The following is a 56,639-nucleotide window of genomic DNA, read 5'->3' as shown; positions in this document are numbered from 1 at the left end:
CCCGGCATCCCTTTTTTACCCTTCCACCTTTCTTGTGCGCTTTTTGCGCGCCTGACCCGAGGATCTTCATGCAATTCAAGCCAGCTGTTACCGCTCTGGTCACTGCCGTCGCCCTGGCATCGCTGCTCAGCGGATGCAAAAAGGAAGAGGCGGCGCCCGCCGCCCCACCTCCTCAGGTCGGCGTCGTCACCCTGCAACCCCAGACCTTCACCCTGACCTCGGAACTGCCGGGGCGCACCAGTGCGTTCCGCATCGCCGAGGTCCGCCCGCAGGTCAACGGCATCATCCTCAAGCGTCTGTTCAAGGAAGGCGGCGACGTCAAGGCCGGCCAGCAGCTGTACCAGATCGATCCGTCGGTCTATGAGGCGACCCTGAAAAGCGCCGAAGCCAACCTGCGTTCGACCAAGTCGATCTCCGACCGCTACAAGCAACTGGTCGACGAGCAAGCCGTCAGCCGCCAGGAATACGACACCGCCGTGGCCAACCGCCTGCAATCGGAAGCCGCCCTGCAGAGCGCGCAGATCAACGTGCGCTACACCAAGGTCTACGCGCCGATCTCCGGCCGCATCGGCCGCTCTTCGGTGACCGAAGGTGCGCTGGTGAGCAACGCCCAGGCCGACGCGATGGCGACGATCCAGCAGTTGGATCCGATCTACGTCGATGTGACGCAGTCTTCCGTCGAACTGCTGGAACTGCGCCGCGAACTGGAAAGCGGTCGCCTGCAGAAGGCCGGCGACAACGCCGCTGCGGTCAAGCTGACCCTGGAAGACGGCAGCCAGTACAAGCTCGACGGTAAGCTGGAATTCTCCGAAGTGTCGGTGGACCAGACCACCGGTTCGGTGACCCTGCGCGCCGTGTTCCCGAACCCGGAACACACCCTGCTGCCAGGCATGTTCGTCCACGCCCAGTTGCAGGCCGGCGTGAACAGCGCCGCGATCCTCGCGCCGCAGCAAGGCGTGACCCGCGACCTCAAAGGCACCCCGACCGCACTGGTCGTCGGCGCCGACAACAAGGTCGAGCTGCGCCAGCTCAAGGCCAGCCGCACCGTCGGCAGCCAGTGGCTGGTCGAAGACGGCCTGAAGGCCGGCGACCGCCTGATCACCGAAGGCCTGCAGTTCGTGCGTCCGGGCGCGGTGGTCAACCCGACCGAAGCGACCAACGTCGGCGCGAAGAACCCGGCCCCCGCTCAGGCAGCCGACAAGGCCGCCGGCGGCAAAGGGGAGTAATCCATGTCAAGATTCTTTATCGACCGCCCGATCTTCGCCTGGGTGATCGCCCTGGTGATCATGCTGGTCGGCGCCCTTTCGATCCTCAAGCTGCCGATCAACCAGTACCCGAGCATCGCGCCGCCCGCCATCGCGATCCAGGTGACCTACCCGGGCGCGTCCGCGCAGACCGTGCAGGACACCGTGGTGCAGGTGATCGAGCAGCAGCTCAACGGCATCGACAACCTGCGTTACGTGTCGTCGGAAAGTAACTCCGACGGCAGCATGACCATCACCGCGACCTTCGAGCAAGGCACCAACTCCGACACCGCGCAGGTGCAGGTCCAGAACAAGCTGAACCTGGCCACCCCGCTGTTGCCGCAGGAAGTGCAGCAACAGGGCATCCGCGTCACCAAGGCCGTGAAGAACTTCCTGCTGGTGATCGGTGTGGTGTCGCGCGACGGCAGCATGACCAAGGACGACCTGTCCAACTACATCGTGTCGAACATGCAGGATCCGATCTCGCGGACCGCCGGCGTAGGTGACTTCCAGGTCTTCGGCGCCCAGTACGCGATGCGCATCTGGCTCGACCCGGCCAAGCTGAACAACTTCAACCTGACCCCGGTCGACGTGAAGACCGCCATCGCGGCGCAGAACGTCCAGGTGTCGTCCGGTCAGTTGGGCGGCCTGCCGGCCGTGCAAGGCCAGCAACTGAACGCCACGATCATCGGCAAGACCCGTCTGCAGACCGCCGAGCAGTTCAAGGAAATCCTGCTCAAGGTCAACAAGGACGGCTCCCAGGTTCGCCTCAAGGACGTCGCCGACGTCGGCCTGGGCGGCGAGAACTACTCGATCAGCGCCCAGTTCAACGGCAGCCCGGCCTCCGGCCTTGCGGTCAAACTGGCCAACGGCGCCAACGCCCTGGACACCGCCAAGGCGCTGCGCAAGACGATCGACGACCTCAAGCCGTTCTTCCCGCAAGGCATGGAAGTGGTGTTCCCGTACGACACCACCCCGGTGGTGACCGAATCGATCAAGGGTGTGGTTGAAACCCTGGTCGAGGCGATCGTGCTGGTGTTCCTGGTGATGTTCCTGTTCCTGCAGAACTTCCGCGCCACCGTCATCACCACGATGACCGTGCCGGTGGTGCTGCTCGGCACGTTCGGCATCCTCGCCGCCGCCGGCTTCAGCATCAACACCCTGACCATGTTCGGCATGGTGCTGGCCATCGGCTTGCTGGTGGACGACGCCATCGTCGTGGTGGAGAACGTCGAGCGGGTGATGAGCGAAGAAGGCCTGTCACCGAAGGAAGCGACCAAGAAGTCCATGGGCCAGATCCAGGGCGCCCTGGTCGGCATCGCCCTGGTGCTGTCGGCGGTACTGCTGCCGATGGCGTTCTTCAGCGGCTCCACCGGTGTGATCTACAAGCAGTTCTCGATCACCATCGTGTCGGCCATGGCCCTGTCGGTGATGGTCGCCCTGATCTTCACCCCGGCGCTCTGCGCCACCATGCTCAAGGCGATTCCGCACGGCGAGCACGGCGCGCCGAAGAAAGGCTTCTTCGGCTGGTTCAACCGCAACTTCGACCGCGGCGTGCGCAGCTACGAGCGCGGCGTCGGCAACATCCTGCAGCGCAAGGCGCCGTACCTGCTGGCGTACCTGCTGATCGTGGTCGGCATGATCTGGCTGTTCTCGCGCATCCCGACCGCGTTCCTGCCGGAAGAAGACCAGGGCGTCCTGTTCGCCCAGGTGCAGACCCCGGCCGGCTCGACCGCCCAGCGCACCCAAGTGGTGGTGGACGAAATGCGTGAGTTCCTGCTGCGTCCGAGCAAGGACGGCGGCGAAGGCGACGCCGTGGCGTCGGTGTTCACCGTGACCGGCTTCAACTTCGCCGGCCGTGGCCAGAGCTCGGGCATGGCGTTCATCATGCTCAAGCCGTGGCACGAGCGTAACGCCGACAACAGCGTGTTCAAGCTCGCCGCCCGCGCCCAGCAGCACTTCTTCACCTTCCGCGATGCGATGGTGTTCGCCTTCGCCCCGCCGGCGGTGCTGGAGCTGGGCAACGCCACCGGTTTCGACGTGTTCCTGCAGGACCGCGCCGGCATCGGCCACGAAAAACTGATGGAAGCGCGCAACCAGTTCCTCGGCATGGCGGCGCAGAGCAAGGTGCTGACCCAGGTGCGTCCGAACGGCCTGAACGACGAGCCGCAGTTCCAGTTGGAGATCGACGACGAGAAGGCCAGCGCGCTGGGCATCACCATCGCCGACATCAACAACACCCTGTCGATCGCGTTGGGCAGTAGCTACGTCAACGACTTCATCGACCGCGGCCGGGTGAAGAAGGTGTACGTGCAGGGTCGTCCCGACTCGCGCATGAACCCCGAAGACCTGAAGAAGTGGTACGTGCGCAACGCCGCCGGCACCATGGTTCCGTTCTCCGCGTTCGCCAAGGGCCAGTGGATCTACGGCTCGCCGAAGCTGGCGCGCTACAACGGCGTGGAAGCGATCGAAGTCCTCGGTGCCCCGGCGCCGGGCTACTCCACCGGTGAAGCGATGGCCGAAGTCGAAGCCATCGCCAAGAAACTGCCGGCCGGCGTGGGCATTTCCTGGACCGGCCTGTCGTACGAGGAACGCCTGTCGGGTTCCCAGGCGCCGGCGCTGTACGCCCTGTCGCTGCTGATGGTGTTCCTGTGCCTGGCGGCGCTCTACGAGAGCTGGTCGATCCCGATCGCCGTGATGCTCGTGGTGCCGCTGGGGATCATCGGTGCGCTGATGGCCACCAGCCTGCGCGGTCTGTCCAACGACGTGTACTTCCAGGTGGGTCTGTTGACGACCATCGGTCTTGCGGCTAAAAACGCCATTCTGATCGTCGAGTTCGCCAAGGAGCTGCACGAGCAAGGGCGCAGTCTGCGCGACGCGGCCATCGAGGCCTGCCGCATGCGTCTGCGGCCGATCATCATGACGTCGCTGGCCTTCGTGCTCGGCGTGGTGCCGCTGGCGATCTCCACCGGCGCCGGCTCCGGCAGTCAACATGCGATCGGTACCGGCGTGATCGGCGGTATGCTCACCGCAACGATCCTGGCGATCTTCTGGGTACCGCTGTTCTTCGTCACCGTGTCGTCCATGGGCCAGCGCAAAAACGCCGGCAAGGACGACGCCACAGAAACCCCTAAAGAGGCTGGCCAATGAGCAAGTCGCTACTCTCCATCGCAGTCGCCGCCTTCGTGCTGAGCGGTTGCTCGCTGATACCGGACTATCAGCAACCCGAAGCGCCGATTGCCGGCCAGTACCCGCAGGGCCCGGCATATTCGCCGGCCCAGGCGCCGGCGCAGGCCGCCGCCGAGCAGGGCTGGAAGCAGTTTTTCCATGACCCGGCCCTGCAGCAGCTGATCCAGGTCTCGCTGGAGAACAACCGCGACCTGCGCGTCGCGGCGCTGAACATCGACGCCTATGCGGCCCAGTACCGCATCCAGCGCGCCGACCTGTTCCCGGCGGTCTCGGCCAACGCCAGCGGCAGCCGCCAGCGCGTCCCGGCCCGGGCCTCGCAGACCGGCGAAGCGTCCATCAACAGTTCCTACTCGGCCACCGTCGGCATCAGCGCCTACGAACTCGACCTGTTCGGCCGGGTGCGCAGCCTGAGCGAACAGGCGCTGCAGCAGTACTTCGCCACCGAAGAGGCGCGCCGCAGCACCCAGATCAGCCTGGTGGCCAGCGTGGCCAACGCTTACCTGACCTGGCAGGCCGACAAGGAACTGCTCAAGCTGACCCAGGAGACGCTCGCCGCCTTCGAGGAAAGCTACAAGCTGACCAGCCGCAGCAACGAGGTCGGCGTGGCCTCGGCGCTGGACCTGGCCCAGTCGCGCACCTCGGTGGAAAACGCCCGTGCGCAACTGGCCCGCTACACCCGCCAGGTGGCCCAGGACGAAAACAGCCTGACCCTGCTGCTCGGCACCGGCATCCCGGCCAACCTGCAAGCGGCCCGGCCGCTGTCCGATGACCTGCTCAGCGACGTGCCGGCCGGCCTGCCGTCGGACTTGCTGCAACGCCGTCCGGACATCCTTCAGGCCGAGTACAACCTGAAGGCGGCCAACGCCAACATCGGCGCGGCCCGAGCGGCGTTCTTCCCGAGCATCAGCCTGACCGCCAACGCGGGCACGCTGAGCCCGGACCTGTCCGGCCTGTTCAAGGGCGGCTCGGGCACCTGGCTGTTCCAGCCGCAGATCAACCTGCCGATCTTCAACGCCGGCAGCCTGCGCGCCAGCCTCGACGCCGCCAAGATCCAGAAGGACATCGGCGTGGCGAACTACGAGAAGTCCATCCAGACGGCCTTCCAGGAAGTCGCCGACGGCCTGGCCGCCCGCCAGACCTACACCGAGCAGCTGCAGGCCCAGCGTGACTTCGTCGCCGCCAACCAGGACTACTACCGCCTGGCCGAGCGTCGCTACCGCATCGGCGTCGACAGCAACCTGACCTTCCTCGACGCCCAGCGTCAGCTGTTCAGCGCGCAACAGGCGCTGATCACCGACCGCCTCGCGCAGTTGACCAGTGCGGTCAACCTGTACAAGGCCCTGGGCGGCGGCTGGAATGCGCAGACCGCGCAGAACGAGCCGCTCAAGGAAGAAGCGCCGAAGATGAAGCTGTTCTGACCGCGCCGCGATGAACGAAAAGCCCACCGAACGGTGGGCTTTTTGCTGTCCGGGCCTTGTTCAGCCGCCCACGCCGTTGAGCAGGAACACCGGCTCTTCCAGATAGTCGAGCCCCAGGCGGTTCTCGAACATCTCGTCGCGCAGCGCGGCGGTGGTGAAGCAGCCCAGGTTCAGGGCCGTGGCCACCAGGGAGAAGGTCTGGCTCAGGTGCCCGGCGTCCATCATCGCCACCCTGAGCGCCCGGCTGAACTCGTACTTCCAGGCCAGCCGCTCGACCCTTGCGGTGGACACGAACACCGCCGCCGCGTCCTTCACCCAGGGCTGCCCGCCGCAGGCTTCGCTGATCCAGGCCCGCGGATCCTCCCGCGAAATCAGCTCCAGCCCGTGGCGGCGCACCGAATAGTGATAAAGCCCCCGTTCGAACCCCTGCACGTTCATCAGCACCGCGTACACCTCGGTGACTTGCAGCGAACCGCCGGAAGGCGAGGTCTTCTTCAGGAAGAAATCGCCCATGCCGTTGGGCTCCATCGCCGTCATGCCCCAGGTGTAATAGAGCAACAGGGACAATTGCGTCGGCGTCAGCGGTGCGCCGCCGAAGGCCCGGGCCGTGCGCCGGGCGCACAGCGAATCCAGCAGCGTGGCGTCGGCGATGGCCTCGCCGGGCGCCAGCAGCGGGTTCTCCAGGGCGATGAACGGGTGCGAGTGATAGTCCTTGAAGGACGAGGGCTGGCGTTGCTGCGAGGCTTTCTGCTCCAGCTCGGCCTCCAGCTCGACGACGCTGACGTAGGGCGTCTGCAACCCCGTGCGGGTGCTCAGGTAGAACTCCAACGCCGCTTCCCAGCGCGACCACAGCCGGTGCGCCTGCCTGCGCCCCGACTCCGCCAGGCGCCCCACCGGCTGCACGATGCCCTGGCTGACCAGGGCGCCGAGGAACGCCAGGCTGTTGTCCTGCGCCGGGCTGCGCAGCACGCCCGGCAGCATCAGGGCGCTCTCCAGCGTCCGCGGGGTCATGAAATGGTTCAGCAGCGGCAGCAGGGTCAGGCAGAACTCCAGGCTCAGGCCGGTGCGCCGGTCATGCACGACGAACGTCGACGCGCCGACGCTGAACCACACGCTGTCGCGCAGCTTGAGCAGATCCCCGGGCTCCGGGGCCGGCGCCGGCGGTTCGGCCGGCCGCTCCCGCCCCTGCCAGAACAGCGTCTTGGGCTTGAGTCGCTTGAGGTCGCGCACCAGTGTCTCCAGTTGCGCGTCGCCGGCCTTGTCGTCGATGTCCCACTCCAGGGTCACCGCCCTGACCGGAGACCGCGCAAACAGCTCCTTGAGCAGATCCCAGTCCCGTCTCGGATGGCCGGTGTGGATCTCGATCAACCGGTCCAGCGGCAGCGAACGCAGGTAATCCTTGAAGTCGTAGCCCTGGGCCCGGGCGGTGGCCAGGGCGCTGTCCAGATCCAGCAGGAACCCCGCACCGCTGCGCGCCACCACGCCCGAAATGAACTCGCCCTCAGACTGCTCCGCCGCGTCGGCCAGCGCGAACAGGCGCGGCGCGTTCTCCAGCACCAGCGGCGTGGCGGTCAGCGCCTGCAGCTCAAGGGCGTTGGCCACCACGGTGTCGGCCACCTCCTTGGCCAGGGTCGGCAGGATGAAATGCTGGGTGTCGCCGCCATGGAAGCGCGACCAGGAGATGTGCTCGGCCAGCCACGGCGAGCGGGTCGCGTCGCACAGGCGCCGGGTCATGCGCAGGAACTCACGGTCCATCGCGATCCCCACACTGCCCAACGACAGGCTGGAGGAATGCAGCAGGCTCGGCGTCTGCGCCCCGACGTCGAGCAGGCGCGGCTGCAGGATGCTGTGGGTCGGCTGGAACTCCAGGTAATCGAAATGCGGCAGCCCTTCGGCGAGGATCCGCTCAAGCACCGGGTCGAGGCCGTGATCCGGATCCGGCCGCTTGGGCAAGTGGTACTCCAGCCCCACCCCTGCCTCGGGAAACCGCGAAGCATCGAATAGCGTCATGGTCGCCTCCCTGGCGTCAAGCGGTGGCGCCCAGCACCGGCAGTGCGGCGGACAACGGGTCGGTGATGGCGAGCAGGCCGGCGTGGCGGCTTTCCATGGCCCGCACCTCCGCCGCCAGGTTGTCCAGCAACTGGCGCCCGTGGCGGGTGAAGTCGGGGCTGCCTTCCAGGTCCGGCAAGGCCCGGATCAGCCCGCGCACGATGAACAGCATACGGTTCTGCGCACGCTTGAGTTCCTCGGCGGAGCGCGAACGCACCCGCTCCATGTACTTGACCAGCGCGATGTACACGTAGAACGCATGGAAGTAGCCGTACAGGTCGCGCTTCTGCCCCGACCACGGCAGGCTGAACGTGGCCTCCTGCGAAGTCTGCGGCTCGACCACCGGGGCCACTTCGACGACGTGGTAGAGCAACTGATGGGTGGCCTCGTGCACCAGCGATTCCTCCAGGTCGAGGATCGACTCGTCCCGGCTCGCCAGCAGGACCACCCCGGTGTAGCGCGAGGCCGAGCAACTGCGGAAAGTGCCGTCGGGCAGGAAGCAGATGGATTTGATCAGGTGCCTGATCTGTTCCCGGCAGTCCGGCCAGGTGTGTTCGATCCGCAGCAGGGCGATCTTCACCACGTCGGCAAAGAACCGGCTGGAAAACACGCCGCGCTCCAGACGCTTGCGGGCCGCATCGTCTTCCGGGAACTCGTAGCTGGGCGGCGTGGCCTGCATGATCAACGGGTCGGCATCGAACCGGTACACCGGCGGATCCTCCGGAAAAACGCCAGAGGCCTGCCGGGCCTTGACCCGGCTCAACATGTCGGCGAACCCGGACACGGTCTTTTCAAGTTCCGCCGTGCCTTCGACCTTCCCGGTCAGGATATGGTTGGTGTCACGGAAAGCCTGGCCGACCCAGATCTGAAACACCGGATCATTGACGATCGGATACTGTTCACGTTTCGGCAGGACGATAAGTTCGACCGCCTGATCAAAGAAGTCCGATAAGCGCGCCACCTCGGCAAACAACTTGTATAGCTCAGCATATAAAACAGTGAACGTCGTGAAGCGGTTCCGGCTGACATATTCGAGCAATGTTTCAAACCGGGACATATCGGTATCCGGAAGAAAGGTAGTGCCCTTGAACAGTTCATCGACAGCCGCATCAAGTTGGCCGTGGTGTGCAATATCCATGTTCAACCATCCTTTTCAGGCAGGCGGCAATGGCTTCGCCATGCTCAGGCTGGCGATGTCATACCCCAATTGTTCATAAAGGCGACGGGCCGGCGCGTTGCGGCCGAACACGTGCAGGCGCATTTCTTCGCACCCGTGCTGGCGCGCCCAGTCCTCGGCGGCCAGCATCGATTGCCGGGCATAGCCTTGGCGGCGCTCGCCGGGCTCGATGTAGACATCCAGGATGAAGGCGATCGACCGGGTACCGACATGCCGCTGGGCGATCCACAGTTCGCCGATGCGCCGTTCCCCGTCCTTGATCACCCAGAGCCGGTGGCCGGCGGTCTGCCGCCCGTGTTCAAGCAGCTGCGTGAACGCCGCGCTGGAGCGCTGCGGCGCCTCTTGCTCGCTCCACTCTCCCGAAGCGGCCATGCCCTGGGCGTACTCCTCCACCGCCCGTTCGGTGAACACCGTAAAATCCGCATCGTCCATGGGAACCAAGGTGACAGGCATGAGCGGCTCACTCCTTGTCCAAGCGCTTTCGATCAGGCCGTTTGGCGTGCTTCGGAACCGGATCGCCGCTCCGGAGCGCGCCAAACGGCCCCCGGGCGTCAGTCCATCCGCGCCTGGACCTGCTGTTGCTGGTCAAAGATCGCGGCAGTGCCCAGCTTGTCGCGAATGCCCGCCCCTGCGCTGACCAGTTTGGCGGAGTCGATGTTTTTCACCGCCGTGAGTTCGGTGGCACTCAAGTGCACGCCGATCCTCTTGGCGGCGCCTTCGGCGTCCTTATGCAACTGTTCCGCAAACTCCTTATCAATAAGGGCACGACCCACCACTGTCGCGAGACGTTCCTGATTCACTTTTGCAGACATGCTTTCTCTCCTTGTCATCAATAAAGAAACATCCCGGGCGAAACATTAAACTCCCTGTCCCCTCCGGGAATCCTGAATATAGCAACGCCGCTTTCCTTTGCCAGTTACAAGCACGGATATCATTAAATCTTTTCACGATAAGCGACAACACCAAATATTAAGTTTATCCGGCGATTATCCAGGCACCTTTAATTGCCATATTTACTGTAAGAACTTTCCTACTACCAAAGAAATAAACAGTTCAAACTCCGCCATTAATTCAGCGGCAAAAAAACAATCAGCAAACAAGCAATATAAGTACGGGATTTGATTGGGAATGGCGCCCGTGGGGCAGAGGCAACCACCGCCGATTTGCGTTCGATAATCGCCCACAACCCGGTTCACCCCGATTGAATCCCCGCGCCGATCCCCTTCACCATTGCCCGCACCGACAAAACCAATAAAAACAGGTTCATCCCCATGACCACGCGCCCTCCCCGCTCGGGCTGATCCGCCCCTCCGCCATGACGACCGTTTTTTTGTCTGCAACCCAAGGTTGCGGCGGCGCCCTGCCTCATCCCCAACAAAACAATCAGAGAGACCCGAGCCCATGACACGCACCCCTGCGCCTTACGCCCTTCCCGGCCTGATCGCCTTGACCCTGGCCGGCACGGCCCTGTCCGCCGCCGCCGAAGAGCCGGGTTTCATCGAAGGCGCCAAGGCCGGCCTGAACCTGCGCAACTTCTACATCAACCGCAACTTCACCGACCCGACCAAGGCCCAGGGCAAGGCCGAGGAATGGACGCAGAACTTCATCCTCGACGCCAAGTCCGGCTTCACCCAGGGCACCGTCGGCTTCGGCCTCGACGTGCTGGGGCTGTACTCGGTGAAGCTCGACGGCGGCAAGGGCACCGGCGGCACGCAACTGCTGCCGCTGGACCATGACGGCCGCCCGGCGGACACCTTCGGCCGCACCAACGTCGCGTTCAAGGCCCGGCTGTCGCAGACCGAGATCAAGGTCGGCGAATGGATGCCGGTGCTGCCGATCCTGCGCTCGGACGACGGCCGCTCGCTGCCGCAGACCTTCCGTGGCGGGCAACTCACCTCCAAGGAAATCGACGGCCTGACCCTCTACGGCGGTCAGTTCCGCGCCAACAGCCCCCGCGACGACAGCAGCATGGGCGACCTGTCGATGACCGGCAAACCGGCGTTCACCTCCGACCGCTTCAACTTCCAGGGCGGCGAATACGCGTTCAACGGCAAGCGCACCCAGATCGGCGTGTGGAACGCCCAGCTCAAGGACATCTACCGCCAGCAGTACGTCAACCTGACCCACAGCCAGCCGTTGGGCGACTGGACGCTGGGGGCCAACCTCGGCTTCTTCTACGGCAAGGACGACGGCAGCGCCCGGGCCGGCGACCTCGACAACAAGACCTGGTCGGGCCTGTTCTCGGCGAGGTACGGCGCCAGCACCTTCTACGTCGGCCTGCAGAAGCTCACCGGCGACAGCGCCTGGATGCGGGTCAACGGCACCAGCGGCGGCACCCTGGCCAACGACAGCTACAACTCAAGCTACGACAACGCCCAGGAACGTTCCTGGCAGGTGCGCCACGACTACAACTTCGCCGCCCTCGGCGTCCCCGGCCTGACCCTGATGAACCGCTACATCAAAGGCGACAACGTGCACACCGCCACCACCTCCGACGGCAAGGAATGGGGCCGCGAGTCGGAGCTGGGCTACACCGTGCAGAGCGGCACGCTCAAGGACCTGAGCGTGCGCTGGCGCAACTCGACCATGCGCCGGGACTACAGCAACAACGCGTTCGACGAGAACCGCCTGATCGTCAGTTACCCGATCAGCCTGCTGTGATCCGTTGCGGGAGCGGGCCTGCCCCGCTTTCCCTTCCGTCAGAAAGCCCTGTGCGGCGTGCGCAATCCAGTAAAGTGAGTGCACCTGACAGACTCAGGTGACTCCCCTTTTCCGCTTCCGTTATCTGTTGAAGTTCGAGCCAGGCTGTCATCGGAAGACACCACCGATCACCGGAGGACACCCTCATGGTCGCCCGACTCGACGCGACACCCGACTGGGACGCCAAGGCTTACCAGCGGTTTGCGCTGCACCGGCAAAGACCGGTCAACGAACTGCTCAGCCGCATCACGCTGAAAAAGCCCCAGTGCCTCTACGACCTGGGCTGCGGCACCGGCATCGCCACCCGATTGCTCGCCAGGCGCTGGCCCCGTGCGTACCTGTGCGGCATCGACAGCTCCGCGCAGATGCTTGAGGAGGCGCGGCGCCTGCCGATCACGGCGCACTGGCAGCAGTGCGACCTGCTGCACTGGCGACCCGACCGGCCGGCGGATCTGTTGTTCGCGGCGGCGGTGCTGCACTTTCTCGACGACCACGAACAGTTGCTGCCGCATCTGCTGGGCCATCTCAACCCCGGCGGCTGCCTGGCGGCACACTTGCCGAACTGGCGCGACGCGCTGTGGTACCGGCTGATGCTCGACACCCTCGACGATGCCGGCCCCGGCGGCAAACCCTTGGGCTCGGCGCAGTTGCGCCAGCGCATGGCGGCGCGGCCGCTGCTGTCGCTGGAGGGCTACTACCGCCTGCTGGCGCCGCTGACCCGCTCGCTGGACATCTGGGAAACCGAGCAACTGCAGGCGGTGCAAGGCCAGTCGCCGGTCTACGACTGGGTCAAGGTCTCGGCGCTGCGGCCGGTGCTGCAAGGGCTGGACGCCGGGGAGCAGGCACGGTTCATCTACCACTACCTGCTCAGGCTGCATGCGCACTACCCCCCGGAGGACGACGGGCTGACGCTGTTTCCGTTCAAGCGGGTGTTCATGGTCGCCAGGGTTTGAGCTCACTCTGCCGAAGGCTGTGTCCACAATCCCCGCATCCACCCGAGATCCCCGTGGGAGCCAGCCTGCTGGCGATGGCGTCAGTCCAGACGCCGCTCAACCGCGGGATTCGACCCCCAGTTCATCCCACACCGACTCGGCCAGGTGGAACGTCGCGTTGGCCGCCGGGATCCCGCAGTAGATCGCGCTCTGCATGATCACTTCCTTGATCTCGCCCCGGCTCACGCCGTTATTGGCGGCGGCGCGCAGGTGCAGCTTGAGTTCGCCTTCGCGGTTCATGCCGATCAGCATGGCGATGGTGATCAGGCTGCGGGTGTGGCGCGGCAGGCCCGGGCGGGTCCAGATGTCGCCCCAGGCATGACGGGTGATCATCTCCTGGAACTCGGCGTTGAACTCGGTCAGGGCGTTCAGGCTGCGGTCGACGTGGGCATCGCCCAGCACCGCGCGGCGCACCTGCATGCCGTCGTCGTAACGTTGCTTCTCGTCCACGGTGTCTTCCTCAATCGGCCTTCAGGAATGCCAGCACCCGGTCGCTGAACGCGTGGCCGGCCTGGACGTTGGAAAGATGCGCGGCATGGAACTCGGCGTACTCGGCGCCCTGCACACGCGCCTGGATGTAAAGCCCGCCGGACGGCGGCGTCACCGCGTCGTCGCTGCCGGCGATCACCAGCAGCGGCACCTTGATCTCGCCCAGCCGGTCACGGAAATCGGCATCGCGCACCGCCGCGCAGTTGGCCGCGTAGCCCTGGGGCGATGTGGCCGCGAGCATGTCGGTGATCTGCTTCGCGGCCGCCGGGTTGGCCGCCGAAAAGTCCGGGGTGAACCAACGGGCGATGGACGCATCGCGCAGGGCGACCATCGCCGCCGGGCCGTCGCGCAGCACGGTGTCGATGCGCGGATCCCACACCGACGGATCGCCGATCTTCGCCGCCGTGTTGCAGACGATCAGCTTGTTCAGCCGCTGGCCGGCGTTGATCCCCAGCCACTGGCCGATCAGCCCGCCCATCGACAGCCCGCAGAAATGTGCGCGCTCGATGTTCAACGCATCGAGCAGCGCCAGCACGTCGCGGCCCAACTGTTCGATGCTGTACGGGCCCGGGGTCACCAGCGAGCGGCCGTGGCCGCGGGTGTCGAAGCGCAGCACGCGAAAATGCCCGGTGAACGCCGGCATCTGCACGTCCCACATGTGCAGGTCGGTGCCCAGCGAGTTGGACAGCACCAGCACCGGCGCATCGACCGGGCCTTCAATCTGGTAATGCAGTTCGCCATCGGCGAGTGGTACGAAAGCCACAGCCCTCTCCTTCAGACAGACAACGCGTGATGTTCGGCCACCGCCCGCTCGACCCAGGCACGCGCCTGGCCGAGGTAATGGGCGGGGTCCAACAGGTGATCCAGTTCAGCGCCGCTCAACCGGGCGGTGATTTGCGGCTCGTCGCCGAGCACGGCGCGCAGGTGGCGCCGCTCGGCCACCGCCCGTTTGCAGCACTGTTCCAGCAGATGATGGGCGGCGTCGCGCCCGACCCGCTGCGACAGGACGATGCTCACCGCTTCGGCGAGCACCAGTCCTTGGGTCAACTCAAGATTGCGGCCCATGCGCTCGGCATCGACCTCCATGCCGTCCGTCAGCAGCCGCGCCTGTTGCAGCGCGCCGGACACCAGGCAGCAGATTTCCGGCAGGGTTTCCCATTCGGCGTGCCACAGCCCCAGGCTGCGCTCGTGCTCCTGGGGCATGGCGCTGAACAGCGTCGAGACCAGCCCCGGCACCCGCGTCGCGGCGCCGATCAGCACCGCCGCCCCCACCGGGTTGCGCTTATGCGGCATGGTCGAGGAACCGCCCTTGCCCGGCGCCGACGGCTCGAACACTTCGGCGGCCTCGGTCTGCATCAGCAGGCTGATGTCGCGGCCGAGCTTGCCGAGGCTGCCGGCGATCAGCCCGAGCACGGCGCCGAACTCGACGATGCGGTCGCGCTGGGTGTGCCAGGGCTGTTCGGGCAACGCCAGTTGCAGTTCTTCGGCCAGCGCCCGGGCGACCGGCAGCGCCTGCTCGCCCAGCGCCGCGAGGGTGCCGGAGGCGCCGCCGAACTGCAGCGCCAACAGGCGCGGCTTCAGCTCACGCAGGCGCTGACGGCTGCGGGTCACGGCGCCGAGGCATCCAGCGATCTTCATGCCCAGCGTGACCGGCGTGGCGTGCTGCAGCCAGGTGCGCCCGGCCAGCGGCGTCGCGGCGTGGCGCTGCGCTTGCGTGGCCAACGCATCGGCCAGTTGCGCCAGGTCGCCTTCGATCAACGCCAGGGCCTGGCGCAGTTGCAGCACCAGCCCCGAGTCCATCACGTCCTGGCTGGTGGCACCCAAGTGCACGTGGCGCTCGGCCTCGGCGTCCGTCGCGGCGATCCGCTTGCCCAGCGCCTTGACCAGCGGAATCGCCGAGTTGCCGGCGCTGGCGATCGCCTCGCCCAACGCCGCAAAGTCGTACAGGTCCGCACGGCACGCGGCTTCGATGGCCGGCACCGCGCTGGCCGGAATCACCCCCACCCGGGCCTGGGCCCTGGCCAACGCGGCTTCGACGTCGAGCATCGCCTGCACCCGGCCCCGGTCGCAGAACACCTCGCGCATGTCGCGGGCGGTGAAGTAGGCATCGAACAATTGATTGCCCGGTCGTTGCGTCATAAACAGTCCTTGCCGGCACGGGCCACAGGGGCCCGCGCACAGGGTTTCAGAGATCGTGGTGCAGGTATGCCGCCTGTTTCGGCAGGCGCAGGCTGAACAGGAACGCCACCGCCATCATCACCGTGACGTACCAGTAGAACGAGTTTTCCAAGCCCGCCGACTTCAGGCTCAGGGCCACGTATTCGGCCGAACCGCCGAAGATCGCATTGGCCACCGCATACGCCAGGCCGACGCCGAGGGCGCGGACCTCCGGCGGGAACATTTCGGCCTTCACCAGGCCGCTGATCGAGGTGTAGAAACTGACGATGGCCAGCGCCACGGTGATCAGCACGAAGGCCAGGAACGGGCTGCTGACGCTTTTGAGGCTCAACAGGATCGGCACCGTGAACAGCGTGCCGAGGGCGCCGAACCAGAGCATCGAATTGCGTCGGCCGATCCTGTCCGCCAGCATGCCGAACAGCGGCTGCATGCACATATATAGGAAGAGCGCGCCGGTCATGATGTAACTGGCGGTCTTGGCGTGCATGCCGGCGGTGTTCACCAGGTACTTCTGCATGTACGTGGTGAAGGTGTAGAAGATCAGCGAGCCGCCGGCGGTGTAGCCGAGCACGGTGATGAACGCGGCCTTGTGGTCGCGAAACAACGCGCGAATGCTGCCGGCGTCTTTGTTTTCGCGGCCCTCCTTGCTGGTGGTCTCCTTCAGAGAACGGCGCAGGAACAGCGAGATCAGCGCCGCCGCCGCGCCGACCACGAACGGGATCCGCCAGCCGTAGGCGCGCAATTCATCTTCGCTGAGGAACTGCTGCAGGATCACCACCAGCAGCACCGCCAGCAGTTGCCCGCCGATCAGGGTCACGTACTGGAACGAGGCGAAGAACCCGCGCTGGCCCTTGAGCGCCACTTCGCTCATGTAGGTGGCGGTGGTGCCGTACTCGCCGCCCACCGACAGGCCTTGCAGCAGGCGGGCGAACAGCAGCAGCACCGGCGCCCAGACGCCGATGCTGTTGTAGGTGGGCAGGCAGGCGATGAGCAGCGAGCCGAAGCACATCATCAGCACCGAGATCATCATCGAGTTCTTGCGCCCGTGCTTGTCCGCCACGCGGCCGAAGATCCAGCCGCCGATGGGCCGCATCAGGAAGCCGGCGGCGAACACGCCGGCCGTGTTGACCAGTTGCACCGTCGGGTTGTCGGAGGGGAAGAACGCCGGGGCGAAATAGATCGCGCAGAACGCGTAGACATAGAAGTCGAACCATTCGACGAGGTTGCCGGACGATGCGCCGACAATGGCGAAGATACGCTTGCTGCGCTCTTCGCCCGTGTAAGGGGAGGTCAATGTTGTCATTGTTGTTTACTCTGAGGGGACAGGTGAAAGTCTAGACACACTTCGTAACAGCCCCGTTCCACACCTACATCCGTCACCGGGTTTCCTGATGGGAAATCTCGGTGACGGATCAGTCATGCCTTACCCATGTGGGAGCCAGCCTGCTGGCGATTGCGGTGAATCAGGCCCCAAACCGTTGAATGACACACCGCCATCGCCAACAGGCTGGCTCCTACAGAAGCTGCGGCGGATTCAGTAGTCGAAGAACACCGTCTCGGCCTCGGTGCCCTGCAGGACCACGTTCCACTGGTGAACGCCGCTCGCGTCCGGCCTGGCCAACAGCGTCGCGCGGCGTTCGGCCGGCACGCATTCGAGCAGCGGATCGTTCACGTTCGCCGGATCGCCCTCGAAGTAGATCCGGGTCAGCAGGTGCTTGACCAGGCCACGGGCGAACACCAGCACCACCAGATGCGGCGCCTGGGTCGTGCCCTTGAGGCCCGGCACGGTGCCCGGCTTGATGGTGGTGAAGCGGAAGCGCCCCTCGGCGTCCACCGGCACCCGGCCGAAACCTTCGAAGTGCGGATCCAGCGGTTTGTCCTGCTCGTCCTCCGGGTGGGCGTACTTGCCGGCGGCGTTGGCCTGCCAGACTTCGAGCATGGCGTCATTGACGGTGTCGCCGTTGCCGTCGACGACTTGCCCGGTGATCGCCACGCGCTCGCCCAGGGCGAGTTCGTCGGCGAGTTGCTCACGGTTCAGCCAGGTCAGGCCGATGTGGTAGTACGGCCCGACGGTGTGGGACGTGGTCGCGGTCAGGGTCATCTCATTTCTCCATCGGCGTGGCTTCGCGGCCGCGCAGCACGATGTCCCAGCGGTAAGCGAGGGCGTAGGACGGAATGGTTTTTTCCAGATCGAAAGCGGCGATCAGGCGTTCCTTGGCGCTCGTGTCCGGCACGCAGTTGTAGATCGGGTCGTAGGCCAGCAGCGGGTCGCCGGGGAAATACATCTGGGTGACCAGGCGCGTGAGGATGCTCGGCCCGAACAGCGAGAAATGCACGTGCGCCGGGCGCCAGGCGTTGTGGTGGTTGCCCCACGGGTAGGCGCCGGGCTTGATGGTCTGGAATTCGTAGCGGCCGTCGGCGTCGGTCACGGTGCGGCCGGTGCCGGTGAAGTTCGGGTCCAGCGGCGCGTCGTGCAGGTCGCGGGCATGGTTGTAGCGGCCGGCGGCGTTGGCCTGCCAGATTTCCACCAGGATGCCCGGCACCGGCAGGCCGTCTTCGTCCAGCACACGGCCGTGAATGATGATCCGCTCGCCCAATGGCTCGCCGGCGTGCTGCGCGGTCAGGTCGTGATCGTTGTCGCCGACCCGCTCGGCACCGATGGTCGGGCCGGTGATCTCCGACAGCGAATGCGGCAGGAACACCAACGGTTTGGACGGCGCACGCAGGTTGGTGGATTGATAGGTCGGGTGCAGGTACGGCGGCTGGGTGCCTTCCTGCGGACGGCGGTAGCCAGGCTTGTCAGTCATTTCGCTTTCCTCGGTTCTTGTTCGTCAGGGCGCAGGGTCAGACGCGTTCGATGGCCAGGGCCAGACCCTGGCCGACGCCGACGCACATGGTCGCCAGACCTTTGCGGCCGCCGCCCTTCTCCAGCTGATGCAGCGCCGTCAGCACCAGCCGGGCGCCGCTCATGCCCAGCGGATGGCCGAGGGCGATCGCGCCGCCGTTCGGGTTGACCTGCGGCGCATCGTCCGCCAGCCCCAGTTCGCGCAGCACTGCCAGGCCCTGGCTGGCGAACGCTTCGTTGAGTTCGATCACATCGAAATCGCTGACCGCCAGCCCCAGGCGTTCGGTGAGCTTGCGCACCGCCGGCACCGGGCCGATGCCCATCACCCGCGGCGCCACCCCGGCGCTGGCCATGCCCAGCACCTTGGCGCGGGCGGTCAGGCCGTGTTTCTTCACCGCCTCGGCCGAGGCCAGGATCAGGGCCGCCGCACCGTCGTTGACACCCGAGGCGTTGCCGGCGGTGACGGTCTTGTCCGGGCCGTTGACCGGTTTCAGTTTGGCCAGGGCCTCAAGGGTGGTGTCGGCGCGGGGATGCTCGTCCTCGCTGACCACGGTTTCGCCCTTCTTGTGGGCGATCCGCACTTCGACGATCTCTTCGGCGAAGTAACCGGCGGCCTGGGCCGCAGCGGTGCGCTGCTGGCTGCGCAGGGCGAAGGCGTCCTGGTCGGCGCGGGACACCTTATAGTCGTCGGCCACGTTGTCGGCGGTCTGCGGCATCGCGTCCACGCCGTACTGGGCCTTCATCAGCGGGTTGATGAAACGCCAGCCGATGGTGGTGTCCTCCAGTTTCAGGTTGCGCGAGAACGCCGCGTCGGCCTTGCCCATCACGAACGGCGCACGGGACATCGACTCGACGCCGCCGGCGATGGCCAGTTCCATCTCGCCGCTGGCGATGGCGCGGAACGCGGTGCCGATGGCGTCCATGCCCGAGGCGCAGAGACGGTTGAGGGTCACCCCCGGCACGCTGTCCGGCAGGCCCGCCAGCAGCAGCGCCATGCGCGCCACGTTGCGGTTGTCTTCGCCGGCCTGGTTGGCGCAGCCGAGGAACACCTCGTCCAGGGCCGTCCAGTCCACCGACGGGTTGCGTTCCATCAGGGCCTTGATCGGCACGGCGGCCAGGTCGTCGGCGCGCACGGCGGACAGGCCGCCGCCGAACCGGCCGATGGGGGTGCGGATCGCATCGCAGATATACACGTCGCGCATCAGGCTTCTCCCGGGGCTTGGCCGTGGGCCGCGGCGGTGCGGGCTTCCAGGTCGCGCAGGGCGGTCAGCTCGACGGCGGTCGGCTCGGCGGTGGTGGCCACCTGCTCGGCGAAACGGATCGGCCAGCCGGTGGCGGCGCTCACCTGCTCGCGGGTCACGCCCGGATGCAACGCCGTCACCACGAACTCGTGGGTGCCGGCCTCCGGTTCCATGATGCACAGGTCGGTGATGATGCCCACCGGCCCGGCGCCCGGCAGCCCCAGACGCTGGCGCGAATCGCCGCCTTCGCCGTGGCCGACCGAGGTGATGAAGTCGAGCTTGTCGACAAACGAGCGCGCAGACTGTTTAAGGATGATCAGCACGCTCTTGGCGGAGCCGGCGATTTCCGGCGCACCGCCGGCCCCCGGCAAGCGCACTTTCGGCTGGTGGTAATCGCCCACCACCGTGGTGTTGATGTTGCCGAAGCGGTCGACCTGGGCCGCACCGAGGAAGCCCACATCAATGCGCCCGCCCTGCAGCCAGTAGCGGAATATCTCGCCGGTGGGCACCACCGTGTCGGCGGTTTCCGCCAGCTCGCCGTCGCCGATGGACAGCGGCAGCACGCTCGGCTTGGCGCCGATCGGGCCGGATTCGTAGATCAGCACCACGTCCGGCGACGAGGTCAGGCGCGCCAGGTTGGCGGCTTTCGACGGCAGGCCGATGCCGACGAAGCACACCGAGCCGTTCTTCAGGCGACGGGCCGCGGCCACGGTCATCATTTCGTTAGTGGTGTAAGTCATTGCTGGGCCTCCGAAGCCGCGGCCAACTTGGCCTGGAACGCGCCGAAGTCAGCGCAGCCATGGATGTATTCGTCGATCCACGCGGTAAACGTCCCACGGTCGCGGGCAATGGGATCCCACGCCTGGTAGAAACGGTTGTCGCGCTCGGTGTAGCCGTGGGCGTAGGACGGGTGCGCGCCGCCCGGCACATGGCAGACCGCGCTCAGGGCCCAGGTCGGCAGGACGCAGGCGTTCATCGGTGCGTTGAGGTCATCGACGATTTCCTCGACGGTGACGATGCAGCGTTTGGCCGCCAGCGCCGCTTCCTTCTGCACCCCGAGGATCCCCCACAGCAGCACGTTGCCCTTTCTGTCGGCCTTCTGCGCGTGGATCACGGTCACGTCCGGGCGCACCGACGGCACCGCCGCCAGCACCTCACCGGTGAACGGGCAGGTCACGCTCTTGATCAGCGGGTTGACCTTCGGCAGGTCGGAACCGGCGTAGGCGCGCAGCACCGCGAACGGCAGGCCGGACGCGCCGGCCACGTAGGCGTTGGCCAGGTCGGCGTGGCTGTGTTCTTCGATTTCGATCGCGTGCGGCCATTGCTTCTCGACCGCGTCGCGCAGACGGTGCAGCGAGCCCACGCCAGGGTTGCCGCCCCAGGAAAAGATCAGCTTGCGGGCGCAACCGGCACCGATCAGTTGGTCGTAGATCAAGTCAGGCGTCATCCGCACCAGGGTCAGGTCTTTCTTGCCCTGCCGGATGATTTCATGACCCGCCGCCGTAGGAATCAGGTGGGTGAAGCCTTCGAGCGCGACGGTGTCGCCATCGTTGACGAATTGCTTCACCGCGTCGTGCAGCGAAAGGATCTCGGCCATGGAGCTGGCTCCCGTTCTGTAGTGAATCGCCAGTGATAAAAAGGCGCGAGGTTCGGCGCCGGAGTCACTGAAGATTAAGCCCGTGAAAAACGCCAAACAATCCGATAATCGAGTGAGTGTTCGTTTATCGAACAGATTGTTGTCTCGCTAACGATCACTGCCAAAAGCATCGCGAGCAGGCTCGCTCCTACAGAGAAATGCGTTTTCCTGTAGGAGCGAGCCTGCTCGCGAAAGCCGGATCATTCAGTGCTGTTTCAAGTCGCATCCGCGTGACTGACCACGCCCTTGATCAGCACCGCCGTGGTGGCCAGCGCCGCCGGAATCACCAGCGCCGTCAGCACCTGCTCGAAGTTCCAGCCCAGCCCCAACAGGGTGGCGCCCATCCACGCCCCGAGAATCGCGCCGAACCGGCCGATCCCCAGCATCCACGACACCCCGGTCGCCCGCCCCTGGGTCGGGTAGAACCGCGCCGCCAGCGACGGCATCGCCGATTGCGCGCCGTTCACGCACATGCCGGCCACCAGCACCAGGGTCGCCAGCAGCGTGATATGGCCCAGGCTCTGCCCTACCGCGTAGGCGAACACCCCGGCCAGCAGGTAGAACGTGCCGATGACCTTGTGCGGATTGAACCGGTCCATCGCCCAGCCGACGGCCACCGCGCTCAGCACGCCGCCGAACTGGAACAGCGCGCCGATGAACGCGGCCTGCTCCATGCTCGCGCCGCTGTCGCGCATCAGGGTCGGCAGCCAGCTGGTCAGCAGGTACACGATCACCAGGCCCATGAAATAGGTCAGCCACAGCAGCAGCGTGCCGGTGCTGTAGGTGCCGGAGAAGATCACCGCGAACACGTTGCGCGCCTTGACGGTCTTCTGCTCCGGCACGCTGAAGGCCGACGCCTGGGCGACCTGGGCGGGGTCGATCGGCGCCAGGGCCTTGCGCACCTTGTCGGTACCGCGGTTGCGCACCACCAGATACCGCGCCGACTCCGGCAGCCAGGCCATCAGCACCAACGCGAGGATCAGCGGCAGGATCCCGCCGATCAGCAGCAGGCTGTGCCAGCCGAACGCCGGAATCAGCTTGGCCGAAATGAATCCGCCGCCGGCCATGCCGAGGTTGAAGCCGCAGAACATGCTGGTCACCAGCAGCGACTTCTTACGCTCCGGGGTGTATTCGGACAGCAGCGTGGTGGCGTTCGGCATGCCCGCGCCCAACCCTAGGCCGGTGAGGAAGCGCAGCACCAGCAACTGCTCGACGTTGGTGCTGTAGGCCGACGCCAGGCTGAAGGCGCCGAACAGCGCCACTGCCCCGACCAGCACGACCTTGCGCCCGAAACGGTCGGCCAAAGGGCCCGAACCCAAGGCGCCGAACACCATGCCGATCAGCGCGGCGCTCATCACCGGACCCAGGCTGGCGCGGTCGATGCCCCAGTCCTGGGACAGGGCCGGGGCGATGAAGCCCATGGCTGCCGTATCGAGGCCATCGAGGAACACGATCAGGAAACACAGGATCACCACCCGCCACTGATAGCGCGAGATCGGTTGGGCATTGATGAAGGACTGCACGTCGAGGCAGTGCCCCACAGCGGACTGAGGCTGGTTCATTGTTTTTATTCCACGCAAAAAACGCAGTCGAACGGAGGCCGGCCGAAGAGCGGCACGGTCATGAGAATAGAAGGCTGGAGTCAGGGCGTTGCGTCAGGCCCGGCAACACGGGCGAGAACGGCGACAGTCGGGAAACGTGCGCATGGGAGGTTGCCTCTTGTCATTATTATCAGAGGCGTCAACGGCCGGCCGGAGAAGGCCTGTGCCGGATGACGCTGCCGCGACATTAATGATCCGGGGGAATGAGCGTCAATTCGATAAACGCAACTCTGTGCGTTTATCGAACAGCTTCCTCAGGCGAACAATTGCGCACTGAGGTCGCGGCTGGCGCTCAGCAGGCCGGGCAGAAAGCGCTGCTCAAGCTCGGTGCGGCTGACGCGCCCCGCGTGGGTGCTGACGTTGAGCGCGGCCACCACCTGGCCCGAGGCGTCGTACACCGGCACCGCGATCGAACGCAGGCCCTGCTCCAGTTCCTGGTCGACGATGCACCAGCCCTGGCGCCGCACTTCCTGCAGGCATTCGAGCAGGGTTTCGGGGGTGTGCAGCGTGCGGCTGGTCTTGGCCACCAGTTCCGCGTGGTCGAGGTATTCGCGCAGCGACGTGTCGTCCAGCGCCGCCAGCAGAATCCGGCCCATGGAGGTGCAGTACGCCGGCAGTCGCCCGCCCACCGATAGATCCACCGAAATCAGCCGCTGGGTGGTGGCCGACCGGGCGATGTAGAGGATGTCGTCGCCCTCCAGCGTGGCCATGTTGCAGGCCTCGTGCAGTTGCTCGCTCATGCGGTCGAGGTACGGCTGGGCCGAGACCGCCAGCGGCGTCGATGACAGATAGGCGTGGCCGAGGGTCAACACCTTGGGCAGCAGCGAGTAGGTGCGGCCGTCGGTGGTGGCGTAACCGAGCTTGATCAACGTGTGCAGGCAACGGCGCACGGCGGCGCGGGGGATTTCCGTGCGGTGGCTGATCTGGGCGATGGTCAGATGGCGCTTGCGCTCCTGGAAGGCCTGCACCACCGCCAGGCCCCGGGCCAGCGAGGTCATGAAATCCGGATCGCCGGTCATGGCCTGGATGCGCTTGGCCGGCGAGGCGACGATCGGCGGTGCCACCGAGGTGAAGGAGTTGCGCATTTGATCGTTCATGTCCGGTTCTCAATATTTCGCGGGGCAACGGCCATACAAGCGGCCCGCCGGCCAATGCACAAGCGGGGGGTCGTCAATATTGGGCGATTATCGAACCGGCGACCGATAATCGCAATCGCTCTCCGCGCGCCCCCGGTTGGCCGCAACGGTCGCCTTGAACTTGGAGCACTCGTTGAGTGCGAACCTTAGTTGTCCGGCTTAATGACGCCAAAATCACACCGCCGGCCATCGCCGCGACAACTACCGATAAAAAATGTCAGTCACAAAACAATCATGCCCGCGCAACCGTTTTTAACTTGCCGAAGATAGTCAATCCCGAATCGGCCGCTATAATGCAACTCAGTGACGCCGCGCCTTTAGTTGCCGACGGCGTCGCCCGCCGACGCGATGTCCATCGCCGTCGGTCCCGGCCAGCGCCTGATGCCCGTTATCCATACACCGCCAGCGCGCTCGCTGAACCCGGAAACTGATGCTGCGTCAGTTTTAATCTGGTGCCGTAGCCGCCTGCAACATGGAAGTCCCGAGCGTTCTGCCGACAACACCGTCGCCTGTTCAGGCCGGTTGCCCTCGGCGGACTCGCTTGAGTGATTCGTTGCTGTGCGTTTCACCAGACATTCATCTCAACTCAAACAGGTAGCACTGTGACGAAAGACGAACTGCGCGCGGAACTTGAGCGCCAGGAACAACGTTACAAGGAAGTTTACGGCGGGGAAGTCACCACCTACGCCGCCCAGCCCGAACCGGAACGCAAACCCTGGCGCAAACGCGCCACCGTTCAGGATCAGGTCTTCCAGCAAGAACTGCAGAAAATGGAAAAGGAACTCAAAGCCGAAGAGCCATGAGCCTTTGGCATTGACTTGTCCAAGGGTTTGCGTCGACACCGGTTACAAGCGCGGTGCCACGACGATGCCTTGCGCGCCCGCTACCCGCGGGCAGCGGCCTAACCGTTCCGTCCTACAGCGGAAACGACGGGCCTGACCCGTTTCAGAGATATTTCACACAAGCGTTCGAGGCCTCCGCGCCTTGGCCCTGACGCTTGCCGATGAGCCATTTATTCAATCAAATCAAGCACTTGCAAAACCCTGCAAAACGCTCGGACTTTGCCGCCTGATACAAATTAATTCGTTGAAGAATGTTACCGATGAGCAGGTAGGGGATCGATTTCCGGTCTTTTCTGGCATAATCGCGCCCCCTTATGACCGGGCCAGAAAACCTTCATGATCGATTTATTCAGCGGACTGGATGCCTGGGTGCTTGTGAGCCTCTTGCTCGCCCTGACATTTGTCCTCGCCTTCGAGTTCATCAATGGATTTCATGACACCGCCAACGCGGTAGCCACTGTGATCTACACCAAAGCGATGCCGCCGCACCTGGCGGTGTTCTTCTCGGGGGTGTTCAACTTCCTCGGCGTGCTGCTGGGCGGGGTCGGCGTGGCGTATGCCATCGTCCACCTGCTGCCGGTGGAACTGCTGATCAACGTCAACACCGGCCACGGCCTGGCCATGGTGTTCTCGCTGCTCGCCGCCGCCATCGCCTGGAACCTGGGCACCTGGTACTTCGGTATCCCGGCCTCCAGCTCCCACACCCTGATCGGTTCGATCCTCGGCGTCGGCCTGGCCAATGCCCTGATCAACGACATTCCGCTCGCGGACGGGGTGAACTGGCAGAAGGCGATCGACATCGCCGCCTCGCTGGTGTTCTCGCCGATGGCCGGTTTCCTGGTCGCGGCCCTGGTGCTGATCGGCCTGAAATGGTGGCGCCCGCTGTCGAAGATGCACAAGACGCCGGAGCAGCGCCGCAAGATCGACGACAAGAAGCACCCGCCGTTCTGGAACCGCCTGGTGCTGGTGATCTCGGCCATGGCCGTAAGCTTCGTGCACGGCTCCAACGACGGCCAGAAAGGCATCGGCCTGATCATGCTGGTGCTGATCGGCATCGTCCCGGCGCAGTTCGTGCTCGACCTGAACAGCACCACCTACCAGATCGAGCGCACCCGCGACGCCACCCTGCACCTGAGCCAGTTCTACAAGCGCAACGCCGATTCCCTGGGCGAGTTCCTGGCCCTGGGCAAGAGCGTTGAAGGCGACCTGCCGGAGAAGTTCCGCTGCAACCCGCAGCAGACCGAACCGACCATCGCCGCCCTGCTCGACACCCTCAAGGGCGTGGCGGACTACCATTCGCTGTCGTCGGAAAGCCGCATCGAAGTGCGCCGCTACCTGCTCTGCCTGGACGACACCGCGAAGAAGGTCGCCAAGCTGCCAGGCCTGCCGGCCCGTGAAAAGGCCGACCTGGACAAACTGCGCAAAGACCTGACCACCACCACCGAATACGCCCCGTTCTGGGTGATCCTGGCGGTCGCCCTGGCCCTGGGCCTGGGCACCATGATCGGCTGGAAGCGTGTGGTGCTGACCATCGGCGAGAAGATCGGCAAGCAAGGCATGACCTACGCCCAAGGCATGTCCGCCCAGATCACCGCCGCGTGCATGATCGGCATGGCCAACATCTTCAGCCTGCCGGTGTCCACCACCCACGTGCTGTCCTCGGGCGTGGCCGGCACCATGGTCGCCAACAAGAGCGGCCTGCAGAGCGGCACCGTGCGCACCATCCTGCTGGCCTGGGTACTGACCCTGCCGGCCACCGTGGCCCTGTCGGCCGGACTGTTCTGGCTGGCGTCCAAGGCGCTGGGCAGCTGATCGTCACAGGTGTTGAAGAAGGCGTGATCCGAGAGGGTCACGCCTTTTTTGTTGCCTGAGCGGGGGCGGTCAGGTGGAGGGGGTTGGCTGGCAGGGCGTCATCGCCAGCAGGCTGGCTCCCACAGGGGGATTGAGGTGGTCAGGGAGGGATTGGTCGGCTGGCAGGCCGCCGTCGCTGGCAAGTCGAGTCGTCGCACCGCAGCTCCCACAGGAATTGGGGTGGTCAGAGAGAGATTGGTTGGCTGCCAGGCCGCCATCGCCAGCAGGCTGGCTCCCACAGGGATTGAGGTGGTCTGGGAGGGATTGGTCGGCTGTCAGGCCGCCATCGCTGGCAAGCCAGCTCCCACAGGGAATTGTGTCGGCCAGTCAGAAACAGGTCGGCTGTCAGGCCGTCATCGCCAGCAGGCTGGCTCCCACAGTTGGATTGGGGGCAGTCAGGGAGAGATTGGTCGGCTATCAGGCCGCCATCGCTGGCAAGCCAGCTTCCACAGTTGGATCGGGTGCAATCAGGTAGAGGTTGGTCGGCTGTCAGGCCGCCATCGCGCACGTATCAAAAGGCCGAGTGTCAGCTCGCCTAGCTTTTGATCTTGATCTGCCGGCCCCTTCGGAAGGCTGAGCGGAGGGGTTCATCCGGGGGTGGGCGCGCAGCGCCGTTTGGCGCAGCCAAACACATCGGAAGGAGGTGCAGCGAAGCAAACCGTAGCCGATGCCCCCGGATGAATCCCGGAGCGAAGGAACCCCGAGCCTCAGCGAGGGGCCGAACGCCGGGGCCAGCGTTTTTGGTTACTTTTTTGGCGTCTGAAAAAAGTGACCCGCCGTAAGGGCGGAACCCTAAGCCGCCGTTACCGCAGAAACGGATATGTACTCAACCAAACCGTAGCCTGGTCGGCCCAGAAGCCGCCAAGGCCAACCCCAAAAAACCGCAGGCAAAAAAAAGGGCAACCGAAGTTGCCCAAAATGCCTTGCGTGCTCATCAATCCAAAAGGACCTACGGTTTTTTGCGTTTATTCGCATCCTTCCAGATAAAAATTCCAAACCCTGCAAAAAACACAACCATGAGGCCAACGGTCAGGACGCCGGCAAACACCACGTTATCGAAAAACATGACACTGGCCTCCTGGCCCCTGCTCTGTTGCGATGGAGCTAAGTTAACCAATCGGACGGGGGGAGAAATTGACCGGGATCAATGCCGGTCGATGCGCGGGGGGAAGGAAGGGGAATAAATGACCTGCATCAACGGATGCAGGGGAGATCAACGCTTTTTCGGTTTGTTTTTCGGCTTTTTCTTGGCTTTGCCCAACGGCATCGCCTGTTCGAAAGCCTGGCGCACTTCGTTCAGGCGCTTGTCGTTGAGGTCGTGAACCCGCTTGGCGCGTTCGGCGTTGAGGTCGATCAGCTTGTCGTCTTGGCTCATGGCGTTCGGTGCATGGGTGGAAGGATCGCAACTGCCGCGTCAACGACAGGACTGCGCCCATGATGCGGCCTGGCGTCGGCGCTGACCAGAGCCCGCAGCGCATGAACCTCGACAATTGATGTACCGCCCGGGTCAGATCTCGATGTCGACCCACAGCCCCTGGCGCGGCTGGTCTTCCATCAGCGGCACCACCGGCACGGTGTTGTCGGCGTTGAGTTCGGTGCCGGGCACGGCCAAGTGCTCCTCAGGATCCTCGTCGGCCTCGCGCCGGCGGCGGTCGCGCTCCTGCTGGCGGCGCTGCTCCTCGCGCAGCAGCAGGCCGTCCTCTTCCGGATCGCGCTTTTGCAGGTCGATGGTGCTTTCGTTGGAGCTTTCCTGCACCGGCACCACCGGAGGGATGTCCGGCCGCTGGCGGATCGGATCCTGCTGGGAAGTGATCGGCACGGCGCTCAGGGGGAGCATCGGTGGCAGCATATGAAGGGTCTCCTGTCAGCAGGCTATCGGCGGCACCCGGCACGCCTTGAGCCACCGGTCGAAAACTTGTGACCGGATCGGCATCGAACAGTGCCGCCGGCGTCCGCGAATCCGATGCATGACCTACGCTTCCCTCAGTTTGCCGCTGGCAGCTAAAAGCCGGGCACGGCTCCTAATCCTTTGGCCTCGGAGCCTCATTCCGTTAAGATAGCCCGCTTTTTCAAGGTGGGAGTCAGGCAGCATGGCGCAGCAGTATCAACCGGGGCAACGCTGGATCAGTGACAGCGAAGCAGAGCTTGGTTTAGGCACCGTTCTGGCACAGGACGGCCGCTTGTTGACCGTGCTTTACCCGGCCACTGGCGACACCCGCCAGTACGCGCTAAGGAATGCGCCCCTGACCCGCGTACGCTTTTCGCCGGGCGACACCATCACCCACTTCGAAGGCTGGAAGATGACCGTGCGCGAAGTCGAGGACGCCAACGGCCTGCTCGTCTACCACGGCCTCAACGGGCAGAACGAAGCGGTCACCCTGCCGGAGACCCAGCTGTCGAACTTCATCCAGTTCCGTCTGGCCAGCGACCGCCTGTTCGCCGGGCAGATCGACCCGCTGTCGTGGTTCTCCCTGCGCTACAACACCCTGGAACACACCAGCCGCCAGTTGCAGTCCACCCTTTGGGGCCTGGGCGGCTCCCGGGCGCAACCGATCGCCCACCAGCTGCACATCGCCCGTGAAGTCGCCGACCGCATCGCGCCGCGGGTACTGCTGGCGGACGAAGTGGGCCTGGGCAAGACCATCGAAGCCGGCCTGGTGATCCACCGTCAGTTGCTGTCGGGCCGCGCCAACCGCGTGCTGATCCTGGTGCCGGAGAACCTCCAGCACCAATGGCTGGTGGAGATGCGCCGCCGCTTCAACCTGCAGGTCGCGCTGTTCGATGAAGAGCGCTTCATCGAGAGCGATGCCGCCAACCCGTTCGAAGACACCCAACTGGCGCTGGTTGCGCTGGAATGGCTGGTCGACGACGAAAAGGCCCAGGACGCCCTGTTCGCCGCCGGCTGGGATCTGATGGTGGTCGACGAAGCGCACCACCTGGTCTGGCACGAAGAGAAGGCCAGCCCGGAGTACGCGCTGGTCGAGCAATTGGCCGAAGTGATTCCCGGCGTGCTGCTGCTCACCGCCACCCCGGAGCAACTGGGCCAGGACAGCCACTTCGCCCGCCTGCGCCTGCTGGACCCGAACCGTTTCCACGACCTGGCCGCCTTCCGCGCCGAGAGCGACAACTATCGCCCGGTGGCCGAAGCCGTGCAGGAACTGCTCGACAAGGGCCGCCTCTCGCCCGCCGCGCACAAGACCATCCATGACTTCCTCGGCGCCGAGGGCGAAGCGCTGCTCGCCGCCGTCAACGACGGCGACAGCGAAGCCAGCGCCCGCCTGGTGCGCGAGCTGCTCGACCGCCACGGCACCGGCCGCGTGCTGTTTCGCAACACCCGCGCCGCCGTGCAGGGGTTCCCGGAGCGCAAGCTGCATCCGTACCCGCTGCCGTGCCCGGACCAATACCTCGAACTGCCGTTGGGCGAACACGCCGAGCTGTACCCGGAAGTCAGCTTCCAGGCCCAGCCGGACGCCGGCGAAGAGGAACGCTGGTGGAAATTCGACCCGCGCGTCGAGTGGCTGATCGACCAGCTGAAGATGCTCAAACGCACCAAGGTGCTGGTGATCTGCGCCCACGCCGAAACCGCGATGGACCTGGAAGACGCCCTGCGCGTGCGTTCCGGCATCCCGGCCACGGTGTTCCATGAAGGCATGAGCATCCTGGAGCGTGACCGCGCCGCCGCCTACTTCGCCGACGAAGAGTTCGGCGCCCAAGTGCTGATCTGCTCCGAGATCGGCAGCGAAGGCCGCAACTTCCAGTTCTCCCACCACCTGGTGCTGTTCGACCTGCCGTCGCACCCGGACCTGCTGGAACAGCGCATCGGGCGTCTGGACCGGATCGGCCAGAAGCACGTCATCGAGCTGCACGTGCCGTACCTGGAGACCAGCCCGCAGGAGCGCCTGTTCCAGTGGTATCACGAGGCGCTGAACGCGTTCCTCAACACCTGCCCGACCGGCAACGCCCTGCAGCATCAGTTCGGCCCGCGCCTGCTGCCGCTGCTGGAAGAGGCCGACGACGGCCAGTGGCAAGCCCTGATCGACGAGGCGCGCACCGAGCGCCAGCGCCTGGAAGCCGAACTGCACACCGGTCGCGACCGTCTGCTGGAGCTCAACTCCGGCGGCGCTGGCGAAGGCGAGGCGCTGGTCGAGGCGATCCTGGAGCAGGACGACCAGTTCACCCTGCCGATCTACATGGAAACCCTGTTCGACGCCTTCGGCATCGACAGCGAAGACCATTCGGAAAACGCCCTGATCCTCAAGCCGAGCGAGAAGATGCTCGACGCCAGCTTCCCGCTGGGCGACGACGAAGGCGTGACCATCACCTACGACCGCAACCAGGCGCTGTCGCGCGAAGACATGCAGTTCATCACCTGGGAACACCCGATGGTGCAGGGCGGCATGGATCTGGTGCTGTCCGGCTCGATGGGCAACACCGCCGTGGCGCTGATCAAGAACAAGGCGCTCAAGCCCGGCACCGTGCTGCTGGAACTGCTCTACGTCAGCGAAGTCGTCGCCCCGCGCGCCCTGCAACTGGGCCGTTACCTGCCGCCGGCCGCCCTGCGCTGCCTGCTGGACACCAACGGCAACGACCTGGCGGCGCGGGTGTCGTTCAACACCCTCAACGACCAGCTGGAAAGCGTGCCCCGCGCCAGCGCCAACAAGTTCATCCAGGCCCAGCGCGACCAGCTGACGCCACGGATCAACGCCGGTGAAGACAAGATCGCCCCGCGCCACGCCGAGCGCGTGGCCGAGGCCCGCCGTCGCCTGGCGGCGGACACCGACGAAGAACTGGCGCGCCTGACCGCGTTGCAGGCGGTCAACCCGAGCGTGCGCGACAGCGAACTGGTCGCCCTGCGCAAGCAGCGCGAGGAAGGCCTGGCGATGCTGGACAAGGCCGCCCTGCGCCTGGAAGCGATCCGGGTGCTGGTGGCGGGCTGATCCACCCTGCCCTCCGGCAAAAAACGAAAAGGCCCGCAGCGATGCGGGCCTTTTTGTTTGCCTGTCGGATTTTCAGGCGCTGCGGACGGCCGCATCGCCAGCAGGCTGGCTCCCACAGCCTGAACGGCGTTCCAATGGGAGAGCCCGCCTGCCGGCGAAAGCGATCACGCCGTCGCCGCCTCACCCTGCGGCACCACCGCCGCCAGCCCCGTCTTCATCCGCTGGGCGTCGCGCACAAAGCACCGCGCCGCCAGGAACAGGAACACCATCGTCAGGAACAACGCCACCGGGATCAGGTACATCGCGTCATGCAGGCCGACGGCCTTGAACGCTTCGCTCATTTCCCCCGCGCCCGCCGCCAGCATCGCCGACTGCGCAAAATGATCCGACAAGGCTCCCACCACCACCGGCCCAAGGCCCCCGCCCAACAGGTACAGTCCGGCGAAGAACAGCGCCATCGCCGTGGCCCGCAGGCGTGGTTCGATCACGTCCTGGATCGCTGTGTAGACGCAGGTGTAGAAGTTGTAGGCAAACAGCCAGCCGACACTGAACACCGCCACGAACACGCCGATCTCGATGCGCCCGGCATGCAGCGCCCAGGCCGTGCACAGGGTGGAAACGATCAGGCTGAACCCGGCGAACAGCAACCGACCGTTGGCCACCCGCTGGTGGATCTTGTCGGCGACCCAGCCGCCGAGGGTCAGGCCGATGAGCCCGGTGACGCCGACGATCAGCCCGGTGGCGACCGCCGCCTCCTGCAGCGGCATCAGGAAATAGCGCTGCAGCATCGGCACCAGAAACGAGTTGCAGGCGTAGGTGGCGAAGTTGAAGCACAGCCCGGCCATCACCAGCCACAGGAAGGTCGGCACCGCCAGCACCCGGCGGATCGGCCTGTCGACGGGCGCCTGCGACACCTGCACGGTCTCCGCCGCGCCGCGCTTGGGTTCCTTGATGAAGAACATGAACACCGCCAGAACCAGCCCCGGCACCGCCGCGATGAAGAACGGCGCGCGCCAGCTGTCGAAGGCCTTGACCATCGCGCCGATGGTGAAGAACGCCAGCAGCAGCCCCAGCGGCAGGCCCAGCATGAAAATGCCCATGGCCCGCGCCCGGCGGTGGGCAGGGAACAGATCGCCGATCAGCGAGTTGGCGGCCGGCGCATAGCTGGCCTCGCCGATGCCGATGCCCATGCGCACCAGCAGGAAACTCCAGAAGCTACCGACCATGCCGTTGACCGCCGTCAACGCGCTCCAGGCCGCCAGGCCCCAGCCCATCAGTTTGCTGCGCGAGCCGGTGTCGGCCATGCGCCCCAGCGGCAGGCCGGCGATGGCGTAAACGATGGTGAAGGCGGTGCCGACGATCCCCAGCTGAAAATCGCTGAGGTGCCATTCCATGCGGATCGGTTCGATGATGATCGCCGGAATGGTGCGGTCGAAGAAGTTGAACAGGTTGGCCAGGAACAGCAGGAACAGAATGCGCCAGGCATTCGCCGCTTGGGTCGAGTGCTGCATGGGTCCGCCTCTTTTATTGTTATGTGGGCTGCACGGCCGACGCGTTCGAGCCCGGAACCTGCAATCTAGTCAGCCGTTCGGCGGATGTCTGTGATCATTCGCCGGCCTGATACCGGGCCATGGCGATGTTACGAAACGTAAGCCCTTGAATTGCCTGGAATCCCCCGGAAACCGGGGCTTTTGCGGCAAAATCCGGCAACGAAAAAATACTTTTGCGCCCCCCTTCCCAAGTCTGCGGCGAAGCCTAGAATAGCCGCCGGATCCGTCCGGATCCTTCCCATCCCTCCTTTGATGCCTGACCATGTCCGAAGCCAGTCCGTGTCTGAATTGCGGTGCCTGCTGTTCCCATTTCCGCGTGTCCTTTTTCTGGGGCGAGTGCGCCTCGGCCGGCGGAACGGTGCCTGACGAGCTGGTGACGCAGATCAGCCCCAGCCGGGTGGCGATGAACGGCACGGACTGCAAGTCGCCCCGCTGCACCGCGCTGGTCGGCGAGGTGGGCAGCACGGTGCACTGTTCGATCTACGAGCAGCGCTCCAGCCCTTGCCGGGAGTTCGAGTCGTCCTGGGAAAACGGCGAACAGAACACCGACTGCGACAAGGCCCGCGCCCGCTTCGGCCTGCCGCCGCTGGAGCCGCACTGGGCGCAGACGCCTTACGAACAGAGCGCCTGAGCCTCAGTCCCGCTCGCTATCGCTCCGTTGGCTATTGTTCCGTTGGCTATTGTTCCGTTGGCTATAGTTCCGTTCGCTATGACGCTAATGCCGAAATCATTAGCGCCAATGTGCCACTACCGCATTCGCCCCACATTCGGCCTCTATACTCCAGTCGTTCGTCTGCGTTCATGACGCGGCCGGAACGCACTCGGGACGCACTCAGAGACGGGGCATGCTATGGAGTGGCTTGGTTTACAGTTCGTTGCCGAGTTGCCGCAGAGCGGGCAGGTCATCCTCAATTGCACACATGACGCCTTGCTGGTGCTGGTGGCCTACCTCGTCGCCTGCGCGGCGAGCTTCGCCACCCTCGACATGGCCGAACGCGTCGGGCACGCCGAAGATCCGGCCTCGCAGCGCTTCTGGCGCTGGATCGGCGCCCTGTGCCTGGCCGGCGGCATCTGGGCCATGCACTTCATCGGCATGCTGGCGTTCCAGGCGCCGATCGACATCCAGTACGACCTGCCCGTCACGCTGTTTTCCCTGCTGATCGCGCTCTTCGCCTCGTGGCTGGCGATGCACACCCTGAGCGAGGCGCAACCGAGCCTGCTGCAATACCTCAAGACCGCCGTCGTCATCGGCCTGGGCATCGCCGGCATGCATTACGTCGGCATGGCGGCCATGCGCTCCGCCGCCACGGCCTGGTACGACCCCACCCTGTTCACGGTGTCGATCCTGATCGCCATCGGCGCCAGCTTCGCCGCATTGTGGGTGGCCGGCCGCCTGCGCGACGGCGCCGGCCTGTACCTGCAACTGCTCAAGTACGCGGCGGCGCTGATCCTCGGCGCCGGCATCCTGAGCATGCACTTCACCGGCATGGCCGCCCTGCAACTGGTGCTGCCGGAGAACAGCCTGCCGGCGTTGCCGCCGCAGTCCGGGCACATGCAACTGGGTCTCACGGTGGCGCTGATCACCCTGCTGATCCTCGGCAGCGCCATCAGCGCGGCGCTGGCCGACAAGAAACTGCAGCACAAGGAAAACGACCTGCGCCGGGTCAACACCCTGCTCACCCAGCTGGACCAGGCGCGCATGTCATTGCAGCAGGTGGCCAACTACGACGCGTTGACCAACCTGATCAACCGCCGCGGCTTCAATCAGATCTTCGCCGAAAAGCTCAGCCAGAAGACCAAGGAAGGCGGAATGCTGGCGGTGATGTTCCTCGACATCGACCATTTCAAGCGCATCAACGACAGCCTCGGCCACGACGCCGGCGACGAGCTGCTCAAGGTCATCGCCCGGCACATAAAAGGATCGGTGCGCAGCCATGAGGACGTGGTCGCCCGGTTCGGCGGCGACGAATTCTGCATCCTCATCGGCCTGCGCGACCGTGAGGAGGCGCGCAACCTGGCCCAGCGCATCATGCACAAGATGAAGGAGCCGATCGAACTGGCCGGGCGGCGGATGGTGATGACCACCAGCATCGGCATCAGCCTGTTCCCGGAGGACGGCACCACCTGCGAAGAGCTGCTCAAGCACGCGGACCTGGCGCTGTACCAATCCAAGGGCGCCGGGCGCAACGGCCTGCACTTCTTCAACGCCAACCTGAAGAACCGCGCCACCCTGGAACTGCAGCTGGAAGAGGAACTGCGCCTGGCCCTGCGCGAGGAGAACGGCCTGACCCTGCATTACCAGCCGATCCTCGAGCTGCGCAGCGGCCGGGTCACCAAGCTTGAGGCGCTGGTGCGCTGGCAACATCCGGTGCACGGCCTACTGACCCCGGACCGGTTCATCGCCATCGCCGAGACCAACGGTCTGATCGCCGAGCTGGACAACTGGGTGCTGCGCAAGGCCTGCGAAGACCTGGGCGAGTTGTCCCGCCACGGCTGCGACGAACTGAAGATCGCCTGGAACTGCTCGCCGCTGAACCTGGCGCGGGAAGAGCTGGCCGACGAGATCGAAACCGCCCTGCGCACCGCCGGGGTCTCACCCGAACGGCTGGAGCTGGAGGTCACCGAAAACGCCTTGATGGGCAACATCGCCAACACCCTGGTGCTGCTGCGCCAGATCCGCGCCCTCGGCGTGTCGCTGTCGATCGACGACTTCGGCACGGGCTACTCGTCGCTGGCCTACCTCAAGCGCCTGCCGCTGAACACCCTGAAGGTCGACCGCTCGTTCATCCTCGACATCCCCAAGGCCACCGCCGACATGGAGATCGTCCAGGCGATCATCGTCATGGCCCACACCCTTCACTTGCAGGTGGTCACCGAAGGCGTGGAAAGCCTGGAGCAATACGAATTCCTGGAGCGCTCGGGCTGCGATTTCATCCAGGGCTACCTGCTCAGCCGCCCGGTGCCGCTGAGTGAACTGCGGCCGGTGCTGGAGGAAATCGACCAGCGCAAGCACGCCCACACGGTCAATCCGCTGAGTCGGGCCCACGGTACATCTGCACCAGTGTCGCTGGATCCTGCTGCAAAAAGCCCTGGCTCCCATGCAGGCGCATCAGTTGTGCGGCCAATCCGCTGAGCGGCGTGGCCGAACCGGTCTCCCGGGAAAACTTCACTGCCGTGTCCAGATCTTTGAGCAGCGTGCGCACGTGCCACTTCACCGGCTCGAAGCGGCTGGCGGCCATCTGCGGGGCGAGGATCTGCAACGGCTTGGAATCGGCGAACCCGCCGGCCAGGGCTTCGGCGATCAGGCCCGCATCCACCCCGGCACTTTCGGCCAGCGCCACCACTTCGGCGATCACCAGGGCATTGCAGGCCACGATCATCTGGTTGCAGGCCTTGGTCACCTGGCCTGCGCCGACGCCGCCCATATGGGTCACGCGCTGGCCCAGGCTCATCAGCGCCGGGCGCACCCGCTCAAGGTCCGCCGCCTCGCCGCCGACCATGATCGCCAGGCTGCCGGCCTCGGCGCCGGCCACCCCGCCGGACACCGGCGAATCGAGCCAGCCCATGCCGGTGCGGCCACGGAGCTCGGCGGCCATCTCGCGGGTGGCGGTGGGCTCCAGGCTGGAGAAGTCCACCAGCAACTGACCGCCCTTCGCGCCTTCGGCGATGCCCGCCGGGCCGAACACCACCTCGCGCACCACCGCCGTGTCGGCCAGGCACAGCATCACCACATCGGCCTGAGCGCACAGTTCGGCGGGGGTCGCCACCTGCCGGGCGCCGGCTTCCACCAGCGGCGCGCATTTGGCCGGGTTGCGGTTCCACACCGTCAGCGGATAGCCCGCGGCCAGCAGCCGCCGGCACATCGGCAGGCCCATCAGGCCGATCCCGGCGAACCCCAACGAAGGTAGCGTTGACATCATTTAGCCTCCTTTTTATTAAAGATCGCCGAATCATGGCCGATCCATCATCAATCAGGAAAGGATTCCCCCGGACGACACCCAGGCCAACGGCCCGGAATCCGGGCCAAACACGCGCAGCAAACAGACGCGAGATTCCATTCCGTGAGGTTCGGCGACAGCGGTCGCCGGGCCAACCAGTCCAGGTAAATGGCGCCCAATGACTTCCAAGAACAATCCGGCCACTGCGGTATCCGATCTGACCCTGAGCCCGGCGGCGAACAGCCCGTCGCCATCGCCGTCGAAGCCATTGCCACCCTCGCGTCCGCTGGGCACCCAGCAGTACCTGTACTTCACCGAAACCAACACCGACCGCATCCTCGACAACCTCGACGGCCTGCGTGACCTGGTGTTCCCGCGCCCGCCGCACCTGGAAGGCGACAACGAACAGCACAACGACCAGGAATTCCCGTCGGTGTGCCTGATCGGCCTGGGCCGCTGCGGCTCCAACATCGCCCTGGACGTGGCGGAGCTGGTGTACAACGCGCGCAAGTTCTACCTCAACGAATTCAACAACGAGGACCGGGCCGTCGACCGCCGCTTGGCCGACAAGGGCTACAGCCCGGCCCAGTGGATCCGCACCAACCTGCGGATCGGCCCGAACAAGGCCAGCAAACCGGTGTTCCTGGTGGAGCCGCTGGTGATGCTCGGCGACCTGGACAAGGACATCGCCGGGCGCATCCGCTTCTCGCGCAAGGGCGAGAAGACCGGGTTCCTGCGCGACTACAGCAAGATGAAGATCATGGACCTGTCCGAAGTCCACGCCGGCGGCGCGGGCAACGCACCGATCCTGGGCCAGTACCTGGCCAAGATCATCCTGAACAAGGACACCCAGCGCTTCTCCAGCCCCGACTGGAAAATGATCCACTCGTACCTGATCGACAGCTGCGGCATCAAGGCCAACCAGTCGCGCCTGTACTTCTCGATCTTCAGCGCCGGCGGCGGCACAGGCTCCGGCATGGCCTCGGAATTCGGCCTGGCCCAGCAGCACTCGTACATGAACAAGACGTTCGACACCAAGCCGATGGACGAGCACGACGGCAAGAGCGGCCACTCGTTCGTGTTCGAGCCGATCTTCACCAGCGGCATTTGCGTGCTGCCGAACATCTCCGACCACCGCAGCGAAATGTCCGAAGCGTTGCACATCAACGCCGGCCGCCTGCTGTGCAAGTACCTGTCGGAAGAATGGGATTTCTCGTACAACTTCGCCAACGAAGACAGCAGCGAAGCCAGCGTCATGGGCCGCATCCGCCCTTGGAACGCCATGATGCTGATCTCCAACGACATCATGCGTTACGCCGAAGAGAACGATGACGGCAACATCCAGAACATTGACGTCAATGCGATGGAGAAGCACGCCAACCAGTACATCTCGCAGCAGATCTTCAACATCCTGACGGCGCAGGCGGTGACCACCGACTACGACCAGAACTACTTCCGCCGCGCCGGCATCGACATCGGCGAGACCATCCGCCTGGACGCCAACGACCTGTTCATGAGCCTGGCGGGCCCTGTGGCCATCGCCTACGCCGAGTCCGTGGTGCCGGAGACCCCGCCGCCGAGCAGCGACAAGTTCAAGGTGTTCGACAAGGAGCCGCAGCGCCTGAACATCGACGACCTGTTCTTCCGCTCCATCGACCTGCCGCACTTCAACAAGGTCACCCAGGCCATCGAAGGCATCAGCCTGCTGCCGATCGAGTCCAAGCGCTACCGCGCCTCGCTGGAGCAGTACAAGAACTCCGGCTACGACGCGGCGGCCCTGCACGACCTGCACTTCTTCAAGAACTGCTCGTCGGTGGTCTCGATCGTCTCGTTGCCCAAGGACTACAAGCTGTCGTACATGGACCTGAACCGGTTGAAGACCCACCTCAACAGCCTGTTCCCCAACACCACGCTCAAACGCTACGCGCTGGTGATCGGCGCCTCGGCCAACCTGTCGCTGACCACCCTGATCGCCAAGAGCCCGTGCCTGTCGGACGACTTCCTGACCCTGATCGTGGCGTTCATCAAGCGTTGCTTCGCGAAGAACCCGTACCGCTTCGACGAGACCCTGGACAACTCGATCCTGGACTTCATCGTCCACGAGGACTTCGACGAAGACCGGATCGACGACCTGCTCAACGAATTCGAGAACCCGGCGAAGATCCTCGACACCAACTGGTACGCGATCAAGCCGATGTACGAGAAGAAGTACCGCGAGCTGATCAACGACAAAGAGAAGTTCGTCTCGATCAACGACATCCGCCTTTCCCGCGATTGCGTGAAGAAAGCGATCAAGTACCTGCGCGAGATCTACCGTCACCGGATCGGCAAGACCAAAGTCATCTCGCTCAACAGCCATACCGGGCGCACCTACTCGGCCTGACTACAGACCGAGTTGCCCCCTTCGCCGGCAAGCCGGCTCCCACAAGATCCAGGTGAACACCATTATTGTGAGCGCCACCAAACCTGTGGGAGCTGGCTTGCCAGCGATGGGGCCAGAAAACACCCTCAAAATTTCAGCCCTTCAAACATCCAGAAACAATTGAGCAGCCCTCAGGCTGCCCGATGAACTGTTCCCGTTACGTTTACGTCACCGTGATGCCACCTCCGCTTGTGGCATTTCTCTACGGCAACGTGCCATCACGCTACTCGGCTACACACTTTTCGCCGACGACATCACGCACACAATCGGTGCACGCTGTCACTCCGTCGCCCTTTCCTGGATCAGAATCCACGGCCGCACCACCACTGCCCACATCTCGGGGTCGCGCCCGAAAATGTCCAGCGCCCGCGTTTCAGAGAGCTTGGCGACCTTCTCGGCGGCCAGCCAGGCGGCCACTTTCTCGCCCTCGTCCGACGCCACGGCCTCGGCGACCGCGATCAGATCCAGCCCGGGATCGACCCACAATAGGGCACCCTGGGCATAGAAGCGCTCCAGCTCTTTCCAGCGGATCGATGCGGTTTCACCAAGCAGCTTGGCATAGAGGGTGCTAGGTTCTTGATTCATGGGACTGTCCGGAAAAGAAATCGGCGCGAATGATAACGTCGGTGGTCCGGCAGAAAAACCCGGTAGGAAACGGCTGTACCGAACGAAAAGAGCAGGAACGCCAAGGAATGCCGATGATTGGGGCATAAGCCCCCTGAACGCCCCGCCGCAATTCTGTCTTTTTCTTTCATCAAAGCGACACCCTCAGGATTTGCCCCCTGGCGCCAGCTTCCCAGGCCAACGACCGGCGCTCTACACTGTACCGGTACAGTTGCCGGGGGCATTTCCGGAAGGTATCGCAAAGATATCGGACCCGGTTCTGCTGCTACGGCGCCAGGACTCTAAAAAATACAACAGCAAGAGTGGAGCACTATGACTAAGGCTACTAAGCAGATTTCCAAACTGTTTGCCGCTATGGTTCTGGCCGGGGTGGCCAGCCATTCGTTCGCCGCCGACACCATCAAGATCGGTATCGCAGGTCCCAAGACCGGCCCGGTGACCCAGTACGGCGACATGCAGTTCGTCGGCGCCAAGCAAGCCATCAAGGACATCAACGCCAAGGGCGGCGTCGACGGCAAGATGCTCGAAGCCAAGGAATACGACGACGCCTGCGACCCTAAACAAGCCGTGGCCGTAGCCAACAAAGTGGTCAACGACGGCGTCAAGTTCGTGGTCGGTCACCTGTGCTCCAGCTCCACTCAGCCTGCTTCGGACATCTACGAAGACGAAGGCGTGATCATGATCACCCCGGCGGCCACCAGCCCCGACATCACCACCCGTGGCTACAAGCTGGTGTTCCGCACCATCGGTCTGGACAGCGCCCAGGGCCCTGCGGCCGGCAACTACATCGCCGACCACGTCAAGCCGAAGGTCGTCGCGGTCCTGCACGACAAGCAGCAGTACGGTGAAGGCATCGCCACCGCCGTCAAACAGACCCTGGAGAAGAAAGGCATCAAGGTTGCCGTCTTCGAAGGCCTGAACGCCGGTGACAAGGACTTCTCCTCGATCATCCAGAAACTCAAGCAAAACAACGTCGACTTCGTCTACTACGGCGGCTACCACCCTGAGCTGGGCCTGATCCTGCGCCAGTCCAAGGAAAAGGGCCTGAACGCCAAGTTCATGGGTCCGGAAGGCGTCGGCAACGACTCCATCTCGCAGATCGCCCAGGACGCTTCCGAAGGCCTGCTGGTGACCCTGCCGAAGTCCTTCGACGCCGACCCTGCGAACAAGGCCATCGTCGACGCCGTCAAGGCTGACGGCAAGGATCCGAGCGGTCCGTTCGTGTTCCCGGCCTACTCCGCCGTCGAACTGATCGCCGAAGGCATCAAGGCCGCCAAGTCCGAAGACACCGCCAAGGTGGCCGAAGCCATCCACGCCGGCACCTTCAAGACGCCGACCGGCGAGCTGTCCTACGACGCCAAGGGCGACCTGAAGGACTTCAAGTTCGTGGTCTACCAGTGGCACTTCGGCAAGCCCAAGACCGAAGTTTCCCCTCAGTAAGCCTGGCATTACTGGTCAGTGAGCCCACTGTGCGAGCAGTGGGCTTTGTTTTACGAGGTTTATGGGCCAGTCGCCCGCGATCCGGGCGCTGGTTCACCTGAAAATCTTAAAACCGTCACCAGCGGTTCGCTGGCAAACGCTCCGTGCAAATGTGGCCACAGAACACAGCACAGGGCCGGAACATGACTCCACCAGTGAAATGCGTATCGGGTTTTTAGGAGCGCTGTAATGCCTGAGATCTATCATTTTTTCCAACAGCTGGTTAATGGACTGACCATTGGCAGCACGTATGCGTTGATAGCCATTGGCTACACAATGGTTTACGGCATCATTGGAATGATTAACTTCGCCCATGGCGAGGTCTACATGATTGGTTCCTACGTGGCCTTCATCGCCCTTGCCGGGCTGGCCATGATGGGCATCCACTCACTGCCGCTGCTCATGACCGCCGCGTTCATCGCGTCGATCGTCGTCACCAGTGCCTACGGCTACAGCATCGAACGCGTCGCTTACCGCCCCCTGCGCGGCAGCAACCGTCTGATCCCGCTGATCTCCGCCATCGGCATGTCGATTTTCCTGCAGAACACCGTGCTGCTGTCCCAGGACTCCAAGGACAAATCCATCCCCAACCTGATTCCGGGGAGCTTCTCCTTCGGTCCGGGCGGCGCCGAGGAAGTCCTGATCTCCTACATGCAGATCCTGGTCTTCGTCGTGACGCTGATCGCGATGCTCGGCCTGACCACGTTCATCTCCCGTTCCCGCCTGGGCCGCGCCTGCCGCGCCTGCGCCGAGGACATCAAGATGGCCAACCTGCTGGGCATCAACACCAACAACATCATTGCCCTGACCTTCGTCATCGGTGCCGCGCTGGCCGCGGTCGCCGCCGTGCTGCTGAGCATGCAGTACGGCGTGATCAACCCCAACGCCGGCTTCCTGGTGGGCCTGAAGGCCTTCACCGCAGCGGTCCTGGGCGGCATCGGCAGCATTCCGGGCGCGATGCTCGGCGGGCTGGTGCTGGGTGTGGCCGAAGCGTTCGGCGCCGACATCTTCGGCGACCAATACAAGGACGTGGTGGCGTTCGGTCTCCTGGTCCTGGTCCTGTTGTTCCGGCCGACCGGCATCCTGGGCCGTCCGGAGGTTGAGAAAGTATGAGCAAACATCTTAAACAAGCGCTGTTCAGCGCCCTGCTGGTCTGGGCCGTCGCCTTCCCTGTCCTCGGCCTCAAGCTGAGCATCGTCGGCATCAACCTCGAAGTGCACGGCACCGGCCCGCTGACGCTGACCGTCATCGCCCTGTGCTCGGTGCTGATGTTCCTGCGGGTGCTGTTCAGCGAACAGTTCAGTGCGCTGATGCGCACCGACCGCGGCCCGCTGGTCTCGCCCAAGGTCAGTCAGTTCCTGACCCTGCCGCGCACCCAGCGCTGGATCATCGTCGGCCTGATCGTGGTCGCGCTGATCTGGCCGTTCTTCGGCTCGCGCGGCGCGGTGGACATCGCCACCCTGATCCTGATCTACGTCCTGCTGGGCCTGGGCCTGAACATCGTGGTGGGCCTGGCCGGCCTGCTCGACCTGGGCTACGTGGGCTTCTACGCCGTGGGCGCCTACAGCTACGCGCTGCTGTCGCACTACTTCGGCTGGAGCTTCTGGCTGTGCCTGCCGATCGCCGGCCTGATGGCGGCCACCTTCGGCTTCCTGCTGGGCTTCCCGGTGCTGCGCCTGCGCGGTGACTACCTGGCCATCGTGACCCTGGGCTTCGGTGAGATCATCCGTCTGTTCCTGCGTAACCTCACCGACCTCACCGGCGGCCCGAACGGCATCAGCAACATCCCCAAGCCGACCTTCTTCGGCCTGAGCTTCGAACGCTCGGCCAGCGAAGGCATGCAGACCTTCCACGAGTTCTTCGGGCTGACCTACAACCCGGTGAGCAAAGTGGTGTTCCTGTACCTGGTGGCCCTGCTGCTGGCCCTGGGCGCGCTGTTCATCATCAACCGCCTGCTGCGCATGCCGATCGGCCGCGCGTGGGAAGCGCTGCGCGAAGACGAGATCGCCTGCCGCGCGCTGGGCCTGAACCCGACCGTGATCAAGCTCTCGGCCTTCACCCTGGGCGCCAGCTTCGCCGGTTTCGCCGGCAGCTTCTTCGCCGCGCGCCAAGGCCTGGTGACCCCGGAGTCGTTCACCTTCATCGAGTCGGCGATCATCCTCGCCATCGTGGTGCTGGGCGGCATGGGCTCGCAGTTGGGCGTGATCCTCGCCGCCGTGGTGATGATCCTGCTGCCGGAAATGATGCGTGAGTTCAGCGAGTACCGGATGCTGATGTTCGGTGCCCTGATGGTGCTGATGATGATCTGGCGTCCACAAGGTCTGCTGCCGATGCAACGCCCACACATGGAGTTGCGCAAATGAGCCGCGAGATCCTGAAAGTCGAAAACCTGAGCATGCGCTTCGGCGGCCTGCTGGCGGTCAATGGCGTGGCCCTGACCGTGAAAGAGAAACAAGTGGTGGCGCTGATCGGGCCGAACGGCGCGGGCAAGACCACCGTGTTCAACTGCCTGACCGGCTTCTACCAGCCCACCGGCGGCAGCATCCTGCTGGACGGCGAGCCGATCCAGGGCCTGCCGGGCCACAAGATCGCGCTCAAGGGCGTGGTGCGCACCTTCCAGAACGTGCGGCTGTTCAAGGAAATGACGGCCCTGGAGAACCTGCTGATCGCCCAGCACCGCCACCTGAACACCAACTTCCTGTCCGGTCTGTTCAAGACCCCGTCGTTCCGCAAGAGCGAGCAGGAAGCCATGGAGTACGCCGGCTACTGGCTGGACAAGGTCAACCTCAAGGAGTTCGCCAACCGTCCCGCCGGCACCCTGGCCTACGGTCAGCAGCGCCGCCTGGAGATCGCCCGCTGCATGATGACCCGTCCGCGGATCCTCATGCTCGACGAACCGGCGGCCGGCCTGAACCCCAAGGAGACCGAAGACCTCAAGGCGCTGATCAGCGTGCTGCGCGAAGAGCACAACGTCACCGTGCTGCTGATCGAGCACGACATGAAGCTGGTCATGAGCATTTCCGACCACATCGTCGTGATCAACCAGGGCACGCCCCTGGCCAACGGCACGCCGGAACAGATCCGCGACAATCCCGAAGTGATCAAAGCCTACCTGGGGGAAGCGTAAATGCTGCAGTTCGAAAACGTTTCCACCTTCTACGGCAAGATCCAGGCCCTGCACAGCGTCAACGTCGAAGTCCGCCAGGGCGAGATCGTGACCCTGATCGGCGCCAACGGCGCCGGCAAGTCCACCCTGCTGATGACCCTGTGCGGCTCGCCCCGGGCCCACAGCGGCAGCATCCGCTACATGGGCGAGGAACTGGTCGGTCTGGACTCGTCGCAGATCATGCGCAAGAGCATCGCCGTGGTGCCGGAAGGCCGCCGGGTGTTTGCCCGCCTGACCGTGGAAGAGAACCTGTCCATGGGCGGATTCTTCACCGACAAGGGCGACTATCAGGAACAGATGGACAAGGTCCTCGGACTTTTCCCGCGCCTGAAAGAGCGTTTCACCCAACGCGGCGGCACCATGTCCGGCGGCGAACAGCAAATGCTCGCCATCGGCCGCGCGCTGATGAGCAAGCCCAAGCTGCTGTTGCTCGACGAGCCTTCGCTGGGCCTGGCGCCGATCATCATCCAGCAGATCTTCGACATCATCGAACAGCTGCGCAAGGACGGGGTGACGGTGTTCCTGGTCGAGCAGAACGCCAACCAGGCGCTGAAGATCGCCGACCGCGCCTACGTGCTGGAGAATGGCCGGGTAGTGATGCAGGGCACCGGCGAAGCGCTGCTGACCGATCCTAAGGTGCGCGAGGCGTATCTGGGGGGGTAAGCGGTTGCGGTGAACAGGAAACGGCCCTTTGGGGCCGTTTTTTTGTGCCTGTCATTTACCGTGCTTGACTGTCAGAAATTACAGGTACCTAGATCCGTTCACGATGACCGCCCGGCGCTTATGCCCGGGTGCTCTATACGACTCAAATCCACTGTAGGAGCGAGCCTGCTCGCGATGGCGGTGGGTCAGCCAACGAATTCGCCGACTGACGCGACGCCATCGCGAGCAGGCTCGCTCCCACAGGAAAAATCGGCGCATCGAAGATTTTTCGAAAAAAATTCGGGATCGCGTGTAACGCATCGCGAGGTCGTTTCTCTAGTGGGGCAAGCAAGCGCACTTCGCTTGCAGAACCCAAACCCAACCGGAGAAACACCATGACCGCCACCACCCGCACCCTGTCCGCCACCGCCCTCGTCCTGGCCCTCGGTTCCGCCCTGAGCCTGGCCACTGTCTCCACCGCCCACGCCGCCGACGACAACATGGAGAAATGCTTCGGCGTGGCCATGAAAGGCAAGAACAACTGCGCCGCCGGCCCAGGCACCACCTGCGCCGGCACCGCCAAGATGGACTACCAGTCCAACGCCTGGAAACTGGTGCCGAAGGGCACCTGCACCACCACCGAAAGCAAGACCTCGCCGACCGGCTTCGGCCAGCTCGAAGCGTTCAAGGCCAAGGCCTGATCCGACGGCTGCCCGAGTGTCGATCATGATCACATCCTGCCCCCGCACTCGGGCAGCCCTCACCGGGCTCCCGGCCCGTGCCGGCCTGGGGCTCAAGACCGGGCACTTCGATGAAGTGCTCGACACCCGCCCGGACATCGGCTTCTTCGAGGTCCACGCCGAAAACTACATGGTGGCCGGCGGCCCGTTCCATCACTTCCTGGGGCTGATCCGCGAACGCCTTCCGCTGTCGCTGCACGGCGTCGGACTGTCCATCGGCGGCGAAGGCCCGCTGGACGCCCGGCATCTCCAGCGTCTGGCGGCGCTGATCGAACGCTACCAACCCCATGCCTTTTCCGAACACCTGGCCTGGTCGAGCCACGGCCCGGTGTTCCTCAACGACCTGCTGCCCCTGGCCTACGACACACCGACGCTGAACCGCGTCTGCGACCACATCGACCAGGTGCAAAACGCCCTCAAGCGGCCGATGCTGCTGGAAAACCCCGCCACCTACCTGGCCTTCCGGCACTCGACCTTCGACGAGGCAGACTTCCTCCACGAAATCATCCGGCGCAGCGGCTGCGGCCTGCTGCTGGACGTCAACAACGTCTACGTTTCCTGCATCAATCATCAGCGCGATCCGCTGGCCTACCTTGAGGCGCTGCCGCTGCACGCGGTCGGCGAGATCCATCTGGCCGGTTTCGCCGAAGATGCCGACAGCCTCGGCGACCGCCTGCTGATCGACGACCATGGCGCCCCCGTCGACCAGGCAGTCTGGGCCCTGTACCGGCAAGCGCTGCAACGCACCGGCCCGGTGGCGACCCTCATCGAACGGGACAATCACGTCCCGGCCTTCAATGTGTTGCTGGCCGAGGCGCGCCAGGCCGATGAGATGCTGCTGGCCGCAGGGGGGCACCCATGAGCGATCAAGCTGTGTTCAGCGCAGCCTTGCTCGATAGCCGCCGGCCCTGCCCCGAAGGCCTGTGCAGCGCCAACGGCGCCGACCCGGCGAGCCGTTTCGCGGTGTACCGCAACAACGTGCAGAGCTCGTTGATCAGTGCCCTGGCCGACAGCTACCCGGTGGTGGCCGAACTGGTCGGCGACGATTTCTTCCGGGCCATGGCCGCGCTGTTCCTGCAGGATCAACCGCCCCGCAGCCCGGTCATGAGCGAGTACGGCGAAGGCCTGGCGGACTTCATCGAAGGTTTCGAACCCGCCGCCGGTGTGCCTTATCTGGCGGATGTCACCCGGCTGGAACGCCTGCGCACCGTCGCCTATCACGCCGCCGATGCCCCGCCGCTGCCCCATGAGCGGATCGCCGACGCCTTCGCCGATCCCGGCACCGTCAACGATCTGTGCATCGGCCTGCATCCCTCGCTGCACCTGCTCGATTCGGCCTTCGCCGTGGTGGACATCTGGGCTGCGCACCAGCAGGACGCAACGCTGGCCGGGATCGACCTGGCCTGTGCGCAGCACGCGCTGATCCTGCGCCACGGCCTCGACGTCGAGGTGTTCGCCCTCGAGCCCGGCGCAAGCCGCTTCATCCGCTGCCTGCTTCACGGCCAACCGCTGGGGCAGGCACTGGCGGACCTTCCGGCCTTCGACCTCAGCCAGACCCTGGCCCTGCTGATCAGCCGAAACGCCATCACCCACTTGAACCCCAAGGTGTCGCCATGAGCCACTTGATCGCCCGCGCCATCGCGCTGCTGGAACGGATTCCCCACAGCCTGATCGCCTTCATCGCGCGTTTTTCCATTGCCGCGGTGTTCTGGAAATCCGGACAGACCAAGGTCGAAGGCCTGGCCATCGACCTGATCGACGGCACCTTCGAACTCGGCTGGCCGCACCTGGCGGACTCGACGGTGCCGCTGTTCCAGAGCGAATACCACGTGCCGCTGCTGTCGCCGGAACTCGCCGCGCACCTGGCGGCGTTCGCCGAGCACTTCTTCCCGATCCTGATCCTGCTCGGTTTCGCCACCCGCTTTTCGGCGCTGGCGCTGCTGGGCATGACCCTGACCATCCAGTTGTTCGTCTACCCGGACGCCTACCCGACCCACGGCACCTGGGCGGCGCTGTTGCTGTACCTGATGGCGACGGGGCCTGGCAAGCTGTCGATCGACCACCTGATTGCCCGGCTGAACAAATGACTGCCTGTGTGGGAGCGAGCCTGCTCGCGATGGCGGCGGGTCAGTCAGTACATGCGTCGGCTGACACAGCGCCATCGCGAGCAGGCTCGCTCCTACAGGGATGGCGGCCTGGCCGCTAAAGCCTGTCCAGCGCCTCGCCGCTGCGCTTGAACCAGCCGACCAGGTAGTCCGCCAGCACCTGGGTGCGCTTGGGCAGCCCGCCCTGATACGGATGCACCAGGTACATGGGCATGCGCCGGGTCTGGAAATCCCGCAGGAGCCATCGCAACCGACCGTCAGCCAATTCCGTCGGCAACAGGTACGACGGCAGCCGGGCGATGCCGGCGCCAGCCAGCGCCGCCTTCTTCAGCAGGTTGTAGTGGTTGCTGGCAAACGGCCCGGACACCTTCACCCGAAGCAGTTCGTGCCGCTGGTGGTACAGCCATTCCTCGCGGCCGCTGTAGTGGCTGTTGAGCAGGCAACGGTGCTCGGCCAGCGCCTGCGGAGTCGCCGGCTCGCCGTAGCGTTCCAGGTAGGCCGGACTGGCGCAGGTCATTTCCTGCCAGGCCAACAGTGGCCTGGCCACCAGCCGCTCGTCGTTGGCCACGTCGGTGCGCACGGCCAGGTCAAAGCTGTCCCGGGCCAGGTCACGGAAGTTGTTGTTCAGCTCCAGTTCGATCTGCACGTCGGGGTACTTCTGCGAAAACTCCAGCAACAGGCCGTCGAAGAACGTCTCTCCCAGGGACACCGGCACCGTCATGCGCACTGGGCCGGCCATGTCGTCCTTGAGCCGCGCCAGCGCCTGACGCGCGCGCTCCGCCTGGGCGACCAGCGCCTGGGCCTGCGGCAACAGCGCCGCGCCCGCCGCCGTCAGGCTCAGGCGTCGGGTCGTGCGCTGCAGCAAGACCACGGAAAACTGCGCCTCCAACTGACTGATGCGCTTGGACAACTGCCCCTTGCTGCAGCCCAGCCGCTGCGCCGCCAGGGTGAAGCTGCCGGCCTCGATCAGCACGGCGAACGCCGCCAGATCATCCATTTCGCTCATGGATTGTTTCCACCTGAAAACCAAAGGTTGCCCATTAGTGCGCTTATCTGCGGAAAAAACCACTCTAGACTCAAGGCTCGTTCAATCACTTGAGGCAACCCACGATGAAAATCCTGTTGATCGGCGCCGGCGGCACCATCGGTTCGGCCGTGGACAAAGAACTGTCGCAACGCCATGAAATCATCCGCATCGGCCGCAGCAGCGGCGATTTCCAGGTCGACATCAGCGACAGCGCGTCGATCCGCCAACTGTTCGAAAAGACCGGCAAGTTCGACGCGCTGGTCTGCGCGGCCGGCAACGTCACCTTCGCCGCGCTGAACGAAATGAGTGAAGACAGCTTTGCGCTGGGCCTGAAAGACAAGCTGATGGGCCAGGTGAACCTGCTGCTGATCGGCCGCGAGTTCGCCAACGACGGCGCGTCGTTCACCTTCACCTCCGGCGTGCTCAGCCATGACCCGATCCGCACCGGCGCCTCGGCGGCGCTGGTCAACGGCGCCCTCGACAGCTTCGTGCGCGCCGCCGCGATCGAACTGCCGCGCGGCCTGCGGGTGAACTCGGTCAGCCCGACCGTGCTGGTGGAAGCCATGGGCAGCTACGCCCCATACTTCCGGGGCTACAAGCCGGTTCCTGCGGTGGACGTGGCATTGGCCTACGCCAAAAGCGTCGAGGGCTTGCAGACAGGTCAGACCTTTCACGTGGGCTGACCCCTTGTGATGAACGGTCAGGCTGCGTAACGTGGCGGCACCTGACTGGAGAGCCAAAGATGCGTGTCGCCCGTTCGTTGATCGTTGTTGCCTTGCTGCCGTTGTTTGCCGCGTGCCAGTTGTTCGACGGGGCGCGGCAAAGCGCCTCGCACGTCGGCCAGGTTCGGATGCAGGGCCAACTGATCGCCGCCGACGGCAAGCTGATGTTCGAGTCCTGCCAGGACCGGCGCCGCTATGAGGTCAACGACGTCGGCGGCACCAGCGTCCTGCAGGAGGCCGCCACCCTCGCCGACGAGCAGGGCAAGCTGTTCGCCGACGTGCGCGGCAAGGTCGCCGGCGACCGGCTCGACCTGGCCCGACTGTACCGCGTCGAGCGCTCGGGCACTGCGTGCGACGATCCGAACTTCAAGCTGCTGATCCTGCGCGCGGCCGGCCATGGCCCGGAGTGGAGCGTGAAAGTCAGCGGCAAGGGCATGGCCATCGACCGCGAAGGCCAACCGCCCCTGGCCGTGCCTTACGTCGAGGAGCAACTGGGCGACGGCCGCTTCAACCTCAGCAGCGAGGCCGACAACCGTCGGATCGAGCTGTGGGTGGCGCCGCAGCGCTGCGTCGACGGCCGCACCGGCAGCGTGCAGCCCATGAGCGCCGAGTTGCGCATCGACGGCAAGGCCGAGCGCGGTTGCGCGTATTTCGGCGGCTCCCGCGACGACTGATCGTTTAACCTCACGGGATCCGGCCGATGCGGCGTATAATCGCCGCCTTCAAACGCCCTGGCGCAGTTGTGCGCCCCGCGAACCGGATCCTGCCATGTTACGAATCACCGAACTCAAGCTGCCGCTCGACCATCCCGACGAAGACCTGCGCACCGCCATCGTGCAGCGCCTGGGGGTCGCCAGCGATGACCTGCTCGACTTCACCCTGTTCAAGCGCAGCTACGATGCGCGCAAGAAATCCTCCGAACTGAGCTTCATCTACACCATCGACCTCAACGTGCGCGACGAGGCCAAGGTATTGGCGCGCTTCGCCGACGACCGCAACGTCAACGAAGCCCCGGATGTCAGCTACAAGTTCGTCGGCCAGGCGCCGGCCGACCTGAGCGAACGGCCGATCGTGGTCGGCTTCGGCCCGTGCGGCATCTTCGCCGGCCTGCTGCTGGCGCAGATGGGCTTCAAGCCGATCATCCTGGAGCGCGGCACCGAAGTGCGCCAGCGCACCAAGGACACCTGGGGCCTGTGGCGCAAGAGCGTGCTCAACCCCGAGTCCAACGTGCAGTTCGGCGAAGGCGGCGCGGGCACGTTCTCCGACGGCAAGCTGTACAGCCAGATCAAGGACCCGAAGTTCCTCGGCCGCAAGGTGCTGCACGAGTTCGTCAAGGCCGGCGCGCCAGAAGAGATCCTCTACGTCAGCAAGCCGCACATCGGCACCTTCCGCCTGACCGGCATGGTCGAGACCATGCGTGAAGAGATCCGTGCCCTGGGCGGCGAAGTGCGCTTCCAGCAACGCGTCACCGACGTGCTGATCGAAGACGGCCAACTGGTCGGCGTCGAACTGGCCAGCGGCGAAACCCTGCATTCGAAACACGTGGTCCTTGCCCTGGGGCACAGCGCCCGCGACACCTTCCGCATGCTCCACAGCCGTGGCGTGTTCATGGAGGCCAAGCCGTTCTCGGTGGGTTTCCGCATCGAGCACCCGCAGTCGCTGATCGACCGCGCGCGGCTGGGCAAGTACGCCGGCCACCCGAAACTCGGCGCCGCCGACTACAAGCTGGTGCACCACGCCAAGAACGGCCGCTCGGTCTACAGCTTCTGCATGTGCCCGGGCGGCACTGTGGTGGCGGCGACCTCCGAGCCGAACCGGGTGGTCACCAACGGCATGAGCCAATACTCGCGCAACGAGCGCAACGCCAACTCCGGCATCGTCGTCGGCATCACCCCTGAGGTCGACTATCCGGGCGGCCCGCTGGCGGGGATCGAGCTGCAGGAACGCCTGGAGTCCCACGCCTTTATCCTCGGCGGCAGCGACTACAAGGCACCGGCGCAACTGGTCGGCGACTTCATCGCCGGCAAGCCGTCCACCGAACTGGGCGAGGTCGAGCCGTCCTACAAGCCGGGCATTTCGCTGGGCGACCTGGCCCTGGCGCTGCCGGACTTCGCCATCGAGGCGATCCGCGAAGCCCTGCCGGCGTTCGAGAAGCAGATCCGCGGCTACTCGCTGCACGACGCGGTGCTGACCGGGATCGAGACCCGCACCTCGTCGCCGCTGCGCATCACCCGCAACGAGTCGTTGCAGAGCCTGAACGTGAAGGGGCTGTTCCCGGCCGGCGAAGGCGCAGGCTATGCCGGCGGGATCCTGTCGGCGGGCGTCGACGGCATCCGCATCGCCGAAGCGGTGGCCCGCGACATCCTGGGCCTGGAGGCCTGACGGAGCCACCGCAAAACCTGTGGGAGCGAACCTGCTTGCGATGGCGGAGCATCAGTCAATGGATGAGTTGGCTGATGTACCGTCATCGCGAGCAGGCTCGCTCCCACTTTGTTTGGTGCGACTGCCTCAGATGTTGGCGCGCAGCACCGATTCCGGCAGCGCCTCGCCCCGCTCGGCGCTCGCCGCCACTGCCGCGATCAGCCCGTCCAGCGCATACCCCTGGGCCTTGAGCCAGGCCGGGTCGTAATAGGTGTCGGCATAGCGCTCGCCGCCGTCGCACAGGATCGCCACGATCGACCCCGTCTCCCCCGCCGCCTTCATCTGCTGGGCCGCCATCAGCGCGCCGATCAGGTTGGTGCCGCTCGAACCGCCCACATGCCGTCCCAGACGCTTGGCCAGGTAATGCATGGCCGCCAGCGACAGGGCGTCCGGCACCTTGACCATCGCATCGATCACCTTGGGCAGGAACGACGCCTCGACCCGCGGCCGGCCGATGCCCTCGATCCGCGAACCGTGGCTCAGGCGCAGACTCGCATCGCCGGTCCGGTAGAAATCGAAGAACACCGAACGCTCGGCATCGGCGCACAGCACGCGGGTGCAGTGCTGACGGTAGCGCACGTAACGGCCCAGGGTCGCGGTGGTGCCGCCGGTGCCGGGGCTGGAGATCAGCCAGGCCGGCGTCGGGTGCTGCTCGTAGCGCATCTGCTGGAAGATCGATTCGGCGATGTTGTTGTTCGCCCGCCAGTCGGTGGCGCGCTCGGCGTAGGTGAACTGATCGATGAAGTGGCCGTCGTGCTCGCGGGCCAGACGCTCGGACTCGGCGTAGATCTGCGTCGGGTCGTCCACCAGATGGCTCTGGCCGCCGTAGAAGGCGATCTGGGCGATCTTCTCCTTCGACGTGGTCGCCGGCATCACCGCGATGAACGGCAGGCCCAGCATGCGGGCGAAATAAGCCTCCGAAATCGCCGTCGAACCGCTGGACGCCTCGATCACCGGCGCCCCGGGCTTCAGCCAGCCGTTACACAACGCGTAAAGGAACAGCGAACGGGCCAGGCGGTGTTTGAGGCTGCCGGTGGGGTGGCTCGACTCGTCCTTGAAGTACAGCTCGATGCCCGGGAACCCCGGCAGCGGCAAGGGGATCAGGTGAGTGTCGGCGCTGCGCTGGAAGTCCGCTTCGATGATCCGGATGGCTTCGCGGGCCCACTGTCGGTTGTCGCTCATGGCTGTCGTTCTCGTTGAATCGGGCAGGAATCGCCTTCGCAGGCTCAGTCCGCAAGCTTAGGAAAAATCCCTCACGATCAACAGATACAGCTGACCGCCAATACCTTTGGCAACTGCTAGGCTCAGCCCGCACCCGTATCCCGCTCTGTAACGACATATAACAAAAAAGAATATAACTTTTGTTTTAACAACTAACGGTACGGGTTAGGGTGTCCCACCTTTTTGACGAATCCGATGGAGAGCGACCTTGCCTCTGCGTAGCACTTTCACGCGTTTCTTTCAGTTGGAAGCTGCCAGCGGTCTGTTGTTGATCGCTGCAGCCGTCCTGGCCCTGATCATCAACAACTCGCCGTTGTCGTGGCTGTACGCCGGCCTGCTCGACACCCCGGTGGTGGCGCAGGTGGGCGCGCTGAAGATCGCCAAGCCCCTGCTCCTGTGGATCAACGACGGCCTGATGGCGCTGTTCTTCCTGCTGATCGGCCTGGAAGTGAAGCGCGAGGTGCTCGACGGCCAGCTGTCGAAACCGTCGCAGATCGTCCTGCCCGGCGCGGCGGCCATCGGCGGCATGGTGGTGCCGGCGCTGATCTACTGGTTCCTCAACCGCGACAACCCGGCGGCCCTGGGCGGCTGGGCGATCCCGACCGCCACCGACATCGCCTTCGCCCTCGGCGTGCTGGCCCTGCTGGGCAAGCGGGTGCCGGTGTCGCTGAAGCTGTTCCTGATGACCCTGGCGATCATCGACGACCTGGGCGCCATCGTGATCATCGCGATCTTCTACTCCGGCGCGCTGTCGACCCTGTCGCTGGCCCTGGCGGCCGCGTGCATCGCGGCGCTGGTGGCGATGAACCGGCTCGGCGTGGTCAAGCTGGGGCCGTACATGATCGTCGGGCTGATCCTGTGGGTGTGCGTGCTGAAGAGCGGCGTCCATGCGACGCTGGCCGGCGTGACCCTGGCCTTCTGCATTCCGCTGCGCACCCGCAACGCCGAGCCGTCGCCGTTGCTGAGCCTTGAACACGCCCTGCATCCCTGGGTGGCCTACGGCATCCTGCCGCTGTTCGCCTTCGCCAACGCCGGCCTGTCCCTGAGCGGCGTCACCGTCGAAAGCTTCACCCACCACGTGCCGATGGGCATCGCGGTCGGCCTGCTGCTGGGCAAGACCGTCGGCGTGTTCGGCCTGACCTGGCTGGCGGTCAAGACCGGCCTCGCCGCCCTGCCCCAGGGCGCCAACTGGGGCCAGGTGCTGGGCGTGGCGATCCTCTGCGGCATCGGTTTCACCATGAGCCTGTTCGTCGGCTCCCTGGCCTTCGTGCCGGGCGCCAGCGACTACGTCGGCATGGACCGGATGGGCATCCTGACCGGCTCGATCCTCGCGGCGCTGATCGGCTACGCCGTGACGGCGGCGGCGAGCAGGAAGACCGCGCTCACCTGAGCCCACCTGTAACAAGGGAGCCTGCTCCCTCGTTACACGCTCACGGCGAACAATCCCCACTTCATCGCAGATACGTCCTACAGCCACGCTTTATTCCCTTCGCTAACGTCGTGCAGCCCCTTCGTCGGGGCTGTCGATGCATGAACGAAAGGACGATCAGTGGCTGGCAGAAAGGACATCCCCAAGATTCCCAACCCGCCGTCGGGCGACGGACATCTCATCACCCACCGCTACATGACGGCCACCGAACTGGCCGAGCGCGAGGCCCGGCAGAGCGCCTACGACGCCATGCTTGCGCGGCAGGCGGCTTTCGAACGCAGCCGCGAGACAGCCGCCGACAAGCCTGAACCGGTTCGCGCCGGTTGCGTGTTCGCCAAGTCCTGCAAATTGCCGGACGCGGTCATCGACTACGCCAATCCCTCCGGCATGGTGCCGACCGACAGCCTGAAGGACTACGGCGACCTGATCCTGCTCGGCGCCCGCGAGGCCGATGCCAGCGGCGGCGTGCCCCTCAGGAAAATCAGCGGCGCGGCCATCCCCGCAGGCCTGGGCACGTTCGCCCTCGCCGGTTCCCTGTTCGAAGCCTTGCCGACCGTGGCCGCCGGCACCGCTGCGGCCACGCTGACGGGACTGGTGGCATTGCTGATGCCGTTGAGCCTGGGCGACAGCGCGCTCTACACCGACGACCAACTGCGCGCCCTCAAACAGGCCCGCACCCGCGTGCGCCTGCGAATCGAACAGCAGGAGGACGGCAACCTCAAGGGTTACGGCTTCTACACCGGCAAGCACCGCGACTGGGAAATGGTCAAAGTCGTGCAGTTCGCTTCGCGTGGCAGCCAGTACACCGCGGATCTTGGCGAAGGCATTGAACTGATCTGGACACCGGCCAACGACGGCGCCGACACCCTCGGCATCCCGGCCCTGGAAGCCGCCCCGCAGGCGCCGCACATCTGGGTGTACCCGCCGACGGAAGCGGCGGACAGCATTCTGGTGAACCCGGTCTATCCGCCGGAATATCGGGATTTCATTCTGGTGTTTCCGGCGGATTCTGGGGTCAGGCCGGTTTACATTGTGGTGAGCGCTCCGCACGGCAACTACCATCAAAAGCCGAATTTTCTGCCTGCCTTTCCCGATGCGCGCTGGGCGACCCCAAAAACCCCGATAAAGGGAGGTGGAGGGTTACGTCCACGTTGGAAAGATAGAGACGGCACCATTTACGAATGGGACTTCCAACATGGAGCGGTTGAAACATATACAAAGCGTGGGAAGCATCTTGGTGAGTTCAACCATGAAACGGGTGCTCAGACCAAACCTGCAGATCCAACCAGAAAGGTAGAACCATGAGACATCGGATAATGGGCGTCAAAAAAGGGGAGGATTTCCCGGAGTATGAAAAGAGCATTTCAATTGGTGCTGCAGAACTAAAAATCATCATGGGCTGGATCAATCAGGAGGAGAGCATGCATGACTATCGACTGACAGAGCAGCAAATGTGTGACATTGAGAAAGCGACCGCCCTGACTCTGCCGAGAAATCTCGATTTGTATTTGACCTCAGAGTCGTAAGGCTGAGCCCGGCCGCTTCGTGAACAATCAGCACACAAAGAAAAACCCCGACCGGTCACCCGGTCGGGGTTTTCTTCAACTGCAATCCGCTTAGTGGGAAAC

51 protein-coding genes (1 of these 51 cut by a window edge) are annotated in these 56,639 nt (G+C 64.7%); 26 read left to right on the top strand and 25 right to left on the bottom strand.

The features are described from left to right. Positions 1–68 precede the first annotated feature (68 nt). The 3 genes from emhA to emhC are packed head-to-tail and all read left to right on the top strand — an operon-like array spanning position 69 to position 5,851. A complete protein-coding gene (emhA, locus tag CAG41_RS07870; protein WP_085581719.1) occupies positions 69–1,226 on the top strand; it encodes an efflux RND transporter periplasmic adaptor subunit EmhA in 1,158 nt (385 codons plus the stop codon). Between the two features lie 3 nt (positions 1,227–1,229). Continuing rightward, positions 1,230–4,394, top strand: coding sequence for an efflux RND transporter permease subunit EmhB (gene emhB / locus CAG41_RS07865; protein WP_085581717.1), 3,165 nt, complete (start codon positions 1,230–1,232; stop codon positions 4,392–4,394). After that, entirely contained in the window at positions 4,391–5,851 is a 1,461-nt protein-coding gene (gene emhC, locus CAG41_RS07860; protein WP_085581715.1) for an efflux RND transporter outer membrane subunit EmhC, read from the top strand. Before emhB ends, emhC begins: the two co-directional genes overlap by 4 nt. Positions 5,852–5,911: 60 nt before the next feature. Here the strand turns inward: emhC and CAG41_RS07855 are convergent, their stop codons facing one another. From CAG41_RS07855 to CAG41_RS28220, 5 genes are all read right to left on the bottom strand, one after another. Beyond that, positions 5,912–7,861 (bottom strand): DUF692 family multinuclear iron-containing protein, encoded by a 1,950-nt coding sequence (locus tag CAG41_RS07855; protein ID WP_085637289.1) that lies wholly within the window; start codon positions 7,859–7,861, stop codon positions 5,912–5,914. A gap of 16 nt (positions 7,862–7,877) precedes the next feature. After that, the gene (locus tag CAG41_RS07850) at positions 7,878–8,861 is read right to left on the bottom strand and encodes an HEXXH motif-containing putative peptide modification protein (RefSeq protein ID WP_256582534.1); all 984 of its coding nucleotides are present in this window, start codon (positions 8,859–8,861) and stop codon (positions 7,878–7,880) included. Positions 8,862–9,053: 192 nt separating this feature from the next. Continuing rightward, complete coding sequence (locus CAG41_RS07845) at positions 9,054–9,530, bottom strand: GNAT family N-acetyltransferase (protein ID WP_085581709.1); 477 nt, start codon at positions 9,528–9,530, stop codon at positions 9,054–9,056. Between the two features lie 98 nt (positions 9,531–9,628). Then, complete coding sequence (locus CAG41_RS07840) at positions 9,629–9,889, bottom strand: Os1348 family RiPP precursor (protein WP_085581707.1); 261 nt, start codon at positions 9,887–9,889, stop codon at positions 9,629–9,631. Positions 9,890–10,090: 201 nt separating this feature from the next. After that, positions 10,091–10,480 carry a hypothetical protein gene (locus CAG41_RS28220; RefSeq protein ID WP_139834219.1) on the bottom strand — a complete coding sequence of 130 codons (390 nt, stop codon included), beginning with the start codon at positions 10,478–10,480 and terminating at the stop codon, positions 10,091–10,093. Here CAG41_RS28220 and CAG41_RS07835 point away from each other — a divergent pair. Together CAG41_RS07835 and CAG41_RS07830 are read left to right on the top strand one after the other, a co-directional pair. After that, entirely contained in the window at positions 10,479–11,738 is a 1,260-nt protein-coding gene (locus CAG41_RS07835) for an OprD family porin (RefSeq protein WP_085632182.1), read from the top strand. The genes CAG41_RS28220 and CAG41_RS07835 overlap by 2 nt on opposite strands. A 185-nt stretch (positions 11,739–11,923) precedes the next feature. After that, a complete protein-coding gene (locus CAG41_RS07830; RefSeq protein WP_085581703.1) occupies positions 11,924–12,730 on the top strand; it encodes a methyltransferase domain-containing protein in 807 nt (268 codons plus the stop codon). A 96-nt stretch (positions 12,731–12,826) separates the two neighbouring features. Here CAG41_RS07830 and pcaC read toward each other — a convergent pair whose 3' ends face one another. The 11 genes from pcaC to pcaR all read right to left on the bottom strand — a co-directional run bounded on the left by pcaC (position 12,827) and on the right by pcaR (position 23,856). Beyond that, positions 12,827–13,219, bottom strand: a complete 393-nt coding sequence (gene pcaC, locus CAG41_RS07825; RefSeq protein ID WP_085581700.1) for a 4-carboxymuconolactone decarboxylase — start codon at positions 13,217–13,219, stop codon at positions 12,827–12,829. A gap of 10 nt (positions 13,220–13,229) precedes the next feature. Further along, complete coding sequence (gene pcaD / locus CAG41_RS07820) at positions 13,230–14,021, bottom strand: 3-oxoadipate enol-lactonase (protein ID WP_085581698.1); 792 nt, start codon at positions 14,019–14,021, stop codon at positions 13,230–13,232. A gap of 11 nt (positions 14,022–14,032) precedes the next feature. Then, complete coding sequence (locus CAG41_RS07815) at positions 14,033–15,397, bottom strand: 3-carboxy-cis,cis-muconate cycloisomerase (RefSeq protein WP_085632178.1); 1,365 nt, start codon at positions 15,395–15,397, stop codon at positions 14,033–14,035. 46 nt (positions 15,398–15,443) lie between these two features. Next, complete coding sequence (locus tag CAG41_RS07810; protein ID WP_085581694.1) at positions 15,444–16,739, bottom strand: MFS family transporter; 1,296 nt, start codon at positions 16,737–16,739, stop codon at positions 15,444–15,446. Positions 16,740–16,970: 231 nt separating this feature from the next. Beyond that, complete coding sequence (gene pcaG, locus CAG41_RS07805; RefSeq protein ID WP_085581692.1) at positions 16,971–17,537, bottom strand: protocatechuate 3,4-dioxygenase subunit alpha; 567 nt, start codon at positions 17,535–17,537, stop codon at positions 16,971–16,973. 1 nt (position 17,538) lies between these two features. Continuing rightward, positions 17,539–18,243, bottom strand: coding sequence for a protocatechuate 3,4-dioxygenase subunit beta (gene pcaH / locus CAG41_RS07800; protein WP_085706827.1), 705 nt, complete (start codon positions 18,241–18,243; stop codon positions 17,539–17,541). A gap of 37 nt (positions 18,244–18,280) precedes the next feature. Next, a complete protein-coding gene (gene pcaF / locus CAG41_RS07795; RefSeq protein WP_170930273.1) occupies positions 18,281–19,486 on the bottom strand; it encodes a 3-oxoadipyl-CoA thiolase in 1,206 nt (401 codons plus the stop codon). Then, on the bottom strand, positions 19,483–20,262 hold the full coding sequence (locus tag CAG41_RS07790) for a CoA-transferase subunit beta (RefSeq protein WP_085581685.1): 780 nt from the start codon (positions 20,260–20,262) through the stop codon (positions 19,483–19,485). The genes pcaF and CAG41_RS07790 overlap by 4 nt, the downstream gene beginning before the upstream one ends. After that, positions 20,259–21,119 (bottom strand): CoA transferase subunit A, encoded by an 861-nt coding sequence (locus CAG41_RS07785; RefSeq protein WP_085581683.1) that lies wholly within the window; start codon positions 21,117–21,119, stop codon positions 20,259–20,261. The genes CAG41_RS07790 and CAG41_RS07785 overlap by 4 nt, the downstream gene beginning before the upstream one ends. A 254-nt stretch (positions 21,120–21,373) precedes the next feature. Further along, positions 21,374–22,720, bottom strand: a complete 1,347-nt coding sequence (locus tag CAG41_RS07780) for an MFS transporter (protein WP_085581681.1) — start codon at positions 22,718–22,720, stop codon at positions 21,374–21,376. A gap of 293 nt (positions 22,721–23,013) precedes the next feature. Then, the gene (gene pcaR / locus CAG41_RS07775; protein WP_085581679.1) at positions 23,014–23,856 is read right to left on the bottom strand and encodes a pca regulon transcriptional regulator PcaR; all 843 of its coding nucleotides are present in this window, start codon (positions 23,854–23,856) and stop codon (positions 23,014–23,016) included. A gap of 641 nt (positions 23,857–24,497) precedes the next feature. Between pcaR and CAG41_RS07770 the strand changes: the two genes are divergently transcribed. Together CAG41_RS07770 and CAG41_RS07765 are read left to right on the top strand one after the other, a co-directional pair. Further along, the gene (locus CAG41_RS07770; protein ID WP_007986337.1) at positions 24,498–24,698 is read left to right on the top strand and encodes a hypothetical protein; all 201 of its coding nucleotides are present in this window, start codon (positions 24,498–24,500) and stop codon (positions 24,696–24,698) included. 375 nt (positions 24,699–25,073) lie between these two features. Then, positions 25,074–26,549: an inorganic phosphate transporter gene (locus tag CAG41_RS07765; protein WP_085632174.1), complete on the top strand. Its 1,476-nt coding sequence runs from the start codon at positions 25,074–25,076 to the stop codon at positions 26,547–26,549. A gap of 988 nt (positions 26,550–27,537) precedes the next feature. Here the strand turns inward: CAG41_RS07765 and ccoM are convergent. The 3 genes from ccoM to CAG41_RS07760 all read right to left on the bottom strand — a co-directional run bounded on the left by ccoM (position 27,538) and on the right by CAG41_RS07760 (position 28,437). Further along, positions 27,538–27,654, bottom strand: a complete 117-nt coding sequence (ccoM, locus tag CAG41_RS29010) for a cytochrome c oxidase subunit CcoM (RefSeq protein WP_302471303.1) — start codon at positions 27,652–27,654, stop codon at positions 27,538–27,540. Between the two features lie 147 nt (positions 27,655–27,801). Then, positions 27,802–27,963: a hypothetical protein gene (locus CAG41_RS28555; protein ID WP_008016476.1), complete on the bottom strand. Its 162-nt coding sequence runs from the start codon at positions 27,961–27,963 to the stop codon at positions 27,802–27,804. A gap of 132 nt (positions 27,964–28,095) precedes the next feature. Then, complete coding sequence (locus CAG41_RS07760) at positions 28,096–28,437, bottom strand: aspartate-semialdehyde dehydrogenase (protein WP_085581675.1); 342 nt, start codon at positions 28,435–28,437, stop codon at positions 28,096–28,098. A gap of 241 nt (positions 28,438–28,678) precedes the next feature. Here CAG41_RS07760 and rapA point away from each other — a divergent pair, with 241 nt between their 5' ends. Further along, positions 28,679–31,525 carry an RNA polymerase-associated protein RapA gene (rapA, locus tag CAG41_RS07755; protein WP_085632172.1) on the top strand — a complete coding sequence of 949 codons (2,847 nt, stop codon included), beginning with the start codon at positions 28,679–28,681 and terminating at the stop codon, positions 31,523–31,525. 164 nt (positions 31,526–31,689) lie between these two features. Here rapA and CAG41_RS07750 read toward each other — a convergent pair whose 3' ends face one another. Continuing rightward, a complete protein-coding gene (locus CAG41_RS07750) occupies positions 31,690–33,036 on the bottom strand; it encodes an MFS transporter (RefSeq protein ID WP_085637307.1) in 1,347 nt (448 codons plus the stop codon). 301 nt (positions 33,037–33,337) lie between these two features. On the opposite strand from CAG41_RS07750, the gene CAG41_RS07745 reads away from it, so the two are divergent. Then, positions 33,338–33,706: a YkgJ family cysteine cluster protein gene (locus tag CAG41_RS07745; RefSeq protein WP_085581668.1), complete on the top strand. Its 369-nt coding sequence runs from the start codon at positions 33,338–33,340 to the stop codon at positions 33,704–33,706. A 219-nt stretch (positions 33,707–33,925) separates the two neighbouring features. Then, positions 33,926–36,208, top strand: coding sequence for a bifunctional diguanylate cyclase/phosphodiesterase (locus tag CAG41_RS07740; protein WP_085581666.1), 2,283 nt, complete (start codon positions 33,926–33,928; stop codon positions 36,206–36,208). On the opposite strand, the gene CAG41_RS07735 is transcribed toward CAG41_RS07740, so the two are convergent. Next, positions 36,099–36,995 (bottom strand): NAD(P)-dependent oxidoreductase, encoded by an 897-nt coding sequence (locus CAG41_RS07735; protein WP_170929958.1) that lies wholly within the window; start codon positions 36,993–36,995, stop codon positions 36,099–36,101. The two genes, CAG41_RS07740 and CAG41_RS07735, sit on opposite strands and share 110 nt — an antisense overlap. A 196-nt stretch (positions 36,996–37,191) precedes the next feature. Between CAG41_RS07735 and CAG41_RS07730 the strand changes: the two genes are divergently transcribed. Then, complete coding sequence (locus tag CAG41_RS07730) at positions 37,192–39,396, top strand: hypothetical protein (protein ID WP_085581664.1); 2,205 nt, start codon at positions 37,192–37,194, stop codon at positions 39,394–39,396. A gap of 318 nt (positions 39,397–39,714) precedes the next feature. On the opposite strand, the gene CAG41_RS07725 is transcribed toward CAG41_RS07730, so the two are convergent. After that, positions 39,715–40,020, bottom strand: a complete 306-nt coding sequence (locus CAG41_RS07725; protein ID WP_085581662.1) for a DUF2288 domain-containing protein — start codon at positions 40,018–40,020, stop codon at positions 39,715–39,717. 351 nt (positions 40,021–40,371) lie between these two features. On the opposite strand from CAG41_RS07725, the gene CAG41_RS07720 reads away from it, so the two are divergent. The 9 genes from CAG41_RS07720 to CAG41_RS07680 all read left to right on the top strand — a co-directional run bounded on the left by CAG41_RS07720 (position 40,372) and on the right by CAG41_RS07680 (position 48,173). After that, positions 40,372–41,499 (top strand): branched-chain amino acid ABC transporter substrate-binding protein, encoded by a 1,128-nt coding sequence (locus CAG41_RS07720; protein WP_085706826.1) that lies wholly within the window; start codon positions 40,372–40,374, stop codon positions 41,497–41,499. Between the two features lie 228 nt (positions 41,500–41,727). Continuing rightward, positions 41,728–42,651: a high-affinity branched-chain amino acid ABC transporter permease LivH gene (livH, locus tag CAG41_RS07715; protein ID WP_085581658.1), complete on the top strand. Its 924-nt coding sequence runs from the start codon at positions 41,728–41,730 to the stop codon at positions 42,649–42,651. Then, positions 42,648–43,901, top strand: coding sequence for a high-affinity branched-chain amino acid ABC transporter permease LivM (locus CAG41_RS07710; protein ID WP_085581656.1), 1,254 nt, complete (start codon positions 42,648–42,650; stop codon positions 43,899–43,901). The genes livH and CAG41_RS07710 overlap by 4 nt, the downstream gene beginning before the upstream one ends. Then, entirely contained in the window at positions 43,898–44,665 is a 768-nt protein-coding gene (gene livG / locus CAG41_RS07705; protein ID WP_085581654.1) for a high-affinity branched-chain amino acid ABC transporter ATP-binding protein LivG, read from the top strand. Before CAG41_RS07710 ends, livG begins: the two co-directional genes overlap by 4 nt. Continuing rightward, the gene (locus tag CAG41_RS07700) at positions 44,666–45,367 is read left to right on the top strand and encodes an ABC transporter ATP-binding protein (RefSeq protein WP_085581652.1); all 702 of its coding nucleotides are present in this window, start codon (positions 44,666–44,668) and stop codon (positions 45,365–45,367) included. Positions 45,368–45,741: 374 nt separating this feature from the next. Next, on the top strand, positions 45,742–46,047 hold the full coding sequence (locus CAG41_RS07695) for a DUF2282 domain-containing protein (RefSeq protein WP_085581650.1): 306 nt from the start codon (positions 45,742–45,744) through the stop codon (positions 46,045–46,047). 25 nt (positions 46,048–46,072) lie between these two features. Further along, positions 46,073–46,948 carry a DUF692 domain-containing protein gene (locus CAG41_RS07690; protein WP_085706825.1) on the top strand — a complete coding sequence of 292 codons (876 nt, stop codon included), beginning with the start codon at positions 46,073–46,075 and terminating at the stop codon, positions 46,946–46,948. Beyond that, positions 46,945–47,703 carry a DUF2063 domain-containing protein gene (locus tag CAG41_RS07685; RefSeq protein WP_085632166.1) on the top strand — a complete coding sequence of 253 codons (759 nt, stop codon included), beginning with the start codon at positions 46,945–46,947 and terminating at the stop codon, positions 47,701–47,703. The genes CAG41_RS07690 and CAG41_RS07685 overlap by 4 nt, the downstream gene beginning before the upstream one ends. Next, complete coding sequence (locus CAG41_RS07680) at positions 47,700–48,173, top strand: DoxX family protein (RefSeq protein WP_085632164.1); 474 nt, start codon at positions 47,700–47,702, stop codon at positions 48,171–48,173. The genes CAG41_RS07685 and CAG41_RS07680 overlap by 4 nt, the downstream gene beginning before the upstream one ends. Before the next feature lie 115 nt (positions 48,174–48,288). Here CAG41_RS07680 and CAG41_RS07675 read toward each other — a convergent pair whose 3' ends face one another. Beyond that, a complete protein-coding gene (locus tag CAG41_RS07675; protein ID WP_085581642.1) occupies positions 48,289–49,197 on the bottom strand; it encodes a LysR family transcriptional regulator in 909 nt (302 codons plus the stop codon). Positions 49,198–49,301: 104 nt separating this feature from the next. On the opposite strand from CAG41_RS07675, the gene CAG41_RS07670 reads away from it, so the two are divergent. The 3 genes from CAG41_RS07670 to CAG41_RS07660 all read left to right on the top strand — a co-directional run bounded on the left by CAG41_RS07670 (position 49,302) and on the right by CAG41_RS07660 (position 52,322). Next, positions 49,302–49,901, top strand: a complete 600-nt coding sequence (locus tag CAG41_RS07670) for a short chain dehydrogenase (RefSeq protein ID WP_085581640.1) — start codon at positions 49,302–49,304, stop codon at positions 49,899–49,901. 59 nt (positions 49,902–49,960) lie between these two features. After that, complete coding sequence (locus CAG41_RS07665) at positions 49,961–50,614, top strand: COG3650 family protein (protein ID WP_085581638.1); 654 nt, start codon at positions 49,961–49,963, stop codon at positions 50,612–50,614. 94 nt (positions 50,615–50,708) lie between these two features. Further along, positions 50,709–52,322, top strand: coding sequence for an NAD(P)/FAD-dependent oxidoreductase (locus CAG41_RS07660; RefSeq protein WP_085694350.1), 1,614 nt, complete (start codon positions 50,709–50,711; stop codon positions 52,320–52,322). A 126-nt stretch (positions 52,323–52,448) separates the two neighbouring features. Here the strand turns inward: CAG41_RS07660 and CAG41_RS07655 are convergent, their stop codons facing one another. Beyond that, a complete protein-coding gene (locus CAG41_RS07655; RefSeq protein WP_085632160.1) occupies positions 52,449–53,543 on the bottom strand; it encodes a PLP-dependent cysteine synthase family protein in 1,095 nt (364 codons plus the stop codon). 247 nt (positions 53,544–53,790) lie between these two features. Between CAG41_RS07655 and nhaA the strand changes: the two genes are divergently transcribed. The 3 genes from nhaA (at position 53,791) to CAG41_RS07640 (ending at position 56,537) form a co-directional block, all read left to right on the top strand. After that, positions 53,791–54,972: a Na+/H+ antiporter NhaA gene (gene nhaA / locus CAG41_RS07650; RefSeq protein ID WP_085656092.1), complete on the top strand. Its 1,182-nt coding sequence runs from the start codon at positions 53,791–53,793 to the stop codon at positions 54,970–54,972. A gap of 159 nt (positions 54,973–55,131) precedes the next feature. Beyond that, positions 55,132–56,316, top strand: coding sequence for an S-type pyocin domain-containing protein (locus CAG41_RS07645; RefSeq protein ID WP_085706824.1), 1,185 nt, complete (start codon positions 55,132–55,134; stop codon positions 56,314–56,316). A gap of 11 nt (positions 56,317–56,327) precedes the next feature. Then, entirely contained in the window at positions 56,328–56,537 is a 210-nt protein-coding gene (locus tag CAG41_RS07640; RefSeq protein WP_170929959.1) for a hypothetical protein, read from the top strand. Positions 56,538–56,627: 90 nt separating this feature from the next. On the opposite strand, the gene CAG41_RS07635 is transcribed toward CAG41_RS07640, so the two are convergent. After that, positions 56,628–56,639, bottom strand: the final stretch of a protein-coding gene (locus tag CAG41_RS07635) for a glycine zipper 2TM domain-containing protein (RefSeq protein WP_085581628.1). Its footprint extends 453 nt past the window's final position; the window shows 12 of its 465 coding nt (coding positions 454–465); its start codon lies off the right edge, out of view; the stop codon is at positions 56,628–56,630.

This window comes from Pseudomonas sp. B35(2017), from assembly GCF_002113645.1.
Taxonomy (GTDB): domain Bacteria; phylum Pseudomonadota; class Gammaproteobacteria; order Pseudomonadales; family Pseudomonadaceae; genus Aquipseudomonas; species Aquipseudomonas ekonensis.
Note: the sequence above shows the minus strand (reverse complement) of the source record. Positions and strands in the feature narration are given on the sequence as shown.

What these genes read in the sequence shown, in the direction of transcription:
- emhA (WP_085581719.1), top strand. Translation starts at nt 69, where the DNA reads ATGCAATTCAAGCCAGCTGTTACCGCTCTGGTCACTGCCGTCGCCCTG.
- emhB (WP_085581717.1), top strand. Translation starts at nt 1,230, where the DNA reads ATGTCAAGATTCTTTATCGACCGCCCGATCTTCGCCTGGGTGATCGCC.
- emhC (WP_085581715.1), top strand. Translation starts at nt 4,391, where the DNA reads ATGAGCAAGTCGCTACTCTCCATCGCAGTCGCCGCCTTCGTGCTGAGC.
- CAG41_RS07855 (WP_085637289.1), bottom strand. Translation starts at nt 7,861, where the DNA reads ATGACGCTATTCGATGCTTCGCGGTTTCCCGAGGCAGGGGTGGGGCTG.
- CAG41_RS07845 (WP_085581709.1), bottom strand. Translation starts at nt 9,530, where the DNA reads ATGCCTGTCACCTTGGTTCCCATGGACGATGCGGATTTTACGGTGTTC.
- CAG41_RS07840 (WP_085581707.1), bottom strand. Translation starts at nt 9,889, where the DNA reads ATGTCTGCAAAAGTGAATCAGGAACGTCTCGCGACAGTGGTGGGTCGT.
- CAG41_RS07835 (WP_085632182.1), top strand. Translation starts at nt 10,479, where the DNA reads ATGACACGCACCCCTGCGCCTTACGCCCTTCCCGGCCTGATCGCCTTG.
- CAG41_RS28220 (WP_139834219.1), bottom strand. Translation starts at nt 10,480, where the DNA reads ATGGGCTCGGGTCTCTCTGATTGTTTTGTTGGGGATGAGGCAGGGCGC.
- CAG41_RS07830 (WP_085581703.1), top strand. Translation starts at nt 11,924, where the DNA reads ATGGTCGCCCGACTCGACGCGACACCCGACTGGGACGCCAAGGCTTAC.
- CAG41_RS07815 (WP_085632178.1), bottom strand. Translation starts at nt 15,397, where the DNA reads ATGACGCAACGACCGGGCAATCAATTGTTCGATGCCTACTTCACCGCC.
- CAG41_RS07810 (WP_085581694.1), bottom strand. Translation starts at nt 16,739, where the DNA reads ATGACAACATTGACCTCCCCTTACACGGGCGAAGAGCGCAGCAAGCGT.
- pcaG (WP_085581692.1), bottom strand. Translation starts at nt 17,537, where the DNA reads ATGACCCTGACCGCGACCACGTCCCACACCGTCGGGCCGTACTACCAC.
- pcaH (WP_085706827.1), bottom strand. Translation starts at nt 18,243, where the DNA reads ATGACTGACAAGCCTGGCTACCGCCGTCCGCAGGAAGGCACCCAGCCG.
- CAG41_RS07790 (WP_085581685.1), bottom strand. Translation starts at nt 20,262, where the DNA reads ATGACTTACACCACTAACGAAATGATGACCGTGGCCGCGGCCCGTCGC.
- CAG41_RS07785 (WP_085581683.1), bottom strand. Translation starts at nt 21,119, where the DNA reads ATGGCCGAGATCCTTTCGCTGCACGACGCGGTGAAGCAATTCGTCAAC.
- CAG41_RS07780 (WP_085581681.1), bottom strand. Translation starts at nt 22,720, where the DNA reads ATGAACCAGCCTCAGTCCGCTGTGGGGCACTGCCTCGACGTGCAGTCC.
- pcaR (WP_085581679.1), bottom strand. Translation starts at nt 23,856, where the DNA reads ATGAACGATCAAATGCGCAACTCCTTCACCTCGGTGGCACCGCCGATC.
- CAG41_RS07765 (WP_085632174.1), top strand. Translation starts at nt 25,074, where the DNA reads ATGATCGATTTATTCAGCGGACTGGATGCCTGGGTGCTTGTGAGCCTC.
- ccoM (WP_302471303.1), bottom strand. Translation starts at nt 27,654, where the DNA reads ATGTTTTTCGATAACGTGGTGTTTGCCGGCGTCCTGACCGTTGGCCTC.
- CAG41_RS28555 (WP_008016476.1), bottom strand. Translation starts at nt 27,963, where the DNA reads ATGAGCCAAGACGACAAGCTGATCGACCTCAACGCCGAACGCGCCAAG.
- CAG41_RS07760 (WP_085581675.1), bottom strand. Translation starts at nt 28,437, where the DNA reads ATGCTGCCACCGATGCTCCCCCTGAGCGCCGTGCCGATCACTTCCCAG.
- rapA (WP_085632172.1), top strand. Translation starts at nt 28,679, where the DNA reads ATGGCGCAGCAGTATCAACCGGGGCAACGCTGGATCAGTGACAGCGAA.
- CAG41_RS07750 (WP_085637307.1), bottom strand. Translation starts at nt 33,036, where the DNA reads ATGCAGCACTCGACCCAAGCGGCGAATGCCTGGCGCATTCTGTTCCTG.
- CAG41_RS07745 (WP_085581668.1), top strand. Translation starts at nt 33,338, where the DNA reads ATGTCCGAAGCCAGTCCGTGTCTGAATTGCGGTGCCTGCTGTTCCCAT.
- CAG41_RS07740 (WP_085581666.1), top strand. Translation starts at nt 33,926, where the DNA reads ATGGAGTGGCTTGGTTTACAGTTCGTTGCCGAGTTGCCGCAGAGCGGG.
- CAG41_RS07735 (WP_170929958.1), bottom strand. Translation starts at nt 36,995, where the DNA reads ATGATGTCAACGCTACCTTCGTTGGGGTTCGCCGGGATCGGCCTGATG.
- CAG41_RS07730 (WP_085581664.1), top strand. Translation starts at nt 37,192, where the DNA reads ATGACTTCCAAGAACAATCCGGCCACTGCGGTATCCGATCTGACCCTG.
- CAG41_RS07725 (WP_085581662.1), bottom strand. Translation starts at nt 40,020, where the DNA reads ATGAATCAAGAACCTAGCACCCTCTATGCCAAGCTGCTTGGTGAAACC.
- CAG41_RS07720 (WP_085706826.1), top strand. Translation starts at nt 40,372, where the DNA reads ATGACTAAGGCTACTAAGCAGATTTCCAAACTGTTTGCCGCTATGGTT.
- livH (WP_085581658.1), top strand. Translation starts at nt 41,728, where the DNA reads ATGCCTGAGATCTATCATTTTTTCCAACAGCTGGTTAATGGACTGACC.
- CAG41_RS07710 (WP_085581656.1), top strand. Translation starts at nt 42,648, where the DNA reads ATGAGCAAACATCTTAAACAAGCGCTGTTCAGCGCCCTGCTGGTCTGG.
- livG (WP_085581654.1), top strand. Translation starts at nt 43,898, where the DNA reads ATGAGCCGCGAGATCCTGAAAGTCGAAAACCTGAGCATGCGCTTCGGC.
- CAG41_RS07700 (WP_085581652.1), top strand. Translation starts at nt 44,666, where the DNA reads ATGCTGCAGTTCGAAAACGTTTCCACCTTCTACGGCAAGATCCAGGCC.
- CAG41_RS07695 (WP_085581650.1), top strand. Translation starts at nt 45,742, where the DNA reads ATGACCGCCACCACCCGCACCCTGTCCGCCACCGCCCTCGTCCTGGCC.
- CAG41_RS07690 (WP_085706825.1), top strand. Translation starts at nt 46,073, where the DNA reads ATGATCACATCCTGCCCCCGCACTCGGGCAGCCCTCACCGGGCTCCCG.
- CAG41_RS07685 (WP_085632166.1), top strand. Translation starts at nt 46,945, where the DNA reads ATGAGCGATCAAGCTGTGTTCAGCGCAGCCTTGCTCGATAGCCGCCGG.
- CAG41_RS07680 (WP_085632164.1), top strand. Translation starts at nt 47,700, where the DNA reads ATGAGCCACTTGATCGCCCGCGCCATCGCGCTGCTGGAACGGATTCCC.
- CAG41_RS07675 (WP_085581642.1), bottom strand. Translation starts at nt 49,197, where the DNA reads ATGAGCGAAATGGATGATCTGGCGGCGTTCGCCGTGCTGATCGAGGCC.
- CAG41_RS07670 (WP_085581640.1), top strand. Translation starts at nt 49,302, where the DNA reads ATGAAAATCCTGTTGATCGGCGCCGGCGGCACCATCGGTTCGGCCGTG.
- CAG41_RS07665 (WP_085581638.1), top strand. Translation starts at nt 49,961, where the DNA reads ATGCGTGTCGCCCGTTCGTTGATCGTTGTTGCCTTGCTGCCGTTGTTT.
- CAG41_RS07660 (WP_085694350.1), top strand. Translation starts at nt 50,709, where the DNA reads ATGTTACGAATCACCGAACTCAAGCTGCCGCTCGACCATCCCGACGAA.
- CAG41_RS07655 (WP_085632160.1), bottom strand. Translation starts at nt 53,543, where the DNA reads ATGAGCGACAACCGACAGTGGGCCCGCGAAGCCATCCGGATCATCGAA.
- CAG41_RS07640 (WP_170929959.1), top strand. Translation starts at nt 56,328, where the DNA reads ATGGGCGTCAAAAAAGGGGAGGATTTCCCGGAGTATGAAAAGAGCATT.